Here is a 57,671-nt window from a genome sequence, read left to right as displayed (position 1 = left end):
CCGGATGCGGATCTCTACATCCTAGAGCTATCCAGCTTTCAGTTAGAAACCACCCCTTACTTGGGCGCTGCTTCGGTGGTGTTCTTAAATTTGTGCGATGACCACCTGGATCGCCACGGCGATCTTGCGGGCTACCGTCAGGCCAAACAGCAAATATTTATCGGTGCAGAGCACGCCGTAGTGAATGCTGATGATCCACAAACATGGCCGACTCAGCCGCTGAAACATATCGAGCGCTTTGGCATAGAAGCCGCTAATGACGCGGAGTGGCGGCTTATGGAGCGGCATGGACGTTGGTGGCTGATGCAGGGCAGTACGCCCTGGCAGGCTGTTGATGAGCTGCGTATGACCGGGCAGCATAATTACGCCAATGCACTGGCTGCGCTGGCCATGGGGCGAGCATTAGGTTTTGACCAAATCAGTATGTGCCGTGCTTTAACAGCGTTTGCGGGCTTACCGCACCGCAGTGAAACGATCGCAGAACTAAAGGGTGTCCGTTGGATCAATGACTCAAAAGGTACCAACGTAGGCGCTACGCTAGCGGCCATTAATGGGATTGGCCCAACACTGGATGGGCAGCTGATTCTGCTGGCAGGGGGAGTGGGTAAGGGGGCTGATTTCTCGCCGTTGGCGGCACCTCTGGCTAAGTGTGCTCGCGCTGCCATTGTGTTTGGTGCCGATGCGCCGCAGCTGTCGAAGGCCCTGGAAGGGGCGCTGCCTATTGAGCATGTCGGCCATTTAACGCAAGCGATGGAGATGGCCTTTGCCATGGCAACGCCCGGTGACTGCGTACTGCTGTCACCGGCTTGCGCTAGCCTAGACCAGTTTGCTAACTATCAAGCGCGCGGCGATGCATTTCGCCACTGGGTCGAGCAGAAAAGCAGCGAGATGATGCCATGAGTGATGAGTCCCTGAGCAGAATACAGCGCTGGCGCGCTGCGCTGACGACCCAGTATCTTCCTTGCGATATTTGGCTAATTGTGGCGGTAGTCGCGCTGGCGGGGCTCGGGTGGATCATGGTCAGCTCGGCGTCGGTAGGCCTGCTAGAAAATAGCTTTCACTACACCCGCCAGCACGGCGTGTTTCTTCTGCTGGCCATTATTGCCTGCCTGTTTATGCTCTGCGTGCCGCTGGAGCTATGGCGTCAGAATGCTGCGCTGATCCTGTTGGTCAGTATCTTTATGCTGGTCTTGGTACTGATCATCGGTCAAGAAGTGAACGGCAGTAAGCGCTGGATTTCACTGCCTGGGCCGTTTCCGAGTTTACAGGTGTCTGAGCTGGCGAAAATTGGCCTGATTTTTTACATGGCCGCGTTTATGTCACGTTTTACCTATGAACTGCGGCAGCGCGCTTTCACCATGTGGCGGCCTTTGGCGGTGCTAGCCGTACCTGCCAGCCTGCTTTTTTTAGCACCGGACTTCGGCGGTATGGTGGTGTATACCGTTTGTGTGATCGGTATGTTGATGATGTGTGGAGCATCGTTGACGTTGCTGCTGGGCAGTGGTGGTGTGCTCGGCTTCGGGGCCGTCATGATGGTAGTCATGGAGCCCTACCGGCTAGCCCGTTGGACGAGCTTTCTTGATCCCTGGGCAGACCAGTTTGCCACCGGCTACCAGTTAACCCAGGCATTGATCGCTTTTGGTCGTGGGCATGTGACAGGCACAGGGCTTGGTAACAGTGTGCAAAAGCTTCACTACCTGCCGGAAGCGCACACCGACTTTATTTTTGCCGTAGTCGCTGAAGAGCTGGGCATGATGGGTGCCATTGCCGTCGTTCTACTGTTTACGCTGTTTATTGTGCGTGCCATGTGGGTGGGTCGTCGGGCCGAGCTGGCTGGCCACTTGTTTGGTGCCTACGTCAGCTATGGTGTTGGGTTTATTGTTGCGGCTCAAGCGTTTATCAATATGGCGGTTAGCTCAGGGCTACTGCCCACCAAAGGGTTGACTCTGCCGCTGATTAGCTACGGTGGCTCTAGTCTACTGGTGACTGGGATGATGATTGGTCTACTGCTGCGCGTAGACGCCGAAACCCGTCACCGTCCCCGGCGTACCCCCACACCCTATCGAGCACGCCGAGAACCTCGGTTATCGTAATTATTCAAGGAGTCGTTTGTGGCAACGAACTCGCGTCGACGGATATTGATTATGGCCGGTGGAACCGGTGGGCACGTTATTCCTGCGCTTTCGCTAGCGCATGCGTTACAGGCCAAGGGTGTCGACGTGGAATGGCTGGGAAGCCCGCGCGGTATCGAAAACCGTCTGGTGCCTAATGCAAATATTACCCTGCACACGATTGCGATTGAGGGGCTGCGTGGTAAAGGGCTGGCGGGCTGGTGCAAAGCCCCGCTAAACCTTTCTCGTGCAGTGATGCAGGCACGGCGCATTATTAAACGCTTTAAGCCTGATGTTGTCGTGGGGCTGGGCGGCTTTGCTAGTGGCCCTGGTGGGCTGGCGGCGTGGCTGTCAGGCGTTCCACTGGTGATTCACGAGCAAAATGCCGTGGCAGGCTTAACCAATAAAGTCCTTTCGCGTTTGGCTACCCGCACCTATACCGCGTTTGACAACGCCTTTGGCCGCCGTGCAGAGGTGATTGGTAACCCCGTGCGTGACGATATTGCCACGCTGGGGGAGCAGCCGAAAAAGGCCGTAGAGCTTGCTAACAGGCCGTTAAGGCTGCTTGTTGTGGGTGGCTCGCTGGGAGCCGTTGCTTTAAACGAGCGCTTACCCGTGGCGCTGGCTGCACTGCCTCCTGAAAGGCGTCCAGATGTGCGCCATCAGGCGGGTAAAGAGCGTGATGTGGCGACTGCCCAAGCCTATACAGAGCTTGGCATTGTGGCTGACGTTAGTCCCTTTATTGATGATATGGCGGCTGCATACGCATGGGCCGACCTAGTTGTGTGCCGAGCCGGTGCGTTAACCGTGGCTGAATTAGCCGCCGCAGCCAAGCCTGCGTTACTGGTGCCTTTTCCGTTTGCAGTGGATGACCATCAGCGAGTCAATGCTGACGTGCTAGTGAATGCGGGTGCGGCGCAGTGTGTCGTCCAATCAGCCCTCACTCCCGAGCGCTTAACTCAATTATTAAACGAATTACTCGACCCCGACAGGCTGGCTGATATGGCGTCTAAAGCGCGCCAAGCGGCTTATCTAGATGCCACTGAGCGTCTTGCCGAAGGCTGTTTGGGGTTAGTGAAGCAAGGAGAAACTGCGTGACCGATTCAGTGACTAACCTGTCGCCGCAGGGGGCTCGTCCCACTGGCCCTGGCATGCGCCGTATTAAGCGGCTGCATTTTGTAGGTATCGGTGGTGCAGGCATGTGCGGAATTGCTGAAGTGCTTGCCAATCAAGGTTACCAGGTGAGCGGTAGCGATATGAAAGCATCGGCCGTCGTTGAACGCTTGCGCCAGTGTGGCGTCAGCGTGGCGATTGGCCATGCCGAAGCCCATGTGCAAGGCGCCGATGTGGTCGTTGTCTCCAGCGCCATCGACGAGACCAATCCTGAGATACGCTGGGCGCATGAACACCGCGTGCCGGTGGTGCGTCGTGCTGAGATGCTCGCTGAGTTGATGCGTTTTCGTCATGGCATCGCCGTCGCGGGTACTCACGGCAAAACCACAACGACCAGCCTGACAGCAACGCTGCTGGCGGAAGGGGGGCTTGACCCCACGTTTGTGATTGGCGGAAAGCTGACCAGCGCAGGTGCCAATGCGCGCCTGGGCGAAGGCGACTACTTAGTGGCCGAAGCAGATGAGTCCGATGCCTCTTTCCTTCACCTGCAGCCCATGGTGTCGATTGTTACCAATATCGATGCTGATCATATGGCCACCTATGGGGGGGACTTTGAACGCCTGAAAAGCACCTTCATCGAGTTTCTGCATAACCTGCCATTCTATGGCTTGGCGGTGCTGTGTATCGATGACCCTCATGTGCGCGTGCTGTGTGACCAAGTTAAACGTCAGTTCGTGACCTACGGATTCGATGAAGATGCCGATTATCGCATCGTTGATTTCTCCCAGCAGGGCGCGGAAGTCTCGTTTACGGCACTGCGCCCTGCTGGAGCGGCACCGCTCGCTATTCGTCTCGCCATGCCTGGCCGTCATAATGCGCTCAATGCGATGGCAGCCATTGTCGTGGCAACCGATGCGGGCGTAAGCGATGACGCCATTCAGCGCGGGCTGGCTGGCTTTGCCGGTGTGGGTCGGCGTTTTCAGGTGCATGGACACTACCCTGCGCCTGCTGGCGGCGGCGACATCATGCTAGTGGACGACTACGGCCACCACCCCCGTGAAGTGGATATGGTGATTAAGGCCGTGCGTGCCGGTTGGCCCGAGCGCCGCCTTGTCATGCTTTATCAGCCTCACCGTTACAGCCGCACACGGGATCTTTATGAAGACTTTGTGCGCGTGCTCTCTCAGGTAGACACCTTGGTGCTGTTAGACGTGTACAGCGCAGGAGAAGCCGTGCTGCCGGGAGCCGAGGGCAGAACGCTGGCGGGGTCTATTCGCCAACGGGGTGAGGTCGACCCGCTGTTTGTCGAGCACAAACAGGAACTGCCTGCGTTGCTACACAATGTACTTCGCCCTGGCGATATTTTGATTACCCAGGGAGCCGGGGACGTGGGCGGGATCTCACTCCGCCTCGCCCAAGCGCAGCTTGAGCTTGATGAGGTGGTGCTATGAACAGTGGGCAGCGCGGTAGTTTAGAGCGCGTGGTGGTGGTTTATGGTGGCACATCAGCTGAGCGTGACGTTTCACTGAAAAGTGGTGCTGCCATTCTTGCGGCTCTCAAGCGTCAGGGAGTGGATGCGGTTGGCTATGATCCCAAAGAGGGTGGCCTAGCGGGACTTGAGCGCCTGGCGCCTAGTGCGGTCTTCGTCGCGCTACACGGGCGCGGGGGAGAGGATGGTACGTTTCAAGGCGCTTTAGAGCTTCTGGGTGTGCCCTACACCGGCAGTGGAGTACTAGCTTCTGCGCTTGGAATGGATAAGCAGCGTACTAAGCAGGTATGGCAAGCCGTAGGACTACCAACGCCTGAGAGCATCATGCTCAGCGAAAATGCGGATTGGTCTGCGGTGGTTGACCAGCTGGGATTGCCGATGATGGTCAAACCTGTGCATGAAGGCTCTACGCTGGGTATTAGCATTGTCAAAAGCCAGGACGAGTTAAAAGCTGCTTATATTGCTGCTGCTAAGTTTGATGCCCGCGTTATGGCTGAGCGTTTTATTGTGGGCGACGAATATACCGTGGCCTTGCTGGGTGATGAGGTGCTTCCTGCTATTCGCGTTGAAGTGCCGGGTGGCTTCTACGATTACGAGGCCAAGTACATCGCCAATACCACCCAGTACCACCTGCCATGTGGCTTGTCTGAACAGGATGAACAGGCGCTTGCGGCGCTGTGTAAAGACGCCTTTTTAGCGGTAGGCGGCGAAGGGTGGGGGCGGATTGACGTGATGAGAGATGCTGCGGGTAAGTGCTGGTTGATTGAGGTCAATACCGTACCGGGTATGACTGATCACAGCCTTGTGCCCCAGGCGGCCGCGCATGCGGGCATCGACTTTGATCACTTGGCCATGCGCATCTTACATACCGCCGTTCAGCCGAGCACGCCGTAATGGGTGTGTGGTTAGTATGAACGTTATGAAAAGACGCAACGCATGGTTAGGCGTTTTGCTGCTGGCGCTGTTGTTAGGCGCTGGCAGTCGAGCCCTATGGCTGTGGTTAGATCGCCCTATCGAGCGCGTGTCAATTCGTGGTGAGTGGGAGTATGTGAGCGCGGATTACCTGCGTACCCAGCTAGCGCCGATGGTGCAAGAAGCGACTTGGCTCTCTGCCGATTTAGGCGAGCTTCGCCGTCGAGCGTTGAACATTGGCTGGCTGTATGAGGTGCGTATCTCGCGGGAGTGGCCAAACGCATTAGTGTTTGAGCTTGTTGAGCAAACGCCTGTCGCACGTTGGAATGATGACTTTCTGTTAAATCCTGAGGGTGAGCCGTTCGCGTTTGCTCCGCTAGAAGTGCCAAACGGTCTGCCTGATTTAGCCGGGCCTGCGGGTAGTAGTGAAGAAGTACTGGCTTACTACAATCGCTTGATGCCCCACTTTGCTGGGCTGGCGCTGTCGCTTTCTCAGCTACGCCTTGAGCCCCGCGGTGCATGGCGCCTGCAACTGGGCGACGGTGTCTGGGTGATGTTAGGTCGACGCCAGCACGGCGAGCGGCTGGCCAGGTTATCAGCCTCTTGGCAGCGCGAGCTTTCTAGCCTAAAAGACCATATTCGCTATATTGACCTACGCTATCCGAATGGCGTTGCGGTCGCTTGGCATGGTGAAACCGATTTTCAAGAGAGTGAACAGCCGGGGCAAGAAGAGTAACAATAGCTGACAATGTGCAAAAAGTAGGAAAGGTGAGTGGTTGCCAACGCCCAAAGACCCGCCATTGGGGTTTAAATTGACTCCCAAGCCAATTATCGTGGGCGTGGGGTAGTCGTATTGCGACTATTGTTTCTATACTATGTCCCTAGCGGTGATATGGGTGCGTTTTGATTATCCTGTCAGCGGTTCGCTCAATCAGCTAATGTTAAGTTTATATCTATTCATTTAATTTGGAAGGTGCTCTTTTTTGCCTCGGCAAATAAAGTGTCTTCCGCGTTTATTAAAACGACGTCAAGGAGATTTACCGACTCATGGCAGGCTCACCCAACGCATCCAATATGGTTGTCGGGCTGGACATTGGAACGTCCAAGGTCGTCGCGATAGTCGGTCAGCCCACTGATGATGGTGGGATTGAGATTGCCGGTATCGGTTCCCACCCCTCGCGCGGCATGAAGCGTGGCGTTGTCATCAATATTGAGTCAACCGTTCAGTCCATTCAGCGTGCTGTTGAAGAAGCAGAATTGATGGCGGGTTGCGATATTCATTCGGTATATGTGGGAGTAGCCGGGAGCCACATTAGCTCCATGAACTCCGATGGCGTGGTGGCGATTAAAGAGCGCGAAGTGACGCCTTCTGATATCGAGCGCGTGATTGATTCTGCTCGGGCTCGAGCGATTTCTGAAGGGCAGCGCGTGCTGCATGTTTTGCCACAAGAGTTTTCCATCGATGCCCAAGGCGGGATCCGTGAGCCGCTCGGTATGTCCGGCGTGCGCTTAGAAGCTCAGGTGCACTTGGTCACTGCCGCATTAAACGCAGTTCAAAATATTGAAAAATGCGTGCGTCGCTGTGGGTTAGATGTTGACGCGATCATTCTGGAACAGCTGGCCTCTAGCATGGCGGTGTTAACGGAAGATGAGCGTGAGCTGGGTGTCTGCATGGTAGACATTGGCGGCGGAACCACGGATATGGCTATCTTTACGGAAGGTGCTATTCGTCACACGGCGGTGATTCCTATCGCTGGTGACCAAGTGACCAACGATATTGCCATGGCGCTGCGCACCCCGACTCAGCATGCGGAAGAGATTAAAGTTAAGTATGCTTGCGCCCTGACGCAGTTGGCCGCAAGCGATGAAATGATTAAGGTTCCTAGCGTAGGCGACCGTCCGGCAAGAGATCTATCGCGCCAGGCGCTGGCCGAAGTGGTTGAGCCACGCTATGAAGAACTGTTTACCTTGGTAAGAGACGAATTACGCCGTAGCGGCTATGAGGATATGGTGGCTGCGGGAGTGGTGCTCACCGGCGGCACCTCGCGCATGGAGGGTGTAAGTGAGCTGGCAGAGGAGATTTTTCATATGCCGGTTCGTATTGCCTGCCCGCAAAATGTCAGAGGCTTGGCAGATGTGGTTCGCAATCCTATCTATGCGACGGGCGTTGGTTTACTGCATTATGCATTGCAGGAAACTCGTCATGGGCAAGGCCTAGAAAGCCACGGGGGAGTCGTTGCTGCCCACAAAGGACGCAACGAATTAGCCCGGCGTGATATCAAGGATGGCCATTCGGCGCTGGCAAGAATCAAAGGCTGGTTCAAAGGAAATTTCTGATAGGGCCGCAAGCGCGGTTCAGGAGACGGGGCTTATGTTCGAATTGGTAGATAACGCACCCTCGAGCAGTGCGGTCATCAAAGTAGTGGGCGTTGGCGGCGGCGGTGGTAACGCTGTCAACCACATGGTCGAGAGCAACATTGAAGGCGTCGAATTTATTTGCGCCAATACCGATGCTCAAGCACTCAAGCGCGTATCGGCAAAAACGGTGCTGCAGCTTGGTAGCGAAATAACCAAAGGGCTTGGCGCAGGCGCTAACCCTGAAGTGGGTCGTCAGGCGGCAATGGAAGATCGCGATCGTATCGCTGAACTGCTGAGCGGTGCTGATATGGTCTTCATCACTGCCGGTATGGGGGGCGGTACGGGTACTGGTGGTGCTCCCGTTGTCGCACAAGTGGCTAAAGAACTCGGCATTCTCACGGTAGCGGTCGTTACGCGCCCCTTCCCGTTTGAAGGGCCGAAGCGTATGCGTGCCGCAGAAGAGGGGATGAAAGAGCTCTCTGAGCACGTCGACTCATTGATCACTATTCCCAACGAAAAGCTGCTATCAGTGCTGGGCAAAAATGCCACGCTGCTAACAGCCTTCAGTGCCGCTAACGACGTGCTGCTAGGTGCGGTTCAAGGTATTGCTGAGCTGATCACTAGCCCTGGTATCATTAACGTCGACTTCGCGGACGTGCGCACGGTGATGTCCGAAATGGGCATGGCGATGATGGGCACAGGCGGCGCGACGGGTGAAAACCGTGCTCGTGAGGCCGCTGAAAAGGCTATCCGCAGTCCGCTGCTGGAAGATATCGATCTGCACGGTGCCCGTGGCATCTTGGTCAACATTACCGCTGGCCCGGATCTTTCCATTGGTGAATTCAACGATGTAGGCGCCACCGTCCAAGAGTTTGCTTCGCAAGAAGCGACTATCGTGGTTGGTACGTCCATCGATATGGAAATGTCTGATGAACTGCGCGTGACCGTTGTAGCGGCAGGGCTAGACGGCAGCAAAGCAAAAGCGGCCGCGGCGCGTGAGCCAGCTCGTCGTTCAGCGGCAGACGTGGGTGGTTCTGATTACCGCAAACTGCAGCAGCCCACCGTTATGCGCCAGCAGGCAACAGCTCGCGCTGAAGCGGAGGCAGCACCCAAGCCGCGCGCTGAAAAACGTCGTTCAGCAGATGCTGACGATTATCTCGACATCCCCGCATTTTTGCGCCGTCAAGCGGATTAACCCCCGCTATCAGGCTCATTGAGGCAGCAAACGAGAGTTTTATTGGTTAAAACGCTCGTTTGCTGTTAAAGTGAACACTGTTTGATAACTTTCTTTCCCCTGCGGGCTTTGTAGCATCTAGCTGCGAACCGCCGTCATTAGAGCTTGACCACTACCCATGATCAGACAACGCACATTACAAAACGTCATTCGCGCCACGGGAGTGGGTCTGCACTCTGGCAAAAAAGTCCATATGGCTTTGCGTCCGGCGCCGGCCAATACCGGCATTGTGTTTGTCAGAACCGATCTGGACCCAGTGGTACACGTGCCTGCCCGCGCCGAATTGGTGGAAGACACCACGCTGTGCACTGCGCTCTCTTATGAAGGCGTTAAAGTTGCCACTGTTGAACACCTGATGTCGGCTTTTGCTGGCCTAGGTATCGATAATGCCTACGTCGACATTAGTGCGCCTGAAGTGCCTATTATGGACGGCAGCGCCAGCCCCTTTGTGTTCCTGATTCAATCAGCGGGCATTTTGGAGCAGGAAGCAGCCAAGAAGTTTATTCGCATTAAGCGCCGTATCGGCGTCACCGATGGTGATAAAGAGGCTACCTTTTTGCCTCATCAAGGTTTCAAAGTCTCGTTTGCCATTGACTTTGACCATCCGGTCTTTGAACAGCAGAAGCAGACCGCACTCATCGATTTCTCGACCACATCGTTCGTGAAAGAAGTCTCTCGTGCACGTACCTTCGGCTTTATGCGCGATTTAGAGTATCTTCGCTCTAACAATCTGGCGCTGGGTGGCAGCTTAGAAAATGCCATTGTGGTTGATGATTACCGCATTGTGAACGAAGGTGGGTTACGTTACGAAGACGAATTCGTTAAGCACAAAGTGTTGGATGCCATCGGCGATCTTTATCAGTTGGGGTACAGCCTAATTGGTGAATTCCGTGGGGTGAAATCTGGTCATGCCCTGAATAACCAGCTATGTCGCGAGCTGATGGCACAGCCGGACGCTTTTGAAATTGTAACGTTTGAAGAAGAGAAAGCAGTGGCGCCTATTTCCTATGCCGCTCCTGCTATGGCATAACGTGCCATACAGCAAAATGTTGGGGCAGTTGAGTTGAAATAATGAAATGGCCCCCCACTTTATAAAGCATCGCTACGGCGGTGCTTTATGCGTTTAAGAGCGCTGCTTTTTATCGTTTCGGTTCAGTAGGGCGAGTAGCGTGCGAAGCCAGCCGTTCAAGGGCGTTTTTTAATCGAGGGTTGTCAGTGTCTTTGGCGCACTCAGCCAGCGTTTTACCCGCATCGTCTGATAGTGTGCGTGTGTAGCGTTTAGGCGTTTCGATGGGGCGTATTGGGCGAACTTTTAGTGTAAACCCTGTGACCCCTTCAAAGCCTGGCAACTGGTGGAGTAAGGCCAAAAGGCGTGACTGTTCATAGCGCAACCACGTTAACCAGCTGGCTTGTCCGCTGATCAGGGTAAGGCGCCCGTTGCTGAAGCCGCCGACAAAGATGTGCTCACGCATCTCTTCTGGTAAATGGGCGCGAAGGTGGCGCTGTGCCTGATCAATAAGGCGGGACTGACGCATTAGCTGACCGACACCGCCAGACTTGGTCAGCAGTTGGGCAATGGGCTGTGCGCGAGAACGCTTAACCTTTATACTCATCAACTTAATTCCTAGGGTGTTGCTAGTAACGTCGTGCTGGCGAATACAAACAGCGCCTATGATTGACCGCCAATGAACAGAGCCTAACACGCTCGGGAGCCAGTCCACAGCATGCCATCAACGTCAGGGATCGTTTCTGCTTCGCCATGGCGTCAACGACGCTATGGCTTAGCACGTTGGTGGCTGGCTGGCCTGTTGGTGAGCTGTTTACTGCCCGCTAGTTTACATCCTTCAGATGCGCTGCGAAGCAGCGACCGCAGCGTCTGTATCTGCTTTTGGATGCCAGCAATGCTGCGCGCCCAATCGCATTGGATTGCCAAAAAGCGTCGTGCGCTTCGTCGCTGGGTCTCGCGCCAAACGCGCTGGTTATCCAACGTCCGCCGTCGTCCTCTCTGGTTACCGCTGATCACGCTGCGCTTTGTTGCCGCCAGCGATGTGCTTACCCCCCGTGGCCCGCCCACTAAACAACGCATTGATTAAATTTATCCGCATTTGCCTTGTATAAAGGGCGCACCTGGATGGGTCGCTCACGATGATCTGGAAATTTCATGATTAATAATTTGCTACGTAAAGTGGTCGGCTCTAAAAACGACCGTGAAGTTAAACGCATGCAAAAAAGCGTGCAGAGCGTCAATGCGTTAGAAGAGTCATTGGCTGGCCTAAATGATGGCGAGCTGCAGGCCAAAACCGCCGAGCTGCGCCAGCGGCTAGACGAAGGCGAGTCACTGGATAATCTGTTGCCAGAAGCGTTTGCGGTGGTCCGCGAGGCGAGCAAACGGGTAATGGGCATGCGTCACTTTGATGTGCAGATGGTCGGTGGTATGACGCTGCATCGTGGCCGTATCGCCGAAATGAAAACCGGTGAAGGTAAAACCCTGGTAGCCACGTTGGCCGTCTATTTGAACGCCTTGCCAAACAAGGGTGTTCACGTGGTCACGGTCAATGACTATTTGGCACGTCGTGACGCCGAATGGATGCGTCCGCTGTATGAGTTTTTGGGTCTCTCGGTAGGCGTTATCTTCTCGGGCCAAACCGGTGAAGAGAAGCGCCACGCTTATCAGTGCGATATTACGTACGGTACCAACAACGAGTTTGGCTTTGACTATCTGCGCGATAACATGGCCTTCTCGCTGGAAGATAAGGTTCAGCGTGGCCTGCACTACGCCATCGTGGATGAAGTCGACTCCATTTTGATCGACGAAGCGCGGACCCCGCTGATTATCTCTGGCGCGGTTGACGAAAATACCGATCTATACGGCATCGTGAATCGTCTGGCACAGCAGCTTGAGCAAGGCGAAGTCTCAGAGGACGATGAGGCACCGGTGAGCGGTGACTTCGTGCTTGAAGAGAAACAAAAGCAGGTGGAACTGACGGAGCAAGGCCACAACAAAGTGGAAGAGCTCATGCGGGCCGAGGGGCTGTTGGGTGAAGGCGAGTCGCTCTATGCTGCCCAAAACCTCAACCTGCTGCAGCACATGCACTCAGCGCTGCGCGCTCGCCATCTCTATCATCTGGATGTTGACTACATCGTGGCCGAAGGTCAGGTGGTGATTGTCGATGAGCACACTGGTCGTACCATGCCGGGGCGCCGTTGGTCAGAAGGCCTGCACCAGGCTGTAGAAGCCAAAGAAGGCGTGACAGTGCAGCGTGAAAGTCAGACGCTGGCCTCTACGACTTTCCAGAACTACTTCCGTCTGTATGAAAAACTGTCGGGTATGACGGGTACCGCGGATACAGAGGCGTTCGAATTCCGTCAGATCTATGGCCTGGATGTCATCGTTATTCCGACGAACCGCGCGTTGGCACGTAAAGATCTGAATGACCTGGTGTACCTGAGTGCGGAAGAGAAGTACGAAGCTATTATCAAGGACGTAAAAACCGAAACGGAAGCAGGCCGCCCTGTGCTGGTGGGTACCGCTTCTATCGAAACGTCTGAATATCTGGCGCGCCTCATGCGCGATGCCGGGCTGAAATTTAACGTGTTGAACGCCAAGCAGCACCAAAGCGAAGCGGAAATTATTGCCCAGGCTGGTCGTCCCGGTGCTATCACGATTGCCACCAACATGGCGGGTCGCGGTACCGACATTATGTTGGGCGGTAACTGGGAAGCAGAAGCAGCGAAGCTGCAAAACCCAAGCCAAGCACAAATTGATGCGCTGAAGGCTGAGTGGAAAAAACGCCACGACGCGGTGCTGGAAGCCGGTGGTTTGCACGTCGTGGGTTCTGAGCGCCATGAGTCTCGGCGTATCGATAACCAGCTTCGTGGTCGTGCTGGCCGTCAGGGCGACCCGGGTTCTACGCGCTTCTTCCTCTCTTTAGAAGACAGCCTGATGCGCCTGTTTGGCTCTGATCGCGTCAAGCGCTTAATGCAGGCCTTGGGCCTGGAGCGTGGCGAAGCCATTGAACACAAAATGGTCTCTAATGCCGTCGAGCGCGCCCAGAAAAAAGTCGAAGGCCGTAACTTTGATATTCGTAAGCAGCTCTTGGAGTACGATGACGTCGCTAACGACCAGCGCCGCGTGATCTACGAGCAGCGCAACGAAATTCTCGCTGCGGATGAAGTGTCTGCTGCCGTAGTGGGCATTCGTGAAGAAGTGATGGAGGAGGCGATTAGTGATTACGTGCCGCCTCAAAGTCTCGCCGAACAGTGGGATCTGCACGGCTTAGAAGCGCATCTGAAAACCGAGTTTAATCTCGATGCGCCGGTCGCACAGTGGGCCGCAGAAGATGAGCGCTTTAGCGAAGAGAAGCTACGCGAGCGCCTGCAAGCTATGCATCGTGAGGCGTACGACGCCAAGATTGAATCGGCCGGTGCGGCACTTATACGTCGCTTCGAGAAGCAGGTGATGCTCCAGGTGCTGGATACGCGTTGGAAAGAGCACCTGCAGTCCATGGATCACCTGCGTCGTGGTATCCACCTGCGTGGCTATGCACAAAAGAACCCTAAGCAGGAGTACAAGCGCGAATCCTTCGAGCTGTTCCAACACCTGCTGACCAATATTAAATCTGATGTGACGCGCATTCTCAGTCACGTTCAGGTGCGCCAGCCAGAAGAAGTCGATGCCCTGGAACAGAAACGCCGTGAAGAGCTTGCACGTGAAAAAGCCACGGCTGCTAGCCGTCATGACGCGCCTGACGCTGAGAACGAGGCAGCGCCGGGAGCTGATGGGCGTCCGCTACGTCGTGAAAATCCCAAAGTAGGCCGCAATGATCCTTGTGTATGCGGTTCGGGTAAAAAATATAAGCAGTGCTGCGGCAAACTAAGCTAATCACGTCTGGCGAAAGCGAACGTAGAGGAGAAAAACATGGCGGTGGGAAACCTTCCCTTTCCGGAATTGCCACCCCTCAGTGGGGTGCGCCTGGGCACTGCAATGGCGGGCATTAAGAAGCCGGATCGCCGTGATATGGTGGTGATTGAGCTACCGGAGACGGCCACCGTGGCGGGTGTTTTCACCCGCAATGCGTTCTGCGCTGCTCCGGTAGTGGTTGCCAAGCAGCATCTGGAGCAGTGCGCCAGTAGCGGCCTTGCGCCGCGTTATTGGTTAATTAATACCGGTAATGCCAATGCGGGTACAGGTGAGGCTGGCTTGCAAGATGCTTATGCCAGCTGTGCCGCTGTTGCTGAGCAGGCAGGCACTGATCAGGCTCAGGTGCTGCCGTTCTCTACGGGCGTGATTGGCGAGCCTCTGCCAATGACCCGCCTGCTGGCGGGCTTGCCGGACGCGTTTGATACGCTGGCCGACTCAAGCCAAGCGTGGCAGCAGGCAGGTGAAGGTATTCTAACCACCGACACCCGCGCAAAGGGAGCCACGGTGACCGTTGATATTGGCGACCAGCAGGTCACCATTAACGGGATTACCAAAGGCTCGGGCATGATTAAACCCAATATGGCCACCATGTTGGGGTTTGTAATCACCGATGCGGCGATTGAGCAGCCCTTGCTTGCCACGCTGCTGCGAGAAACGGTGGATCGCTCGTTCAACTGCATCACTGTCGATAGCGATACTTCTACTAATGATGCCTGCATGTTAGCCGCCACGGGGGCGGGGGCTCACATTGAGAGCGAAGAGCAGATTGCTGTTTTCCGTAACGCCCTGCAGCGAGTGATGACTGAGCTTGCCCAGTCGATTATTCGCGATGGTGAAGGCGCGACTAAATTCATCACGCTACAGGTGAATGAGGCCAGTACTCGCCAAGAGGCGCTGGATGTAGCGTTTACCGTGGCACACTCGCCGCTGGTAAAAACTGCGCTCTACGCCTCGGATGCCAACTGGGGGCGTATTTTGGCCGCGGTGGGTCGTGCGCCGGTTGAAGCGTTTGACGTCAGCCGGGTCGTGATTGACTTAGGCGATGTGCGCTTAGTAGAGAACGGTGGCCGCGCCGGTAGTTATACCGAAGCCGCCGGCAGTGCCGTCATGGCGCAGGAAGAGATCACGATTCGCATTAATTTGGGGCGTGGTGAAGAGGGTGCCACCGTGTGGACCTCGGATCTCTCCCATGACTATGTGTCCATCAACGCGGATTACCGCAGCTAAGGCTGTAGTAACGTGCTAACGCAGCGAGATAGCGTCGTGCAGTACAGGCGGCGCGCACAAAGTGGATAAGACGTAATGAGTGTAATGGTAAAACGACGGGTTCATGTCGCAGCGGCGGCAATGATTAGCGCTGATCAAAAGCACGTGCTGATCGCACGCCGACCTTCCAACGTCGACCACGGCGGTTTATGGGAGTTTCCCGGTGGCAAGCTGGCCCCTTATGAGACAGGGCTTGAAGGTCTGAAGCGTGAGCTGCATGAAGAGCTAGGCGTTGAGATTGTGCGTGCTCAGCCGCTCATCCGCGTTCACCATGAGTACCCTGACAAGCATATTTTGCTGGATGTGTGGCAGGTGCATGAGTTTGCTGGAGAACCGTTTGGTCGTGAAGGCCAGGCAGTGCGCTGGGTGCCGATGGGTGAGCTGGTGAACTATCCGTTCCCGGCGGCAAACCTGCCTATCTTACGTGCTGTGATGCTGCCCACTGAGTATCTGATTACCGGTGAGGAAGCCGACGATGAGCGCTTCGAGGCACTGTTAGAGCGCGCTCTGCGTGAAGACAATATCCGCCTTGTGCAGCTGCGAGCTAAAAGTTTGGACGATGCAGCCTATGTTGCCCGTGCCGAGCGAGCGCTCAAGCTTTGCCGTGAGTACGGCGCTAAGCTGCTGCTCAACGGTGAGCCTGCACTCCTGGACCAGGTCGATGCGGATGGTATTCACCTGACCAGTGCGCGTTTAATGCAGCTGGACCGTCGCCCGATTGCGGAAAACAAGTGGCTGTCGGCCTCCACGCATGATCAAAAGCAGCTTTCCCAAGCGGCAGTGCTGGGCTGTGATTTTGTCACGCTTTCCCCGCTGCGCACCACGCCATCACACCCGGAAGTGGCTCCGATGGGCTGGCACGACTTCCAGCAGCTGGTGGAACGTGCCGGTATGCCGGTATTCGCGCTGGGCGGTATGACCCGCTTTGACGCCAACCACGCTCGCGCGGTGGGTGCTCAGGGTATTGCGTCAATTCGCGATTTCTGGAAATAAGTGCCGGGAAATAAAAGATGTCGGCTTAAGCGCTGATAGCAAAACGCCTGCTCTGATAACAGAGCAGGCGTTTTTGATTTTCAAATGCTCGAATAAGCTTAATCGCGGTAGCGGCGGGTTAGGTCGCCATAAGCGTCGACACGGCGATCGCGCAGGTAGGGCCAAATACGGCGGGTGTTTTCGCTACGCGCCATATCCAGGCTCACGACCAACTGCTCAGTCTCTTCACCGGCATGGGCTAATAGCTCGCCTTGTGGGCCGCAAATAAAGCTGCCGCCCCAAAACGCGATACCGTCGCCAACGCCGGAGTGGTCGGCCTCAAAGCCTACGCGGTTTGCCACCAAGACGGGCAGGCCATTCGCGACGCCGTGGGCGCGCTGAATCAGCGTCCAGGCATCTTTCTGGCGGGTTTTTTCCGCGTCGTCGTCATTAGGATCCCAGCCAATAGCGGTGGGGTAGAGCAGTAGCTCAGCACCCGCCAACGCCATTAAACGGGCGGCCTCTGGATACCACTGATCCCAGCACACCAAAATGCCTAATCGACCCACTGAGGTGTCAATCGGCGTAAAGCCCTCTTTGCGGGCGTCGTCGGCGTCGCCAGGGGTGAAGTAAAACTTCTCATAGAACCCTGGGTCGTCTGGGATATGCATCTTGCGGTACTGGCCAACCCGCCCTTTGGCGCGGTCGTACACAACGGCGGTGTTGTGATAGAGCCCCGCCGCGCGCTTTTCAAACAGCGAACCTACCAGCACGATATCCAGCTCTTTTGCCAGTGCCGCCAACCGCTGTCCCGTCGGGCCATCCAGTGGCTCAGCGAGATCAAACAGTGCCGGGTCTTCGTATTGGCAGAAGTAGTGGGTAGCATGCAGCTCTTGCAGCAGCACTAGCTGTGCCCCTTGGCTGGCTGCTTGGCGAATGCCCGCTTCGCTTTCGGCCAGGCTACGCGCTTTATCGGGCCATGCGGCTTGTTGAATCACCGCAACGTTAAGTGTCTGGGACATGCTGCCCTCCTTAAGAGTGAGTGGTCGCAGGCACAAGCGTACCTTTGGGTAGCTGCATGGTTAAACAGTGCAGGCTGCCGTGCTGACGAATCACGCTGACGCACTCAATGGGGATCAGCGTATGTTCTGGGAAAGCGACGGCCAGCGCTTGCAGTGCGGTGACATCGGCTGGGTCGCCATAGGTAGGCACCAGCACCGCATCATTAATAATCAAAAAGTTCGCATAGGTGGCCGGTAGGCGATGCCCATCTTCCGGGTCAAAACAAGCCTGGGGCCAGGGCAGCGGAATAAGCTGGTAGGGCTCTCCGTTACGCTGACGGAAGGCTTTCAACTCCTGCTCCATTGCCTGCAGGGCCGTGTAGTGTGGGTCAGTGGGGTCGTCACAGCGCACATAGGCAATGGTCGAGGGGTTACAAAAACGTGCCAGGGTGTCCACATGGCTGTCCGTGTCGTCGCCTTCTAAATGCCCATTGGCTAGCCACAGCACGCGGTCTACGCCAAAGTCATCTGCCAAAAGCGCTTCAACGTCTTCTCGAGAGAGCGATGGATTGCGGTTTGTGTTGAGCAGGCACGCTTCCGTGGTGAGCAGTGTGCCTTCGCCGTCAGTCTCGATAGCCCCGCCTTCCAGCAACATCTCCCGAGAAGAGACTGGGCAGGCCCATACGCCCGCATCGGCTAGCCACTGGGTTAGCTGATTGTCCCGCTCAGCAGGGAATTTACCGCCCCAGCCGGTAAAGGTGTAATCCAGCAGCAGCGGCTGGTTATCTTCGTCCAATACCGTGATCGGCCCATGATCTCGCGCCCAGGTATCGTCGGTCGGTGCGACAATCAGCAGCAGCTGATGTTTGGGGATGCCGTAGGCATCGAACGTGGCGTTCAGGCGCTGATGGGTCGCCTCGTCTGGCACGCTGATAATCACGCGCTGATAGCGCGCCGTGGCAAGCACAATGCGCTCAAGCGTTGCTTCGATACGCGACAGCATATAAGCCCAGTCGCCGTCTGGACGGGGCCAGGTGAGCTGTAGGCCATCTTGAGGGTGCCATTCGGGCAATAAGCGGTGAGTCTTGGTAGCCAACGTAAAAGGTGCTCTCACTAGTCAGAATAAGCTTACCCGGCGGGCAAGAGGGTCGGGCGCAATTTAGGGGGTTGCTCCTCAACTTGCAAGCGATACCGTTATAAAGGGAACGGCCTTGGAGAGGGCGACTCTAAGGCTGCGTTTGCACATGCAGCCATGTTAAAAAAACCGTACCATGGACGCCCATTATTAAGGAATGTAGCCATGCTTGATCGTTTGCCTTTTCTGGTGGGGCTGCGCTATGTGCGCGCTAAACGCCGGAACCACTTTATTTCGTTTATCTCCCTAACATCGATGCTGGGTCTGATGCTGGGGGTGGCGGTACTCATTCTCGTGCTGTCGGTGATGAACGGATTTGATCACGAGCTGCGCACGCGCATTTTAGGCATGGTGCCCCACACCAAAATTGAGTCCCAGGAAGGGTTGGTAGAGTGGGAGGCGTTGGCAGAGCAATTAGTACAGCGCGATCGAGTAATTGGTGCAGCCCCTTACGTTGAGCAGCAGGGCATGTTCTCCGCTGGCGGCCGCAACCAGGGCGCGATGGTTAACGGCATTCATCCGGATTGGGAAGACCAGGTCTCCATTATTGGTGAGCACATGCGCCAAGGAGAGTTGGCGGATCTAGTGCCCGGTGAATGGAATGTCGTGCTGGGTTCGATGCTCGCCCGCAGGCTAGGCGTTGGCGTGGGTGATCGTGTGACGCTGCTGGTGCCAGAAGCCTCTATTACGCCAGCAGGCGTTTTCCCCCGGCTGAAGCGGTTTACCGTCAGCGGTATTTTCAGTGTAGGTGCCGATCTAGACGCCAATTTGGCCTACGCCAATATTGAAGATATGCAAACGCTGGCACGCATGGGCGATGCGGTTGGTGGTTTGCGCCTAGAGCTAGATGACCTGTTTATCGCCGGTAGCGAAACTCAGGCCATTGTGAACGAGTTGGGCCCAGGCTACAGCGGCTCCGACTGGACGTTCTCCCATGGCAATCTCTTCCAAGCGATTCAGATGGAAAAACGCATGATCGCGCTGCTGTTGACCGTGATTATTGCAGTTGCCGCGTTCAATATTGTGTCGACGCTGGTGATGGTGGTGACGGATAAGCGTGCGGACATTGCTATTTTACGCACCATTGGTGCCACGCCGGGCTCCATTATGGGTATTTTCATTGTGCAGGGGCTAGCGATTGGCCTGATCGGCATTGCGGTAGGCGTTACCGTGGGCATTCTGCTGGCGCTCACCATTTCCGATTTGATTGGCTGGTTTGAAACGGCGTTTGGTATTCAATTCCTGGATGCGGGGGTTTACTTCATTAGCGACCTGCCGTCGCGTCTGGAGTGGAGCGATGTGCGCGATATCGTACTGGCCGCGTTTGGCCTGACGTTCCTCTCGACGCTTTATCCCGCATGGCGAGCTGCTCGCGTTCAGCCTGCTGATGTACTGCGCTATGAATAAGGATGCCCCGATGACGTCAACCACCTCTAACGCCGTAATGCTGGAATGCCGGGGGCTTACCCGTATCTACAGCGAAGGCCCTCAGGACCTTACCGTGCTGGACCAGCTTGAACTGACGGTTCATGCCGGTGAGCGTGTCGCGATTGTGGGCAGTTCGGGCTCGGGCAAAACCACGCTGTTGAACCTGCTTGGCGGCCTAGACCGCCCGAGCGATGGAAGCGTTGTGATTGGCGGTGAGCCGCTGTCAGGCTTGAACGAAGCCGCGCTGGGCCGCTTCCGTAATCAATATATTGGCTTTGTGTATCAGTTCCACCATCTGCTGGCGGAATTTACGGCGGTGGAAAACGCTGCGCTGCCGCTGATTATTCGCGGCCAGTCTAAAAAAGTGGCTGAACAGCGCGCTATGCAGATCCTAGAGCGGGTGGGGATGAAAGCGCGTGCCGACCATAAGCCGGGTGAGCTGTCGGGCGGTGAGCGCCAGCGAGTGGCGATTGCCCGGGCGCTAGTGACTGACCCAAGCCTCGTATTAATGGATGAGCCGACCGGTAACCTGGACCAAACCACCGCAGCGACTATTCTGGCGCTGATGGATGAGCTGGCCAAAGAGAGCGCCTGTGCATTTGTGATCGTGACTCACGATGTGAGCCTTGCTGCCCATCAAGATCGTGTCATGAAGTTGGATGGGGGGCGCTTGGTCGCTCAGGCATAGCGATGCGCTAGTTTAATCGTCAAACTCTGATTCGATGCGAGCCCTGCGCCGCCGTCTTTTAAGGCGGCGGCGCTTCCAGTTATGGGAAACGTGCCAGCGCCAGATAAGGCGAATGCCAATGTTAGCGACGACCGCAAGCACAATGGCCGTTATCAACGAACCCAGCAGCAGCGGCGGCAAAATATCGTGCATCTGCTCGGCGATCCAGCGAGTAGAGATCCGTGAAGGGGCCTCCCGCGCGGGTGCCCCAAGCAAGAACGTTCCTATGCGATAATTGGCATAAAAAATCAGCGGCATAGTCAGTGGGTTAGTCACCCATACAAGCCCCACCGAGAGAGCCAAGTTGCAACGGCTGAGACGCGCACCGAGCGCTGCCACCACCATTTGAAAGGGGATGGGCAGCATCGCGCAGAAAAGCCCGACGCTAAACGCGTTGGCAACGCTGCGTCGAGTTAATAGCCATAAACCCGGATCCGCGATCAGCGGTGCCATAAAGCGCAATGAGCGCTGGCGCCTCAGCGTGTCGGGTTTTGGCATGTAGCGCTGCAGGAAACGGCGCGGCATGTCAGGTACTCTTGCGATAAGTAGTTTCTATTATCCATATAGCGTAGGGCTTCGGCTACGGCGCAGACAGTAATGGTTGAGCACCAGGGAGGGGCGCATGAGGCACGGCATCGCAATGCCTGCTGCGTTGGCGGCGCTGGGCGGTGGCCTTTTGGTTGGGTGGGGCGATGGGCAGAGCGGTGTATGGCTCCTGCCAATAGCGTTTTTCATCGCACTATTAGGGGTCAGTGCGTGGCGGCCAAAAGCGCTTATTTGGTTGCTGATGACGGGAGGCATTGCTTTTAGTATTCAGCAGGAGTGGGCGCGTCGGCTACCCGCTGGGTTAAGCGGCCAAGATCTTGCGGTGCGTGCCAAAGTGGTTGATGTTCAGCAGCATCAAGATGCCCAGCGGCTGCGGCTAATCATTGAGCGTTGCGCTGCTCCCGCTGATTTACTGCCCTGTGACCACTTACTCCGAGTGCGGGTCAGTGCATACGACGCACAGGAGTACAGGGTGGGCGAGCGCTGGCAGATGACGTTGCGCTTGCGTCCTCCTGCTGGTTTCAAGAACCCTGATACGTTTAATTATGAGCAATGGCTGTGGCGCGAAGGCATCCATGCGACGGGGTACATTCGTTCAGAGCCTCTGCCTCAACGGATTGATCAGGCCTCGCCACGGCTGCGTCCATGGGCACGCGATTTTCTCACACAGCTTCCCTTAGAGCCGCGTACTCAGCGCTGGCTGGCCGCATTGACTCTAGGAGATGGCGAACAGCTGACTCAGGATGACTGGGCACTGTTAAACGCCACGGGGACCACACACCTTGTGGTGATCTCTGGCCTTCATGTCGGGTTGGTAGCGTCATTCGTGCTGCTGTTAGGGCGCTATGCTGCACGTGTCGTTTCACCTACCAACTGGCGGCTGCGCACATGGCCCTGGTGGCTTGCGGGCGTTGCCGCCGTTGGCTACGCGGTGTTGGCCGGGTTGGCGCCCCCGGCAATGCGCGCGATGATTATGACGTTGCTGGGGTTGTGGGTACTGAGCGGACGCCATGCGCCGGGGCCCTGGCAAGCTTGGTGGCTTGCACTGGCGCTGGTGCTGATGGTTGACCCGCTAGCACTTTGGCGGCCTGGGTTATGGCTTTCATTTGTGGCGGTAGGGTGGCTGATCATCATCTGGCAGGGACGAGCTAAGCCGCGCGGTGTGAGAGGCTGGTGCTGGGCGCTGCTGCGCTCACAGCTGTTATTAGCGCCGTTAATGGCGGCGGCGGTGCTCTTTGCGTTCGGACGTGTGGCGCCTGCGTCCCCGTTAGTGAATCTCTTAGCCGTGCCTTGGGTGAGCTCCGTGATGGTGCCGACTGCGCTTCTGGGTTGGCTAATGTCACCCTTGCCGGTCATTGGGCTGGTGCCCTGGTGGACATTTGAGCAAGCTTTGGCGCTGTTTCATCAACTGTTGGTGGTGACTGTAGAGGCCGCTCCGCTTTGGCAGCCACCGGCGCATTTGGCTTACCCATTAGCGGGTAGCTTGGTGCTGCTGGCGCTATGTTGGGGATTGCCTGCCGTTCCCCGCTGGCTGCGCGTTGGCTCAGCAGCGCTGGTGCTCACCATTCCCTGGTGGCCAAGAGAGCAGCTAATGCCTGCTGGGCAGTTACAGGTGACTGTTTACGATGTGGGGCAAGGGCAGTTAATTGAGCTACGCAGTGCCAGCTTTCGATTACTCTACGATACGGGCCCACGTTTTCGCAGCGGTTTTATGCCGCTACAAAGCCTTTGGCCACCAGGGCAATCCTTCGATCACGTTATGGTAAGTCATGCGGACAGCGACCATGCGGGGGGAGTCGATGCGCTCTTGGCTGACCACCACGTGGCACAGTGGTCGGCACCCGCCGGGGAGGCGCTTTCTGTGAATCACCAGCGCTGCGCACAAGGGCAGCGCTGGCAGCGGGATGGCATTTCCTATCACGTGCTCTGGCCGCCAAAAGGCGAGAATACGCTTTCTTCTAATGATCGCTCCTGCGTGCTGATGGTGAATGCGGGTGAGCATAGCCTGCTGATCACCGGTGATGTTGGGCGTCAGGTGGAGCGACAGCTGCTAACGCTGCTTGATGGTCCTGTAAGCGTATTAGTGGCGGGGCATCATGGCAGCGCCACCAGTTCAGGGATTCAGTTTGTGCGCGAGACACAGCCGCAGCACGTGGTGTTTAGTGCTGGACGAGATAATTCCTTCGGCCATCCCGTTGACGAAGTTGTTCGGCGCTTCCGGCAACAGCAGAGCTGTCTATGGAGCACTGCCCAGGATGGGGCGCTAACATTTTCACTCGTCCGGCAGCAGCCCATTACGTTTCAACCTTTGCGTCCCTTGCCCGGTGGTCATAAGCGGTGTTGAAGCGCGTCACCATCAGGTAGAATCGCTCACACTGCACACTACTGCCGGGAGCGCGTGTGACTGATTCAGGTTGGATGTTATATAAACGGTTATTGGGTTACGTTAAGCCACACTGGCGTGCGTTTGCGCTGGCGGTGGTGGGGTTTGTAATTTACGCAGCGTCAAGTACCGCGCTGGCGGAAATGATGAAGCGGCTAATTGATGGAATTCAAAACCCAGATGCTGCTTTCAGGTTTTTCCTGCCGCTGTTCGTGGTGCTGATGTTCGCGTCTCGCGGGTTGGGAACCTTCTTAAGCACCTATTTTATGGCTTATGTGGGCCGCTACGTCATTCACACGCTGCGCTGCGATGTGTTTGCCCACTTGCTGCATCTGCCAGGCCGGTTCTTCGACCACCACTCAAGCGGCCATCTGGTCTCGCGGGTGACTTATCACGTTGAGCAAGTGGCAGGAGCGGCGACCAACGCCGTCACCATCATCCTGCGGGAAGGTCTGTTCGTTGTGGGGTTGATAGGTTATCTCTTCTGGACCAACTGGATGCTCACGCTGCTGTTTTTGGGCGTTACCCCCATTATTGCCGGGGTGGTCAGCTACGTGAGCAAGCGCTTTCGGCGTATTTCCAAGCGTATTCAGCACTCGATGGGCGATGTGACGCATGTGGCTTCTGAGGCGCTCTCTGGCTATCGCGTGGTGCGTACTCACGGTGCGGAAGCCTATGAAAAGCAGCGCTTTGAGCGGGTGAGCGAAGAGAACCGTCGCCAAAGTATGAAAGAGGCAATGACCCGTGCGGTCAGTTCACCGGTGGTGCTGATGTTGGTGGCCCTCTCTATGGCGCTGCTAGTTTGGCTGGCCATGGCGCCGTCATTGATGGAAAACATGACGCCGGGTGAGTTCGTCGCGTTTATTACCGCCGCTGCCCTGATGATCAAACCTGTGCGACAGCTCACTGAGGTGAATAGTGAAATCCAGAAAGGCATAGCCGCCGCCTCTGAGCTGTTTGGCCTTCTCGACCTAGCGCCTGAGCAGGACGAAGGCACGCGCATTCCCAGCAAGCTCTTAGGCAATGTGGTGATTGAGAATGTCAGCTTCCGCTACGGAGACGACCAGCCTAACGTGCTACACAATGTGGAGCTAAACGTCGCCCCAGGTGAGCTAGTGGCCATTGTGGGCCGTTCGGGCAGCGGCAAATCCACGTTAGTCAGCCTGCTGCCACGTTTCTATCGTCCCAGCGAAGGGCGCATTTTAATTGACGGCGTAAACGCTGATGAATACGCCTTGGGGCCCCTGCGTCAGAATATTGCCCTGGTGTCCCAGCAGGTCACCCTGTTTAACGCCTCTATTGCTGACAATATCGCCTATGGGGTGGCAGACCCTGACCCGGCCGCCATTAAGGCGGCGGCGGAGGCTGCCTATGCCAGCGAATTTATTGAAAAATTGCCGGAAAGCTACGCAACAATCGTCGGTGAGAACGGCGTTATGTTGTCAGGTGGGCAGCGCCAAAGGCTTGCCATTGCCCGGGCGATTTTTAAAGATGCCCCTATTCTGATTTTGGATGAAGCCACCTCTGCCTTGGATACTGAATCAGAGCGCTATATTCAAAAGGCGTTGGAGCGCGTCTGCGAAGGCCGCACCACGCTGGTGATTGCCCACCGGCTATCCACCATAGAGCGTGCTGACCGGATTTTAGTGATGGATCAAGGCCGCATTATTGAGCAAGGCACCCACCAAGCGTTGCTAGATAAAGGTGGCGCTTACGCCGCGCTGCATCAGCTGCAGTTTCAGGAGAGTGAATGAGCCTTGGGCAGCGCTGGCTAAAGGCGGCGTATGAGGGCAGTGGTTGGTTAGCACCGCTCTATCCGCTAGGTAATTTATACCGTTATCTTATGCGTTGTCGAGAGCAACGCTACCGCCGGGGTGAGGTGCCAATATGGCAAGCGCCGGTGCCGGTGATTGTCGTCGGTAATATTACCCTGGGCGGCACGGGCAAATCGCCGCTGGTGGCTTGGCTAAGCCGCTGGTTACAAAAGCAGGGATATTCTCCCGGCATTGTGACCCGTGGTTATGGCGGAAAAGCTCCGCACTACCCGCTGTTGGTCACATCAGCAACCGACCCGCAGCATAGCGGTGATGAGCCGCTGATGCTGGCACAGCAAACGGGGGTCCCTGTGGTGGCGGATCCGCGACGCGCTCGTGGGGCGCAAGCGCTAGTGCAACAAGGCTGCGATATTATTATTAGCGATGATGGCTTGCAGCACTTGGCCTTAGGGCGAGATATTGAGTTAGTCGTGGTTGATGGCGCGCGTGGGCTGGGGAATCAGCGCTGTCTGCCCGCCGGGCCGTTAAGGGAAGCACCGACTCGGCTTGCCGATGTGGATGCGGTGATTGTCAATGGCACGCTGAAAAGCCCGCTCGAAGTGCCCAGTGTGGCGATGCAATTAGAGCCTCAGCGCTGGCGTTATCTCTCCACCGGGCAGCACTCACCACTTCAGCCGTTGCCCTTTGAGCTACCGGTGCATGCATTGGCAGGCATCGGTAATCCGGAGCGATTCTTTAATACGCTGCGGGGATTAGGTGTTCAGGGGGAGATGCACCCCTTAGCAGACCACCACTCATTTGATGCACACACATTTCAGTTTACGCCGCCACGCCCAATCATCATGACGGCTAAAGACGCAGTGAAGTGTCAGACGTTTGCACCGCCTGATAGCTGGGTATTAGAGGTGGAAGCACAGCTTCCACAAGCATTTGAGGATTGGCTGCGAAGCAGGCTGTCCGAACTAACACAAAGGGGATGCACCCATGGATAAGGAATTATTGGCAATGCTGGTTTGCCCGCTCTGCAACGGCAAACTGAAGTATGACCGCGAGGCACAGGAGCTTTGCTGCCATTACGACGGTTTAGCCTACCCGATTCAGGACGGTATTCCCGTGATGCTGCCCGAAGAAGCGCGCAAAATGGATGTCGACGAAAAGTTATCCACCTCACCTGGTCGCACCGGGGAGGCGTAATGGCTGACGTGACACCGCAATTTATAGCTGTTGTACCTGCTCGTTTTGGTTCTTCCCGTTTGCCGGGCAAGCCATTACTTGAGATTGCAGGCGAACCTATGGTGGCTCATGTTTGGCGTCGTGCCTGCCAAAGTCAGGCCAGCCGCGTGGTGGTGGCGACCGACGATACGCGGATTCGTGATGCCATGCTGCCCTATGGCGCTGAGGTGGTGATGACTCGTGATGACCATCCGTCGGGCACGGATCGCCTGGCCGAGGTCGCCGAGCGGTTAGGCCTTAGCGGCGATACGTTGTTGGTGAATGTGCAGGGGGATGAGCCGCTGATTCCTCCTGTGCTTATTGATCAGGTGGCGCTGCGCCTTGCGGATGATCCTGATGCAGCCATGGCAACCTTGGCCGAGCCCATTGCAGACGTTGAGACGCTGTTCAATCCTAACGTGGTGAAAGTGGTGCGCTCTCTGCAAGGGCGGGCGCTGTACTTTTCCCGGGCGCCCATTCCCTGGGATCGCGAGCACTTTAAAACACAGCCAAATCTGCTAGAAACCGATGCTTGGCTACGCCATATCGGCATTTACGCCTATCGCGCCAGCTTCCTAGCGGCTTACCAAGACCTTCCCCCCTCAAGCCTTGAGCAGTTGGAGCAGTTGGAGCAATTGCGCGCTTTGCAGCATGGCTATGCTATCCAAGTTGCCCTGGCGAGCACGGTGAATCCTGCCGGAGTCGATACCCAGGAGGATTTAGAGCGGGTGAGAGCGCTGTTGGCCGCGCAGAACGAAGGAGGTGGCCTATGACCCGTGTGCTGTTTGTGTGCTTGGGTAATATTTGCCGTTCTCCAACAGCAGAGGGGGTTTTTCAGCAGGCGCTTGACCGTGCAGGGCTTAGTCAGCGCGTTGCTATCGACTCCTGCGGTGTGGGCGATTGGCACATTGGTAAAGCACCGGATAAGCGCGCTCAGGCGGCCGCGTTGCGCCGTGGTGTCGATATTAGCCATCTACGTGCCAGGCAGCTAAAAGCGAGCGATTTCCTTGAATTTGACTATGTGCTGGGGATGGATCGCGATAATTTGGCCGCCATGCAAGCGCTCAAGCCTGCTGATAGCCAAGCAAAAATAGGCCTATTCCTAGCGTATGCAGGGCTGCCTGATACCGATGTTCCCGACCCTTACTACGGCGGTGAAGCGGGGTTTGAGCGGGTGCTGGATATGATTGAGCGGGCCAGTGCTGGATTGATCGAAGAGCTGTCCCGTGGGCGTTAACAGGAAGTCTGTGCCTACGTGTGTCGATCTTTCAACCGCCAATACGCTGCGCCTACCGTGCCAGGCAGCGCGCTATGCGGCTCCTGCTTCGCTATCGCACTTGCAAGACGTACTGGCAGAGGCCCGCGAGCATCACTGGCCGGTGACGTTGTTAGGAGGCGGGAGTAATGTCCTGCTGCCACCCCAGCTTGACGGCATCGCGATTCGTCCTGCGTTTCGTCACTGGTGGCTGGAGTCAGACAAAGGGAGCGTTATCGCCTACGTAGGAGCAGGTGTTCACTGGCACTCCTTGGTGATGGCACTGGCAGCGCGTGGCCTTTGGGGCACTGAAAACCTTGCGCTCATTCCGGGTGATTGCGGTGCCGCGCCCGTGCAAAATATTGGTGCGTACGGTGTCGAGCTGAGCGACGTGCTAAAAGCGGTGCAAATTGTTGAGCTGGCAACGGGGGAGATGCGCTGGCTGAGCGTGGACGAATGCCAGTTTGGCTACCGTGATAGCCTCTTTAAGCAAGCGCTGGCGGGAAGCGTGGTGATTACCCAGCTAGCGTTAAGATTGTCTGTGATTCCGAAGCCCGTCCTAGGTTATGGCGATTTAGCCGCCCGCGTGTCGGGGTCGCCCACGGCGTTGGAAATTGCCCAAGCGGTGTGTGCGATCCGTCAGGAAAAGCTGCCTGATCCAGCCCAGCTGGCAAATGCAGGCAGCTTTTTCAAGAACCCGTTGGTGAGTGGTGATCAGGCCAAACGATTGTTGGAAGAGTATCCCGGGATTCCTCACTTTCCTCAGCTCAATGGCCAAACTAAACTGGCAGCAGGTTGGTTGATTGATCAGTGTGGCTTGAAAGGTCACCGAGAGGGAGCGTTTGGCGTTCATGATCGTCAAGCGTTGGTACTGGTGCACTTTGGGGGAGGCGACCGTCCTGGGCTATTGCGCTTTGCAGACACCATTGCCCAAGCGGTATGGAACCGATTTGCCGTTACCCTAGAGCCTGAACCTCGAATGGTCTAATGGAGCTGCTTTTTAGCCATAAAAAACCCCGCCGAGGCGGGGTTTTTTTGACGCTAACGATTACTCTTGCGAGTTTTGCTGCGCCTGCTGCTTGCGCAGTTCGCGCGGGTCGTTATGAGCACGACGGCGCTGACGGCGGGGTTTGGGTGTTTCTTCCGCCTCAGCCGTTGGTGCTGCACTAGCAGGTTCAGACGCTGGCGCTTCTTCGGTAGGTTGAGCAGATTCACTTTGTTGCACTTCTGGCACCGAGTCTGCCTCTGCTTGAGCCTCAACAGCAGCGTCTTGACGAGGTGCTTCTTCGCTCGCCGCAGCTGTAGTTGGCTCGGTTGCAGCAGTCGGCTCTTCGTTAACTGCGCTTGCAGGTACTTCCTCTGCCGAAGGTGCTTCAACGACTGGAGGCTCTTCAATCGCTGAGGGCTTTTCAGTGGCTGAGGGCTCTTCAGTGGCTGAGGGCTCTTCAGTGGCTGAGGGCTCTTCAGTTGCTGAGGGCTCCTCAACCACTGCAGGCTGATCAGCTACTGGCGCTTCTGCTTGCTGAGGTTGATCACTACTCTGCTCAGCAGTCTCAGCAGTCTCAGCAGTCTCAGCAGTCTCAGCAGTCTCAGCAGTCTCAGCAGTCTCAGCAGTCTCAGCAGTTTGCTGAATTTCCTGTGGAGTGTTGAGTTCTTCAGCAGGCGCTGTGCTTTCGGTCGCAGCTTCCGGTGTGCGCACGTCTGCTTCGGCACTGTCCATTGTCGGCTTGTGGTCAGCATTGTCTGCGTCAACCGCTTTAGGTGCTTCCTCTACGGCAGGGGCCGTTTCTGGTACCGGGTCGTGTGCTGTTGCCTGTTGCTGTTCAGCGGTGGCTTCGTCAGCCTTGGAGATGCTCTCGGCAGACTCAGGATGGGCGTTGCGACGTTGACGCGTTGACTTGCGTGCTTTTTCAGCACTCTTCGCCGAGCGCTCTGCGGTCGTATTGTCTTCAGCCGCTGGCGCTGCTTGCTCAGCACTCTCTTCCTTGGCAACGCTTGCGGGCTGCTCAGGGGCTGCCTCATTGGCCGCTGGTGCAGGGGCTGCCTGCGGTGCTACTGCCGCCTCGTCCAACGCAGTCGCTTGGGGCTCTGGAGTCTCAGAAACATCAGCCGTTGCGGGTGCTTCTTGCGGCTGGGGCGCCTGTGCGGCTTCAGCCTGAAGTTTTAGCTGCTCTGCTTCAGCTTGAGCGTTGAGAGCCTGCTTGCGCGAACGGTTGCGCGGGTTGTTGCGGGTGCGCTTTGGCTTCCCATCGTCCTGCTTGCCTTCGTCATCTTGGGCCGCCGGAGCGCGCGTGTCATCGCTTTTAGGCTTGGAATCCCGCTGCTTTTCGCGACGGTTTTCCGGCTGAGGCGTGGGTTTCTCAGCATCCTCTTTCGGCGCATCTTTCGCAGAGGACTCTTTCTGGCGAGCGCTCTTAGGTGCGTTGTCTTGCGGCTTGGCATCATCCTGCTGCGGATGACGGCGACGATTGCGTGTGCGGTTAGGGCCGCTGCGCTTATCGCTGCTATCGTCATTGCGGGAGACGTTGTTGGCATCACTGCCGCGCTGCTCGTTTTTTGCGCTGCTATCGTTACGCTGCTCATTTTTAGAGGCGTTATCGTTACGCTCTTGAGCCGGCTTTGAACGACGCTCGTTGCGCGGCGGGCGATTATTGCTGGTTGCCTCAGCCCGTTTGCGGGGCGCAGGTGCTTCCGGTGCTGGCTGCTGAGTGCTGTCATCGCCCCCTAGCAGTTTGGCAAGGCCGCGGATAAAACGACCCAAGACGCTGGGCTGTTCGGTATCTGCAGGTGCCGGTTTCGGTGCGGCAGCAGCTTTGGCTGGCGCTTCTTCCGTTTGCAGTGAGGCCGGAGCGGGCGCGTTATGCACGACGCTTTTTACAGCGGCTTCGGCACGCTGTGCGGGGGCTGCAAAGCTTGGATCTGGCTCTTTACCAACTTCTGTATCGGTAGAAAGTTCAAAGCTGGAGAGGGTTTGGCTCTCGTCTTCGTCGAGGTGATCCACCCGTAAGCGCTGAACGTCGTAATGAGGGGTGTGCATATCCGGATTGGGGAGGAGCACCACGCGCACGCCTTGGCGAGACTCAATGTCTGCCAATACGCTACGTTTTTCATTCAACAGGTAGGTGGCGACCGGCACCGGCAGGATGGCACGGATCTGCGCGCTGCGCTCCTTCATGGCCTCTTCTTCAATAAGGCGCATGATAGAGAGCGATAACGAACGCACATCGCGAATGGTGCCCTGGCCATTACAGCGCGGGCACACCACGCCGCTGGTTTCGCCCAACGACGGACGCAAACGCTGGCGGGACATTTCCATCAGACCAAAACGTGAAATGCGCCCGATCTGAACGCGTGCACGATCCAGTTTCAGCGCATCGCGCATGCGGTTTTCTACTTCGCGCTGGTTGCGCGCAGGACCCATGTCGATAAAGTCGATCACCACCAGGCCGCCGATATCCCGCAGGCGCAGCTGGCGAGCAATTTCGTCAGCCGCCTCGGAATTGGTTTGCAGCGCGGTTTCTTCGATATCGCTGCCCCGCGTAGCACGCGCGGAGTTGATGTCGATGGACACCAGGGCTTCAGTGTGGTCGATCACAATCGAGCCACCAGAGGGCAGTTTTACTTCCCGCTGATAAGCGGTTTCAATTTGCGACTCAATCTGGAAGCGAGAGAAGAGGGGGACTTCATCTGCGTACAGCTTAATTTTCTGCTGGTAGGAGGGCATCACCTGGCGGATAAATGCCAGCGCCTCTGCGTGAATTTCGGGGCTGTCGATCAGTACCTCGCCAATGTCCTGGCGCAGGTAGTCGCGCATGGCGCGAATGATGACGTTCGACTCACGGTAGATTAAGAACGGTGCGGAGCGCTTACCGGCTTCTGTGGTGATGGACTCCCATACCTGAACGAGATAGTCCAAGTCCCACTGAAGCTCTTCTGGGCTACGGCCAATACCTGCGGTGCGAACAATGAGGCCCATTTTGTCGGGCACAGTGAGTTGGCCCATGGCGTCTTTTAACTGGCTGCGATCATCCCCTTCAATACGGCGCGAAATGCCGCCTGCGCGGGGATTGTTCGGCATAAGTACCAGAAAACGGCCCGCCAGACTAATAAAGGTAGTCAGCGCTGCGCCCTTGTTGCCGCGCTCCTCTTTGTCTACCTGAACGATGACTTCCTGGCCTTCCTTAAGCACTTCTTTAATGCTCGGACGGCCAGACACATCTTTAATGAAGTATTCGCGGGAAATTTCTTTCAGCGGAAGGAAGCCATGGCGTTCAGCGCCAAAATCGACAAAAGCGGCTTCAAGGGAGGGTTCTACTCGGGTAATTTTACCCCGATAAATATTGGCTTTTTTCTGCTCGCGGGCGCCAGATTCAATATCTAAATCGTACAGGCGTTGGCCATCTACCAGTGCAACCCGCAGCTCTTCGGGCTGGGTTGCGTTAATTAGCATCCGTTTCATGTTGTCTCACGTAGCTTGGCGTGCCGACGCGCTTTTAAAAGCAAGCGTCGGCGAATCGCTGGGTGCTGCGTGCTTGTGCTCGGCGCATGGTTATGCTGACGCATTAAGCCGGGAAGGCAGTCGTGCCAACCCGGCCGAAAAGGCGTTGAGTACGTGGCGGTGGCAGAACATGTTTCGGTGGCTGTCACGTCCATCCGGCTCTGCTGACACCGCCCACACCTGGCATTCATCGATTCGCCAACGCCGGTATCGGCACAGCGTTGATCTTAGCGCCCCTGCATGGCAGCGCCTTGTGACGAAAAGGGGCTGATGGCAAGGGCGTGACGTTTATTTAATGACGGGCCTGCCGTTGCTGACATGGCCTGACGCTCTCTGTCGTTAAACTTTTGCTGAACGACAGAGTTACTGCATTTCAATACGTTATTAGCAGGTAGTGCGTACACTGATCCATACTTTTTCGCTCTGACCTGCGTGTTTGTCGGGCAGGTGCGAAGGCAAAACGTGGGGAATCATTCGCCATACAAAAGAGATATAAGCGGGCCACGTTCGGCCCGGCCACGTTGGCCGATGAGCGCATTGGAATATAACAGTAAAGACAACCACCAGCAATTGACGCAATGCCGGTGGGTCTACGTTAGAATGCCGTTTTTAGCCTGACATGAAGAAATGTCACCAGGAGTAAGCGGCAATGTCCGAAGGGCGTGAAGTACAGTGGGTGGATATCGCCCCGGAACAAGCGGGTCAGCGAATTGATAATTTTTTAATGACGCGTTTAAAGGGTGCACCGCGTGCCTTGATTTACCGTATCGTGCGTAAAGGTGAAGTAAGGGTTAATAAAAAGCGGGTGAAAGTCGATTACCGCCTTCAGGCGGGTGATTTAGTGCGGGTGCCGCCGCTGCGTTTGGCGCCTAAAGAGGCCGTTAAGGAAGTCAGTGATAACCTTCGTGACCTGCTGGTAGGTAGCGTCATTATGGAAGGGCCCGACTGGATGGTGCTCAATAAACCATCAGGTTTGGCGGTGCATGGCGGCAGCGGGGTGAAAATTGGCTTGATTGAAGCGCTACGCCAGGTGCGCGATGACCTGACGTTTTTAGAGCTGGTACACCGCTTGGATCGCGATACATCGGGTTGCTTGCTGCTTGCAAAGTCCCGAGACGCGCTAGTAACGCTCAACGAGGCGTTGAAAAAACATGGGATGGATAAGCGCTACTTGGCACTCGTCGCCGGTCGCTGGCCTGCTCGTAAAACTTATGAAAGCGCCCGGCTAGACCGTTTTGACGCGGGTAATGGCGAGCGCCGCGTGCGGGTGGATCCTAACGGCAAAGTATCTCGTACTCATTTCTCTGTCGTCGAGACGTTTGAGAAGGTGACGCTGATTGATGCGGAGCCCGTGACCGGGCGCACCCATCAAATTCGAGTGCACGCGGCTCATGCCGGTCATGCACTGCTGGGTGATGACAAGTACGCGACCCGCGAGAGCGGCTTGTTAACCAAGCAGCTGGGATTAGGTCGGCTGTTTTTGCATGCCCGCTCGCTAACATTTCCTGAGCCGGGCAACGGGCGACCGGTAACGGTGAAGGCACCGTTGCCAGATGCGCTTGAAGAGACGCTCAAACGCGCAGGTTAATTAAAGAGGGCTGTTATGCGTTACGAGCTCATTATCTTCGATTGGGATGGCACCTTGATGAATTCAGTGCCGAAAATTGTTGCCTGTATGCAGTCGGCAGCTGCAGACGCTGAGTGGGGCGAGCTTGAAGTCAGCGCCATTGAAGACATTATTGGCTTAGGACTGCCTGAGGCAATCGCTAAGCTCTGCCCGGGTATTGAGGCTGAGCAGGCAGAGCGGTTGCGCCAACGCTATTCTCATCACTTTGTGCAGGGTGATACCACGCCGATGCCCTTTTTCGATGGGGTAGAAGCTCAGTTAGCAAGGCTGCGTGGCCGCCCCCAGCAGCGGCTGGCCGTTGCGACGGGCAAAAGCCGTCGAGGCCTGGATCGTATCTTCAATGAGACCGGCAGCGGAGGCTTTTTTCATGCCAGCCGAACGGCTGATGAGACGCGCTCCAAGCCGCACCCACAGATGCTGACAGAGATTTTGGCAGAGCTGCAGGTGCCTGTGGAGCGTGCGGTGATGGTGGGCGATACCGAGTACGACTTAGAGATGGCGCGCGCAATCGGTATGGACCGCGTGGGCGTCACGTACGGTGTGCACACGCCCGCTCGCTTGGCGGCTAGCCAGCCGGTGTGGGTCGCACAAGACGTGCCGTCACTGTTTGACTGGCTATACGAGTAGCTAGCGCTATGGGTAGCTCAGGACGTTATGAAACGAAGAGTAGGAATCGACGATGAGTGATGAGCAGCAGCGCGGCGATAGCAGTGAAGCGTCTCCACAGGGTGAACATCAGCGCGGCGGTGATGATCGCTGGACCCAAGGGCCTGATGTCTCCCTGAAGGCGCAGGAGCCACCGTTAGTCGGCGGACGGGATGATGATCCCGAGACGCTCCGTGAGCGCCAGCGTCTTGCGCAGTTAGAGATGATGGATCGCTGGATCGGCGGTGTCCTGACTGAGCAGCGTAGAACTCGCCGCTGGAAGCTGTTTTTTCGATTGATGCTACTCGCATTGGTGCTGGTAACGCTCACTACCACCTTGTACCGAGTGTTTCTGGCCGCACCGGTCGCCTCGGTGCCTGCACAGCAGCATCTTGCTCTCGTGGAAGTGCATGGGGTGATAGCCAGCGACTCTCCGGCGAACGCGGAGCGTATTATTCAGGGCTTGAACCGGGCCTGGGAGAATCAAGACGCCTCGGCTGTGGTGCTGCACATTGATAGTCCTGGCGGAAGCCCGGTGCAGTCTCAGCGTATCTATTCAGAGGTTATCCGGCTGCGCGAACAGGGCGATAAGCCCATTATTGCGGTCATAGAGGATATAGGCGCTAGCGGGGCGTATTACATTGCAGCGGCGGCCGATGAGATAGTGGCGTCGCCTGCCAGCTTGGTGGGCTCAATTGGCGTCATCTACGCTGGTTTTGGCTTCCAAGAGGCGATTGCTGAGCTAGGTGTTGAGCGTCGGGTCATGACAGCGGGCGAAAATAAAGCGTTTTTGGATCCGTTTCAGACTCTCGATGAAGAGGTGGCCCGTTTCTGGCAGAGCGTGCTGACTCAAACTCATGAGCAGTTTATTAGCGATGTGCAGGCTGGGCGTGGTGATCGCTTGAGTGATCGCCCGGAGATTTTTTCCGGGCTAATTTGGAGCGGTGAGCAGGCGCTTGAATTAGGGTTAGTGGATGAGTTGGCAAGCCTGGAACAGGTGGCGAGAGCGCAGGTTGGCGAGGCTTCCTGGGAGAACTATACCCCGCGCTTAGACCCCTTTGAGCGCCTAACGCGCCGTTTTACACAGGCGGCTGCAGAAGTGCTGGGCTTGCAGAGTAGCCATGCGCCCTTAAAGTTTCAGGCGCAGTAACGTTAGTGATCGCCAAGTGGGTTCATGCCCACTTGGCGAAGCATGTTGCACAAGGCAATCAGCGGCAGGCCGATCAGCGCATTAGGGTCTCTACCTTCTAAGCGTTCAAACAGCGCAATGCCTAACCCTTCCATGCGAAAGCTTCCTGAGCTATCCAGTGGCTGCTCCAGTGCTACGTAGCGCTCAATTTCCTGTTCGCTCAGTGTGCGAAAAACGACGTCAAACGGCTCAATGTGCACGTGGTGGCGCTGGTGGCGTGTGTCTACCAGAGCAAGGCCGGTCAAAAACGTGACTTTATGGCCTGAGAAACGCGCTAAATTGGCACGCGCTCGCTCGGCGGTATGCGGCTTGCCGAGAATATCGCCTTCAAACAGCGCTATTTGATCAGAGCCAATAATGCAGTGGTGAGGGAAGCGCTCTGCGACAGCATTGGCCTTGCTCAGCGCTAGGCGGTGCACCAATGCCTGGGGTGACTCATCTGGAAAGGGTGTTTCATCGATATCGGGTGAGCAAGACTGGTAAGGCACATGCAGCCTGTCCAGTAGCGCTTGACGAAAGCGCGAGCTAGAAGCGAGTACGAGCGAGGCGTCGGGTGTTTGTGGCACTATCGTCTCCTAATGACCTAAATGGCGTAATATGCGTTGGCATTGAGTGTAACGAAAGCACAGCGGCATGCCTAATGACGCTGGTTTCATCGATAAACCGATAAGAATTATGCCATGAGCTTTGACACCAGGAGGGCGAGTGCCTATCATTGCGCGCCTATGTTGACCTCACAACTCCCCAGCCGGGTTGAGCCTTATAAGCTTGCAGCCCGCCGCGAACGACTAGAAGGCTTAGTGGCGCTGGATAAGCTGCCCCGTCTTGCTGAAGAAGCAGGCGACCAAACAGGCGACTGTCATGTCGTGCTTGAGTTTGGTATCGATGCCCAAGGCCGTCGCGAAATTCGTGGCCATTTGCAAGCGACCCTGGCGCTGCCTTGTCGCCGCTGTATGGTGCCGCTTAGCCAAGAAGTTTCCAGTGATTTCCTACTTGGGATGATTACAGATGAAGCCTTGGCGGCCGAGCTGCCTGCCAGTCATGAACCGGTGCTGGTGGAAAATGAACGGCTGGACTTGCTGACGGTAGTAGAGGATGAATTAATCCTTAGCTTGCCGCAGGTGGTCTATCACGATGAGACCGAATGCTATGTCTCGGCGGAGCAGCTGGTCAGCAAGACTGAAGGCGCGGCGGCGGAGTCCGCTTCAGCCAAGAACCCTTTCGCGGTGCTCAATGCTTTGAAAAGCAGTGGCGCTTTGAAAGGCAAAAAGTAAGCATCACTTACCCTACATACCTTGGAGTAAACACCCATGGCAGTTCAACAGAACCGTAAAACTCGTTCCAAGCGCGGCATGCGTCGTAGCCACGATGCGCTGAGCGCACCGACCCTGTCCCAGGACAAAGAAACCGGTACCACTCACCTGCGTCACCACGTGTCTCCGGACGGTTTCTATCGTGGTCGTAAGGTAGTTGAGGTTTAATCCTTAACTCTCTAACGAGTGGTGAAGCAGAGTGGGTGCAGTGCGCCTAGCAATTGATGTTATGGGGGGTGACCAAGGCCCTCATCCTATCATTGAGGGGGCTGCCAGGGCCGCGATAGAGCGTCCTGATCTAGAGCTCACTCTGTTTGGCCCGCGTCAGCGTATTAACGCTGAACTTTTGCGCTTGCCGCAGCCTTTGGCTGCGGCAGCGTCACGTTTAGTGGTTAGCGATGCGTCTGACGCTGTCGTACAAGATGCCTCTGCAGCCTGGGCATTGCGCCATGGACACGAGACAAGCATGGCGCACATGTTGCGGTATGTGGCTCAAGGCAGCGCTGCGGCAGGCGTGAGTGCAGGCAATACCGGTGCGTTGGTCGCGCTTGCTAGGCGCGAACTTGGCATGCTACCGGGGTTTTCAAGGCCTGCTATTAGTACGGCGATTCCCGCACGGGGAGGTCGTCGCTGCTATTTATTGGACTTGGGTGCAAATGTAGATTCGCCAGCATCACGGCTAGTGGATTTTGCCATGATGGGAGCGGCCATGTCTCAGTGTATTGATGGCATCGATTGCCCTCGAGTGGCGTTATTAAACGTGGGTGCTGAGGCAACGAAGGGCAGTGCTATGGTGCGTGAGGCAGATCGTCTTTTACGTGAGCGTTCGGGGACGTTACGTTTTGCTTATCATGGGTACGCCGAGGGCGGTGACATCTTTCAAGGCGATATTGATGTCATGGTTTGCGATGGTTTTGTGGGAAATGTGACGCTCAAGGCGAGCGAAGGTTTGACCCGTATGCTGGTGGAGCGTGTACAGATGGCATTTGAGTCGCGTCTGTGTGGACGTTTAGCAAGCCTACTGGCCAAACCTGTGCTCAAACGGCTCAAGCAGGAGCTTGATCCTGTTCGCTACAACGGGGCCAGCCTGCTGGGGTTAAATCGTATTGTGGTGAAAAGCCATGGCGGTGCCCGTGCAGACGGGTTCTACTATGCTATTCAGCGAGCATTGCAGGAAGTAGAGCATGATTTGCCGACTCAGCTTGCCAAGCGCTGGGCTTAGCCGCGCTGGTAATGGGGTCGGTGATAATAATACATTGCACGACTTTTTTTGCGGGTTATTGGCGGCAGCAGGATGTGCCAACCGCTGTTTAACAGCATTGCCAATAACGCCGCCTATCGCTCAACTGAGCAAATGCCTACAAGAGCAAAGGTGAACGACATGTCTCAACCCCTTGCCCTCATTTTTCCCGGGCAAGGCTCTCAGCAGCTTGGAATGTTGCGAGAGCTAGCCGAGCGCTACAGTGTGGTGGGAACGACATTTGAGGAAGCATCCGACGCACTGGGCTACGATTTGTGGAAAATCGTCCAGGAAGGTCCTGAAGATGCGCTTAATGCAACGGCCTGCACTCAGCCTGCGCTACTGACATCAAGCGTCGCCATCTGGCGTGTATGGCAGGAGCTGGAAGGGCCTCGCCCTAGTATCATGGCGGGGCATAGCCTGGGCGAATACAGTGCGATGGTCTGCGCGGGTGTCATGGGCTTTGCTGAAGGTGTGCAGCTTGTGCGTCTGCGCGGTGAGGCCATGCAGGATGCTGTGCCAGCAGGTGAAGGCGGCATGGCCGCTATTTTAGGACTTGATGATACTGCCGTAGAGGCTGCTTGTGCCAGCGCTGCACAGGGTGACGTTGTTTCTGCCGTAAACTATAACTCTCCCGGTCAGGTGGTGATTGCAGGCAGCAAGCCCGCTGTTGAGCGTGCTATTGCCGCTTGCCAAGAAGCGGGTGCTAAACGTGCGCTTGCCCTCCCGGTATCGGTACCCTCTCACTGCGCCCTCATGCAGCCTGCCGCTGAACGCCTTGCCGCTGCGATGCAGGCCATTGAGCTGCGTGCACCCCGCTACACTGTTATTCAAAACGTCGACGCTCAGGCGCATGCGGATGTTGATACGCTGCGTGCTCGTTTGATTGAGCAGCTTTATCAGCCAGTTCGTTGGTCCTCTTGCGTTAAAGCGATGTCTGAGCAGGGTGCTAATGTCTTTATCGAGTGCGGGCCAGGTAAGGTGCTGACAGGTCTTAATAAGCGTATTGTGCGCGGAGCCAAAGGACTTGCGGTCAATGACCCTGACAGTTTGGACGCAGCGCTGGAGCTTGCGCGAGAAACGTTAGCGGGTAATGCGTGATAAACGGCCATTTTCAGCTACCCTTGCTTAGTTCAGTGGAAGGAAGAGTGTTATGACGCAAGAAAAACGAGTTGCATTGGTAACAGGTGCCAGCCGAGGCATTGGTCGCGCCATTGCCCATGAGCTTGGTCGCCAAGGTCGAATCGTTATCGGAACGGCCACCAGCGAATCTGGCGCTGAAAAAATCGATGCCGACCTGAAAGCGAATGGCTTTGAAGGTGCAGGCATGTGCTTGAACGTGACTGAGCAGGCTAGCATCGATGAGGTGCTGAAGACGATCGGTGAACGTTTTGGCGCACCGACTATTTTGGTTAACAATGCGGGCATCACCCGTGATAACCTCCTGATGCGGATGAAAGAGGATGAGTGGGATTCCGTTATGGATACCAATCTCAAGTCTGTTTACCGTGTTAGCAAGGCATGCCTGCGAGGCATGACCAAAGCGCGTTTTGGGCGTATCGTGTCTATCAGCTCAGTTGTGGCAACCATGGGCAACCTAGGCCAAACTAACTACGCCGCTGCTAAAGCGGGTATGGAAGGTTTTAGCCGTGCATTAGCGCGTGAAGTGGCCTCCCGTGCGATTACGGTGAACGCCGTTGCGCCTGGTTTCATTGCGACTGATATGACCGAAGCGCTGCCTGAAGCGCAGCACGAAATGCTGCTGAAGCAGATTCCGTTGGCGCGTCTAGGTGGGCCAGAAGAAATTGCCGCGGCCGTTGGCTTTTTGACAAGCGATGGCGCAGGCTATATCACTGGTGAAACGCTGCACGTGAACGGCGGTATGAATATGCGTTGATGGCCTTAGGCTTGGCGGTTGCGTCAGCTTAAGGGCGTCTATAAACTACCCCGCAGCTTTTGGCTTGCGGTTTCCAAATAGCTGGTTATCTCTAACGGCTAATGTGAACGACTGGAGTACGTTGATGAGTACTATTGAAGAGCGCGTAAAGAAAGTAGTGGCAGAGCGCCTGAACGTTAAAGAAGAAGACATCCAGAACAGCTCTTCTTTCACTGAAGACCTGGGTGCTGACTCTCTTGACACCGTTGAACTGGTGATGGCATTGGAAGAGGAATTCGATACTGAAATTCCTGATGAAGAAGCTGAAAAAATCACCACGGTTCAAGAAGCTATCGACTACGTAAACGCCCACCAGTAAGGGCACGGTCGACGCTGTGAACCAGGGTGGGGTGCTAACCACCCGTATCTAAAAAGCCGTCCTGATACAGGGCGGCTTTTTTGCTTTACGGTCACAATGAATATAACGTTCAATCTCCGTTATACTAGTCACCAAATTTCTGCAGCAAATGACCCAGATGGGTCGTGTCACCATGGATGCCTGGAGGAAAGCTGATGGCGCGAAGAAGGGTAGTGGTAACTGGGTTAGGCCTGGTGACCCCAGTGGGCAATAGCGTAAATGAGTCGTGGGCGAATATTGTCGCCGGTAAAAGCGGCATTGCGCCTATTGAGCACTTCGATACCAGTGGCTTCAATACGCGGTTTGGTGGTTCGGTAAAGAATTTTGATATCAGCCCTTACCTGAACCCCAAAGACGCTCGCAAAATGGATTTGTTTATTCAGTACGGCATGGCGGCCGGTGCCCAAGCAGTTCAGGATTCAGGTATAGAGTGTACTGAAGAGAATGCTGAGCGTATTGGTGTTGCTATAGGCTCAGGCATTGGCGGGCTGCCGATGATTGAGCATAACCACAACGCGCTCAATAAAGGTGGCGCACGCCGGGTGTCTCCGTTTTTTGTGCCGGGCTCTATCATTAATATGATCTCGGGAAATATGGCGATTCAGCACGGCTTTAAGGGGCCCAACATTGCCATTACTACGGCATGCACCACGGGTACTCATAATATTGGCTACAGTGCCCGCACTATCGCCTATGGCGATGCGGATGTCATGATTTGTGGCGGCGCTGAAATGGCCACTACGCCGTTAGGTTTGGGCGGATTCTCTGCCGCTCGTGCGCTTTCCACTCGTAATGACGATCCCCAAGCGGCTAGCCGCCCATGGGATGCTGACCGCGATGGTTTTGTGCTGTCAGATGGTGCTGGCGTGCTGGTGCTGGAAGAGTATGAACACGCGAAAGCACGTGGCGCCCACATTTATGCGGAGCTGGCAGGCTTTGGCATGAGTGATGATGCCTACCACATGACAGCCCCGCCTGAAGATGGTCGTGGTGCTGCTCTCTCCATGAGCAATGCCATTAAAGATGCAGGGATTGACGCTGCGGATGTGCACTACATTAATGCGCACGGCACGTCGACAGCTGCCGGTGATTTGGCCGAGAGCCGTGCGATTGAGAAAGTACTGGGCAGTGCCGCCCAACAGGTCGCCGTCAGCTCGACTAAGTCGATGATCGGGCACCTATTAGGCGCGGCAGGTGCCGTGGAAGCGGTGTTCAGTATTCTGGCTATTCGTGACCAGATCGCGCCGCCCACTATCAATCTGGATAACCCGCAAGAAGGCTGTAACCTTGATTACGTGCCTCATGCCGCTCGAGACATGCATATTGAAGTTGCTCTCTCTAACTCGTTTGGTTTTGGTGGTACCAACGGCTCGCTGCTGTTCAAAAAGGTATAACGCTTGATGCCAATGCCCCAGGTGCCGTTCGATGACCGCGGGCTAGCGTATGGCGATGGTCTATTCGAAACAGTGCTGTTGCGCGATGGCCAACCCGTGCTCTGGGATTATCACTACGCCCGTTTAGCGCAGGGCTGCCAGCGTTTGAATATTCCGTTGCCTTCCGCTAAACAGCTGATGCAGGCATGGCAGTCGCCGCCTGCGTCAGCGTTGGAGGTACTCAAGCTCATCTTGACCCGCGGTAGCGGAGGCCGAGGCTACGCACTGCCTGAGTATGCTGAGCCGCGGTTGATGAGCCGTCGCACCCCTTTTGCTGCCAATGTGATGCATTGGCAGCAGGGTGTCTGTGTGCGTTTATGCCATTTGCGCTTAGGTCATCAGCCGCTACTTGCCGGTATCAAGCACCTTAACCGCTTAGAAAACGTGCTGGCTCGTCAGGAGTGGCAAAATAGCAGTATTGCTGAGGGGTTGCTTGCCGATTCCTCAGGCGTGATGGTGGAAGCTACCAGCATGAACCTTTTTTGGTCGACAAATGGCAAGCTGTGGACGCCATTTGTCGACCGCTGTGGCGTGGCGGGAACACTGCGTGCTGCACTGTTGGCTCATGACGTTGTTCAAGAAGGCACGCTGTCGATGGCTGACTTGCCCCAAAGTGAACGCCTTTGGGTGGGTAACTCGGTGCAAGGTATGTGGCCTGTTCGTGAGCTGCTGGATGCGCAGGATAATGTGCTGGCCACGTGGTCGGTACCTAAAGCCTCTGATCCGCTGCAGTGTGCAGCACATCGTTTACTGGGTTACAGCGAGTTTTACACGTCAGAGTCCAAATAATTTGATTGAGGTGTCAACGTGAAACGGTTATTGGCCGTCTTAGGGGTATTGGTTGTGCTGGCAGTTGCCGCCGCTGCTGGCGGCTATGCCTATTGGCAAGCGCGTTTAACGGCACCGATTGCAGTAGAAGAGCCAACCCTTTACCAAGTGCCTGCAGGCGCAGGCTTTCATCAGGTTATCCGAGATTTGGAAGCCCAAGGGGTAATTGAAGATGCCTGGGCGTACCAGGTGCTCGCGCGGATAGATCCCGATCAGGTGCCACGCCTACGGGTGGGCGAGTACCGGCTGATGCCTGGCATGAGTGGCCTTGACGTCATGGCCCTGCTGGGCAGTAATAACGTCGTGACTTACTCGCTCACCGTGCCGGAAGGCTGGACCTTCCGCCAAATGCGGGCGCTGCTCAATAGCGCTCCAAAGCTTGAACACCGTACCGCCGAGATGAGTGACGACGAGATCATGACGTTGCTTGATCGCGAAGGTACATTCCCTGAGGGGTGGTTCTTCCCTGATACCTATCGTTACCATTTGGGTATGAGTGACGTGGATATTTTGCGCCAGTCGCTCAACCGTATGGAGCGTATTTTGGAAGAGGTATGGGCGGAGCGGGATGATGACCTGACCATTGAAACGCCCTATGACGCGTTAATTATGGCGTCACTCATTGAGCGTGAAACCGGTGCGCCGCAAGAGCGCCCAGAAATTGCCGGGGTGTTTAAGCGCCGTATGGAGCGGGGTATGCGCTTACAAACCGATCCTACTGTGATCTATGGCATGGGTGAGCGTTATGAAGGTCGTATTACGCGGGCCGATCTGCGTGAAGCCACCCCTTATAATACCTATGTGATTGACGGTATGCCGCCAACGCCGATTGCCATGCCGGGGCGAGCGTCATTGGAAGCGGCGGTGCAGCCGCTCCCCGGTGAGACGCTCTATTTTGTTTCTAAAGGCGACGGTACTCACCAATTTTCACGCACGTTGCGCGAGCATAACAATGCCGTGAATCGCTATATTCGAAATCGTTAAGTGGCTGTCAATGTTGAAGATGATGAGAGCGAACCTATTGAGTGAGGGGCAGCAATGAGCAAGCGCGGTCGCTTTATCACCTTGGAGGGTGGTGAAGGAGTGGGGAAATCGACCAATGTGGCGTTTGTCGAAGCGTGGCTGACGGCCCAAGGAATTGAGGTGGTGCGCACACGAGAGCCGGGCGGTACCCCTCGCGCGGAAGCAATTCGTGAGCTGCTGCTTGACCCTTCACCACAAGAACCACTGAGCGTCGATGCCGAGCTACTGCTGGTCTTTGCGGCGCGCGCCCAGCATTTAGCCGAAAAAATACTACCGGCGTTAACCCGTGGCGCATGGGTTGTGTGTGACCGTTTTACTGATGCCACCTTCGCTTATCAAGGCGGTGGGCGTGGGATTGATGCGGCGCGTATTGCCCAGTTAGAACAGTTTGTTCAGCAAGGCCTTTCGCCTGATCTCACCCTGTTATTAGATATGCCGCCGGAGGCTGCCAAAGAGCGTTTAGAAGGGCGTTTACGCGATCTAAATACGCAGCGTGACCGGTTTGAGCAGGAGCAGGCAGACTTCTTTATGGCGGTGCGCCGCGCTTATTTAGAACGAGCCGCCGCCGCGCCCGAGCGTTTTGCACTGATCGATGCAGCGCAGCCGCTAGCCGCCGTTCAGGCAGCGCTAAGTGGTGTATTGGAAGAACGGGTCGCTCAATGGCAATAACCGGTGTGTTGCCCTGGCATCAGGCTACCTGGCAGCAGCTTGTGCGCTTGGCGAATAGTGGGCGGATGCCTCATGCCTTGCTAATAAGCGGCGCGCATGGCGTGGGTAAGCAGCAGTTGGCAGAAGCGCTGATTGCCAGAACGCTATGCGCTAAGCCTGGCGAACAGGCCTGCGGGCAGTGCCACAGCTGCGCCATGTTGGCGTCAGGCTATCACCCAGATCTGCTGCGCGTATCGCCGGAAGAGGGCAAGCGCCAAATCCGCATTGACCCGATTCGCGAGGTGAATCGATTTGTCTCGCAAACGGCCCAGCAGGGCGGCTACCGAGTGATTGTGATTTCTCCAGCTGAGGCAATGAATATTGCGGCCGCTAACGCACTGCTGAAAAGTCTGGAAGAGCCTGGCGATAAAACGCTATTTATCCTGCTGTCGGACGTACCCTCCCGTACGCTGCCAACCATTCGTTCTCGCTGCCAGCAGTGGCCGCTGGCAAGCGTGCCTTTTGATGAATGTAAGGGGTGGCTAACCCAGCATTTAGGCGGTGATGAGGCGCATTTCTGGTGGCAGGTGTCGGGTGCGCTACCTCTGTTAGCAGTGGAACTAGCCGCCCCCGATGAGCGTGCATTGCGCCACCAGCTTCACGACTGTTTTGAACAGTTAGTGCGTGGTGCGGAGCCGGTATCAGAGGCCGCAAGGCTGGATCGCCAAGCGATTGATGCGATCTTATGGTACGGTATTGCTTGGCTTGAAGACCTGATTCGTTTAGGTCTTTCCGGTGAGCAGGGTGTGCTGCACAATCCTGATTTAGCCCCGCTCTATCGGCAGGCGGTAAAAAACGGCCGGGTACAAGATTGGTTTCGCTTGCTCGACTATGCAAGAGAGCAGCGCCGTTTGCTAGCCGTAGGGGCAAACCCGAACCCACAGCTCGTATTAGAAGCTTGGCTCGTGCGCTGGTCTGCACTGCTGCGCTCCTAAAAATCTGACCTGACGAGGTAGTGATGGCTGCTCAAAAAGCGCTCTCTTTAACGATACCTGACGTGCCCACGCTGCTATCTGCCTATATGCCATTTTTGGATCGAGGCGGCATTTTTGTGCCTACCAAAACGCTGTACAGCCTCGGTCAATCCGTCATGCTGCTGTTAACGCTGCCAGGCGAGAGCGAGCGGCTGTCCGTTTCTGGTCATGTTATTTGGATTTCACCTGAAGGCGTGAGCGGTCGGCGCATGCCGGGTATTGGCGTGCACTTTAGCCAGCAGAATTACTCTGTCCGTGACCGTATTGAAACGCTGCTGGCTGGACAGCTCGATAAAGCGCCTCCCTCGTTTACGCTTTAAGTCTGCCTCCTTCTATTTACCTCCAAAGAGTACTGCATGTTTGTCGACTCTCACTGTCATTTAGACCGTTTATCTGAACACACGCATGGTGGTGATGTCGCCGCGACGCTGGCGGCGGCTCGCGCTGCTAATGTGAGTCAGTTTTTGGCGATCTCTACAACGTTAGAAGAGCTACCGGGATTGGCCGCTATTGCACGAGAGCACCACGATGTCGCTATTTCCGCCGGTCTGCATCCGCTCCATCAAGCATCTCGTGAACCTACCGTGCAGGATATCGTGGACGCGGCTGAGCAGTTTGGTGCGGTAGCCATTGGCGAAACAGGGCTGGATTATCATTACCAGGATAGCGTGCCGGTAAGCGTTCAGCATGAGCGGTTTAAACGCCACCTGATCGCGGCGAATGAGCTAGAGCTGCCTGTCATTATTCATACTCGAGAGGCCAAAGAAGATACGCTGGCGCTGCTGCGTGAATACAGCGACCCTCAGGTGGGGGGCGTACTTCACTGCTTTACTGAAGACTTGGATATGGCTCGGGAGGCGGTTCGGCTAGGCTTCTATATTTCTCTCTCGGGGATTATTACGTTTCGAAATGCCGCCTCGCTAAGAACGCTAGCGCGCCAGCTGCCTTTGGATCGGCTGTTAATCGAGACAGATAGCCCTTATTTAGCCCCGGTGCCTTATCGTGGTAAGCCCAATGAGCCTGCTTGGGTCGTTGAAGTCGCAGAGTGCATTGCTCGCGAGCGTGGCATTACCGTCGATGAGATTGCCATGCAGACAACCGTTAATTTTTACCAACTGTTCCGCAATGCAGTGCCAGATGCGCCCGCCCATGTGAAAGAGGCCTTGGCGCAGTCTGGGCTAGTGGTATAACACGTGGTGGTCACCATGGGAGGTCGGCGATGAATATTGATCGACTAGTGCAGCACTCAGAAGGCTCAGCCGCCATTCCCCCAGTGGATACTTGGCAGCCTGCCTTGTCGGGTGAGATAGACATTCTGGTGCAGGAGGATGGCTCCTGGCTTCATGAAGGCCAGCCTTTTGCACGCCCAGCGATTGCTAAGCTGCTCTCTAGCCTGCTGCGCTTAGATGATGATGGCTATTGCCTGGTGACTCCCGTGGAGCGCTGGCGCATCAGCGTCGTGGATCGTCCGTTTGTGATGGTCGAAGCAGATTTTCACGATGACGCCTGGTGGCTAAAGACCCAATTTGATGATGTGGTGCGTCTGGACGCCGAGCATCCCATGACGCTGACCGCCACGCCCGACGGTGAGCTGGCCCCTGAGTGTGCCCTCCGGTTCGGCTTGGCAGCTCGGCTGCACCGCAACGTGTTTTATCGCCTAGTAGAGCAGGCCCGCATCATAGAGAGCGCGTCAGGCGATAGCGAATGTCAGCTCTACAGCGCGGGCAGCTGGCACTTGCTGGGCCAGTGGAGCGATAGCGTGCCAAGTGAGTCGCCGTGAAGTTAACTGCCGAGCAGCAAGCCGTTGTTCACCATAGGGAAGGGCATGCACGTGTCGCCGCCGTAGCGGGCGCAGGTAAAACCACGACCATGGCCGCGCGGGTGCTCCATCTGCTAAGCAGCGGCGTTTCTCCCAAGCGAATGCTGGTGCTGATGTTTAACCGCTCAGCGAAAGATGACTTCCAGCGACGTCTAGCCAGTATGGCCCCAGCAGGCCAGCCGTTGCCCGACGTACGTACCTTTCACTCTCTAGGCCATCGATTAACCCAGAGTTTGTGCCGCTGGGGGGCGCTAGCGCCCAGACGACTGCTGTCTGCTGAATGGCAAATGGAGCGCTTGCTGCGTCAAGCCAGCCTCAATGTGCTTGTGGAGCAGGTAGAGCGCCGTGATGCAGCGTTGGAAGGTGACCGTCTGGAGGCGTTAGCCCATTTCTGTGGGTTGGTAAAAGCTGAAATGCTATCGGCGGCGACGCTCTATGAACGCCTGAATTACGAGCCGGATACCGACTACTTTCCAGCAGCGTTTGATGAAGCCGAACGGCTGCTGCACGCTGAAGGTGTCATGACCTACGCCGACTTGCTCTATCGCCCCTTGCAAGCGTTGGAAGCCGATGCTTCACTGCGTCAGCGGGTCGAAGGCTTTTTGGATCATGTGATTGTCGATGAGTACCAGGATATCAATACGGTTCAGCAGCGGCTGTTAGCCGTGCTTGCCGGACCAAGCGCCAATGTGATGGCCGTAGGCGATGCCAACCAGTGCATTTATGAGTGGCGCGGTGCTCGCCCTGACACCATGTTGGAAAACTTTACGGCCACGTTTGGGAAAGCCACTGACTATCCGCTCTCAATCACCTTTCGCCATGGTCATGCGCTAGCGCTGACGGCCAACCACGCCATTATGGCCAACCAGCGGCGGCCCGATCAGCTTTGCCTAGCCGAAGCGAGTAATCCCAATACGCGCGTATCGGTGGGACAGGGTAGCCGCATGCTGCTCGATGTCCTAGTGGATTGGCAGGCGCAAGGGCGTGCGCTCAGCGATGCCAGCCTGCTGGTAAGAAGCTGGGCGCTATCGGTACCTTTCCAGTTAGCTCTTCTGCAGGCGGGAATTCCTTTTCGCCTGCTGCGTGAAGATCGCTTCGTCTTCCGCTTACCTTTAGTCCAGGCGCTAGCCGGCTATCTCAAGCTCTCCAGACGGCCTGAGCTGCTGCACGACCCAGAGCAGTTACTGCTGCTGTTAGCTCAGCCAACCCCTTTCGTGGCCCGTGAACGCCTCCAGCGTTTGGCTTACCAACTAGCGAAAACGCAGCAGTGGCCTGAGCGGCATGAGCCTGTGTTGGCATCATTAAAACCGTTACAGCGGCGCACGCTAAAAAAACGTTGGGAGCTTCTGTGTGAACTGCCAAGGCTCAGCGCTTGGCCGCCCGCGAAGTTACTCAGCCACGTGGTAGAGACGATTGACGCTGAAAAAACGCTGAAACGCGCTGCCGCCCGCCGCGATAAAGGCGAAGAAGATGTGCGCTTACTCGATGTGCTTATTGAGCAGGCCGAGAGCGTGCAAGACCCGGATGCCTTTATTGAACTGCTTGAACGCCCAGTGGAAAATCAGGCTGGCGGCGTGCTCATTAGTACCGTGCACGGCGCGAAAGGGCTTGAGTGGCCGCTAGTGGCGGTCGCAGGCGTCAATGAAGAAGACTTTCCTCACTACAGTCGCGATAACCCGTTGAACGACGAGCGGTTAGAAGAGGAGCGGCGACTGTTCTATGTGGCCATTACCCGAGCAAAAGAGCAGTTGCTGGTGTTGCACGATGGTGGCGCTCATCGGCCAAGCCGTTTTATCGCTGAAAGTGCTTGGCAGGACGGTATGCGTATTGCGGCCTGTTTAGCCAGCCCGCAGGCGCCGGATCAGCCGTTGGAAGTCGTATCTCCTAGCTTGGTAGAGCGTTATCTTGCCAGGGTGGGGCGCGCTGACATTGCCTTGGCAGCCCCTCAGGTGAAAGAGCCGTCCGGCGGTTATGACGTGAATACAGGGGGCCACTATTATCCCGGACAGCGTTTACTGCATGCGGTCTTTGGTGAGGGAGAGGTGGCCGCTGTCGAGGGCAACCCTTCAGATCCTGTCATTGATGTACGGTTTGTACAGGCGGGAAGACGTCGTCTCATTGCCCGGCGTGCGCCCATTGAGGTGATGGATGCCGCTAGCAGCACGGTTAGCTAGCGGGTTAAAATTATATTCACCAGCGTGTCAATACCCCTGCTTTAACCCTTGGCGACGCTGGTAGGCTATATGGCGTTTGACTTACCCAGGCCCGGCCGATTAAATGCTTTGCAGTTAACTATTTACCTAACGGGTAATCGGCATGCTAAGGCACTTTGTTAGGTCTTGCGCCATCTCTCTTGCAGTCTGCAGCGGTGCTGCGATGGCCGGCGATTCGTTGCCTAGCCTCACGCTAAACGGGTTTGGCACGCTGGGTGTTGTTCACTCGGATGTGTCTGATGCCGATTTTGTCGCGGACCCGCTCGCCTCATCTGGCGCTGGCTACAGCAGTGATTGGAGTGCTGAGGTTGATAGCCGCCTGGGGCTTCAAGCAACGCTGGCTGCCACGTCTGCGCTCTCGACAACCGTTCAAGTCGTCAGTGAAAAGCGCTTCGATGGTTCCTATTCTCCTGCCATTGAATGGGCCTACCTACAGTATGACGCAACACCGAATCTAAGCCTTCGTGTGGGCCGGATGGTGCAAGGCAATTTTTTGAATTCTGAATACCGTAAAGTCAGTTTTGCCACTCCGTGGGTAAGGCCACCTGCCGAGATTTATCGATTAGTCCCTGTTGCCAATTTTGATGGTGTCGATCTTCGCTATCGCTACTATGTCGGGGAGTTGATTAACGACCTCCGCCTTAGTTATGGCGGCGGTAGCGTTGAGTATGCAACGGGCGATATTGAGTCGTCCGATTCATGGGGGGTGTCTCAACAGACTCGATGGGGCAACACCACGCTCTTTGCCAGCTACGGTGAAGTCAACGTCAGTGCGCAAGAGCTCACCCAGTTTTTTGACGTATACCGGTTGTTTGGACCGCCTGGCGAGGCGTTGGCAGATCGCTACGAAGTGGATGGTAAACCCCTACGCTTCCTCAGCGTGGGCGTTAACTATGATCCAGGCCAGTGGTTTGTGGAGGGGGAGTGGACTCGGCTATCCTCGTCAACGCTGCTGGGCAGCAGCGAAAGCACGCACATGACGGCTGGTTACCGCTTAGGTAAGTGGACGCCTTACGCGGCGTTGGGCAGAGCACGAGTGACCAGTAATACATTTGAGCCTGGGCTAAACCCGGCTTTTTACCCTTCTCCTTTTGCCGAGGGTGCGGCCTTGCTTAACAGCACCCTCAACACGCTCTTATCGTCTGGTCTTCAGCAAGATAGCCGTACCGTTGGTCTGCGCTGGGATTTTCGCCCTGGAATGGCCTTAACAGCACAATATGACCATATTGACTTTCGTTCAGGTTCTCCCGGTGGGCTCATCAACCAGCAGCCTAGCTTTCAGCCGGGTGGAACGATGAATCTTTTTAGCCTTGCGCTCGACTTTGTGTTTTAGGGAGAGTGACGATGGCTAAACGACTGTCTCGATTTTACTGCTGTGCGCTGCTCAGCCTGCTTCCTTGCACCGTGTTTGCCGATCTAGTGGTCGTGGTATCCGCAGATGCGGCTCTGAGTCGTATTCAACGACAAGAGTTGAAAGACCTTTATCTGGAGAGCCGAACGCCACTGCCAGGACAGGCGCGAATAACCCCTCTGGATCAGTCCGAACGCTCCCGTGAGCGCAGCGAGTTTTACCAGCGGTATATTGAGAAAACGCCGGCACAATTGCGCACGCACTGGGCTAGGCTGATTTTTACAGGGCGCGGCCAGCCGCCCCAAGCGCTTTCAAACAGCCAAGCCGTTGTGGAAAGGCTTATTCGTGACCCTAATGCACTCGGTTACATTGACCCATATTTTTTGGATGAACGGCTGAAGGTGGTCACTGTTGAATAAGCTTAGAGGCCCAGAGCTGTTGCGTGATTCATTGCTGCCGATGCGCTTATGGCGTCATCGGCTAGCTGAGCCGCTGGTGCTGTTTAGCACGATCGGTTTGCTCATCGTGCTTATTATTTTTAGCAGTGCTTATTTTTTGGTGAGCCGTGAGCAAGACACTATTAAGCGACAAATCGAGCTGTCGATCGGAGACATCGCGGATACGTATGAGGCCAGGGTGCTACGATCTCTGAGAGAGATTGACGCGACATTAAAGCTGGTGGATTTTGTGGCTAGCCAGCAGCACTCAGGTATTTTAGAGACGCTACAAGAGCGTAACCTGTTGCCGCCCGAGCTGATTTTTACAGTGAGTCTTATTGATAGCCAAGGAGCCGTCAAAGAGAGTACCGCGATGCAGCAGTGGGCTCATCCAGGTGGCGCTTTTGCCTCGTTGCCCCAAGCGCCAGGGCTACTGGTTGAGGCTTTTTCCTCAGAGGGTCGCCAGCAGCTGTTATTTGCAAGGATGCTAACCGGTGAGCGTGATACCCCTGAGTGGGTCACGCTGACGGTAGGGGCCGACTATTTTGTTAGCGGTTATGATGCAGGTGCGTTGGGAGCGCAGGGCTTACTGGCACTTGTAGACGCTAGCAATATGACCCGTATTGGGCGCAGTGGCTCTCAGCTCTATTCCAGTATCGCGATGGCTCTTCCCGCCCATGATGAGATACTCAGTCGCGGTGATATCCCTTTCTTAACAAACTGGCTTGGCGTTGAGCGCACCACCGTCGTGAGGCCGCTGTATCTCTTTCCATTGTCGATCGTGGTGGGTATTTCAGTGGATGAGCGTCTGGCCGAGGCTAATCAGATAACCCGACGTTACTGGCAGCGGGCCATCGTCGTGAGTGCCGCGTCTTTTTTTATTTTGGGCCTATTGGCACGATTGAGTATTCAACTGCAACGCGAACGCCAGCTGGTCACGGACGAACGCCTGCGCCATACGCAATATATTGAACACTTAGCGTTTCACGATACGCTGACCAACTTACCTAACCGGGCCTATTTCAGCTATCTGGTGAATCAGACCATTCAGCAGCAAGATGGCCAAGAGGGTGGATTTGCCCTGCTCTTTTTAGATTTAGATCATTTTAAACACATCAACGATTCGTTAGGGCATGATGCAGGTGATCAGCTGTTACAAGTGGCGGCCAAGCGTTTGGTGTCGGCAGTGCGTGAGCAGGATGTGGTCGCTCGATTGGGCGGCGACGAATTTGTGATTTTGCTTAAGAACGTGACCCAGCGTGAGCAAGTCACGCGGGTGACCGATCATCTCATTGCTGCAATGCAGTCGCCGTTTGCGTTGGCAGGAGAGTCATGTCAGATCTCAGTGAGTATCGGTGTGGCGCTGTTTCCGACAGATGGGGAAAATGAGAAATCGCTAATGAAGTGCGCCGATATGGCGATGTATCAAGCTAAAAAAGCGGGAAAGAATGGTATGTGTTTTTACACTGAATCAGCGTTGGAAAACTACAAATAGTCGCTTGCTGCTCCTTTAGTGGAGCAGCAAGCGACGAGATGGTGCTACATATTAGGATAGTTGGGACCGCCGCCGCCTTCAGGCGCTACCCAGGTAATATTCTGGGCAGGGTCTTTGATATCGCAGGTTTTGCAATGCACGCAGTTCTGGAAGTTAATCTGGAAACGCGGCTTGCCTTGATCATCTTCTACTACTTCATAGACCCCTGCAGGGCAGTAGCGCTGAGCGGGTTCGGCGTATTTCGGTAGGTTGTCACGAATGGGCAGCTCTGGGTCTGCGAGGCGCAGGTGGCAGGGCTGGTCTTCTTCGTGGTTCGTATTAGATAAAAACACCGAGGTGGATTTATCAAACGATAGCTTGCCGTCCGGCTTCGGATAGTTGATTTTCTCGAATTCGGCGGCTGGCTTTAGTGCCCCATGGTCAGTGGTGGTGTCATGAACGTTGGGGAGCTTATTGCCCAGGAGCTGATTGACGAAGTTGTAGGCGCCGCCGCCAACCGTGCCGTATTTATGAATGGCCGGCCCGAAGCTCGCACTCTCTTTCAGCTCCTGGTATGCCCAGCTGGCTTCCCACTTGCTGGTGAAGCTGGCCAGCTCTTGTCCGCCTTCATCACCGCCTTTGATGGCTTCAAAGACACTCTCGGCCGCGACCATGCCTGACTTCATCGCGGTGTGTAGGCCTTTGATTTTGGCAAAGTTGAGCGTGCCCGCATCACAGCCAATCAATAGGCCGCCGGGGAAGGTCATTTTTGGTAGGCAGTTGAACCCGCCTTTGACGATGGCGCGCGCGCCGTAAGCCACCCGTTTGCCGCCTTCCAGGTATTGGCTGAGTACCGGGTGGTGTTTCATACGCTGAAACTCATCGAACGGCGAGAGCCACGGGTTCTGGTAACCCAGGTCCATAATCAGGCCCACTACCACTTGCTGATTTTCTGCGTGGTAAAGAAACCAGCCGCCGTGGGTGTTGCTGTCCAGCGGCCAGCCGGAACCATGGACGACCAAGCCGGGTTCGTGCTTATCGGCAGGCACATCCCACAGCTCTTTTAAGCCGATGCCGTAGTGCTGCGGGTCGCGGCCTGCATCTAGTGAGAAGTCGTTAATCAGGCGTTTACCTAAGTGGCCCCGTGCGCCTTCTGCAAACAGCGTGTACTTAGCGCGCAGCTCCATGCCAGGCATATGGCCATCTTTAGGAGTGCCATCTGCGCCTACGCCCATATCGCCAATCAAGATGCCGCGCACTACGTCATCTTCAATGATGACTTCTTGAGCGGCAAAGCCGGGAAATATTTCAACGCCCAGCGATTCCGCCTGTTCTGCCAGCCAGCGACTCAGGTTGCCCGCGCTGATCACGTAGCGAGTTAAATCGCCGCCGGTGTTATGCATGCTTTTCGGCACCAGCGCATTAGGAATCTTCTGAGCTTTTTCGGCATCTTTCAGCAGATATACATCGTCGCGAACGGCAGGCGTATTTAAAGGAGCGCCGCGCTCCTCCCAATCGGGGAAAAGCTCCGCCAGTGCGCGGGGCTCAAACACTGCGCCGGACAGAATATGGGCACCTACTTCGGAGCCTTTTTCTACCACACAGACGGTGAGCTCCTGCTCTGCCTCGTTTGCCTGCTGCATTAAACGGCAAGCGGCAGCTAGGCCTGACGGGCCTGCGCCAACGACGACAACGTCAAAGTCCATCACATCGCGTTCAACGTTTTCCACCCGGTTTCTCCTTATTCTCATAAGCGCCATCTTTGGCTTGCTAGCGAATAGGCACTAGCTTATGAAAAGATGGCCTTAATTTAAAACGGTCGTTTGCTTCTGGTTATCTCCCATGATAGGCATAATACCTGTGTCAGGTCACCCCTACGATGGCAAATGCACACTTTATGAGCGTTGATAACAGCGATGATCATGGTGTGCTACGACCAAGGCCGCACGCATTGGGTGTTGTTGATGGCAGGTAGGCTGTGGCAAATTGATAGGGTTTTTCATTTACGCACCTATCAAACGCTTGCATGAATTTTTAGCGCTGCCATTTTGTGGCAGCGCCTGTTCAGGTTAACGGCTTCTATTACAAGCCAAGCGAGGAATCTATGAAAGTACTCGTCGCGGTGAAACGCGTCATCGACTACAACGTCAAAATCCGCGTCAAAGCTGATCATTCTGATGTGGACCTTACCAACGTCAAAATGGCCATGAACCCCTTCTGCGAAATCGCCGTGGAAGAGGCGGTGCGCCTGAAAGAGAAGGGCGTGGCCACCGAAGTCGTGGCCGTGACCGTGGGCCCTAAGGCCGCCCAAGAGCAGCTGCGCACCGCGCTGGCGCTGGGGGCTGACCGCGCTATCCACATTGAAACCGACGAGCGCGCCGAATCGCTGGCGGTGGCCAAACTGCTGGCCAAAGTGGTGGACGAAGAGCAACCCGGTTTGGTGATCCTCGGCAAACAGGCCATCGACACCGACAACAACCAGACCGGCCAGATGCTGGCAGCCCTCACTAACCTGCCGCAAGGTACGTTCGCTTCGGAAGTGGTGGTAGATGGCGACAAAGTAAATGTGACCCGTGAAATCGACGGCGGCCTGCAAACTGTCGCGCTGACACTACCGGCGATCGTCACCACCGACCTGCGCCTGAATGAACCGCGCTACGCCAAGCTGCCGGACATCATGAAGGCCAAGAAAAAGCCGCTGGATGTCAAAACTCCCGCCGACTATGGCGTGGAAGTGGCCTCCAAGGTCACGCTGCTCAAAGTGGAATCTCCTGCCGAGCGCAAAGGCGGTATCAAAGTCGCCTCGGTGGACGAGCTGATCGACAAACTGAAAAACGAAGCCAAAGTGCTTTAAAAGGAGCTGATCTCATGAGCATTCTGGTACTTGCCGACCTTCATGAAGGTCAGTTGGCGGGCGCGACCGCTCACGTCGTCGCAGCGGCCCAAGCCATCGGTGGCGATATTGATGTGCTGGTCGCCGGTGAAGGCGTCCAGGCGGCAGCAGACGCCGCTGCACAACTCGACGGCGTGAGCAAAGTACGCGTAGCAGATAACGCCGCCTACGCCCATCAGCTTGCCGAGCCCATGGGCGCGCTGCTGGTCGAACTCGCTGGCGATTACACCCACGTGCTGGCCAGCGCCTCCACCACCGGCAAAAACGTGCTGCCGCGCCTGGCGGCCCTGAAAGATGTCAGCCAGCTGTCGGATGTGATTGGCGTCGAAAGCGCCGATACCTTCCTGCGCCCGATCTATGCCGGTAACGCCATCGCCACGGTCAAAAGCGACGATACGCTAAAAGTCATCACCATCCGCAGTACAGGTTTCGATGCGGTCGGTACCGGCGGTAGCGCCACAACGGAAGCGGTGGATTTCGTCGCCGACAACGCCCAGTCCAGCTTCGTCAAACAAGAGCTGGCGCAAAGCGACCGCCCGGAACTCGGTGGCGCCAAGGTCGTCATCTCCGGTGGCCGTGGCATGGGCAACGGCGAGAACTTCAAACTGCTGGACGGCATTGCCGACAAGCTGGGCGCGGCCATTGGCGCTTCACGCGCGGCGGTAGACGCTGGCTTCGTACCCAACGACATGCAGGTGGGCCAGACCGGTAAGATCGTCGCGCCTGAGCTGTACATTGCGGTGGGTATTTCAGGTGCGATCCAGCACTTGGCGGGCATGAAAGACTCCAAGGTGATCGTCGCCATCAACAAAGACGACGAAGCACCGATCTTCCAGGTGGCCGACTACGGCCTGGTAGGGGATCTGTTTGAGATTCTTCCTGAGCTGGAAAGCAAACTGTAAGCTGTTGAATTACTTGTTTATCAAAAGCCGACTTCGCCAGAAGTCGGCTTTTTTATTTCTGACAGGTTCGATAAACTGACAATAGTTGACTAAGGTACTGGGATAAAGATTTGCCGCCCATGGTAAAAAATTGCCGTGGCGGTGGTTGAAAAGGGTGAAGTAAGACCACACCTAATGTAGTGAACGCAATAAAAGCCACTCAAGGAGAAGATAGCATGGCACATACCCTTCCTGAACTGCCGTACGCATACGATGCTCTCGAGCCGAACATCGACGCGATGACGATGGAAATTCACCACTCTCGTCACCACAACACTTACGTTACCAACCTGAATGCTGCGCTTGAAGGCACTGGCCTTGAAGACGTTCCGGTTGAAGAGCTGGTTGCCAACCTGGACCGCGTACCTGAAGAGAAGCGCCAAGCGGTTATCAATAACGGTGGCGGTCACGCTAACCACTCCATGTTCTGGCAGATGATGTCTCCCAACGGTGGTGGTCAGCCCCATGGTGACGTTGCTAAAGCAATCGACGCAGAGCTGGGCGGTTTGGATGCGTTTAAAGACGCCTTCAAAAAAGCAGCGTTAGGCCGTTTCGGTAGCGGCTGGGCGTGGCTATCTGTCACACCTGAGAAAAAACTGGTAGTAGAGAATACGCTGAACCAAGACAGCCCGCTCATGCATGGCAACACGCCGGTACTGGGTCTGGATGTTTGGGAGCACGCGTACTACCTGAAGTTCCAGAACAAGCGTCCTGACTACGTTGATGCTTTCTTCAACGCCGTCAACTGGGAAGACGTTGAGCGTCGTTACCAAGCAGCAACTGCCTAAACTCACGCCTTGTGAGTAGGGTATAAGCGGTTTTTACCGCTGAAAAACCGCCCCCGTTTAGGGGGCGGTTTCAGACTGCTGACAAAGCCCTGGCCCTTCGGCCAGGGTTTTGCTTTGATAAGCGTATCGTTTTTAGTGGTGGCCG

At 56.0% G+C, this 57,671-nt stretch carries 53 protein-coding genes (1 of these 53 running past the window's edge); 46 read left to right on the top strand and 7 right to left on the bottom strand.

The window, feature by feature from the left end; genetic code table 11:
* The 9 genes from murD to lpxC all read left to right on the top strand — a co-directional run.
* Window positions 1–900, top strand: partial view of a UDP-N-acetylmuramoyl-L-alanine--D-glutamate ligase gene (gene murD / locus R0J87_RS11825; RefSeq protein WP_498886332.1) — the 3' portion only. 480 nt of this gene lie to the left of the window's left edge; 900 of the gene's 1,380 nt are visible here — the last part of the coding sequence; its start codon lies off the left edge, out of view; the stop codon is at window positions 898–900.
* An 11-nt stretch (window positions 901–911) separates the two neighbouring features.
* Window positions 912–2,093, top strand: a complete 1,182-nt coding sequence (gene ftsW, locus R0J87_RS11820; protein ID WP_498886375.1) for a putative lipid II flippase FtsW — start codon at window positions 912–914, stop codon at window positions 2,091–2,093.
* An 18-nt stretch (window positions 2,094–2,111) separates the two neighbouring features.
* Window positions 2,112–3,209 carry an undecaprenyldiphospho-muramoylpentapeptide beta-N-acetylglucosaminyltransferase gene (gene murG, locus R0J87_RS11815; RefSeq protein WP_498886330.1) on the top strand — a complete coding sequence of 366 codons (1,098 nt, stop codon included), beginning with the start codon at window positions 2,112–2,114 and terminating at the stop codon, window positions 3,207–3,209.
* 53 nt (window positions 3,210–3,262) lie between these two features.
* Window positions 3,263–4,675 (top strand): UDP-N-acetylmuramate--L-alanine ligase, encoded by a 1,413-nt coding sequence (murC, locus tag R0J87_RS11810; protein WP_498886374.1) that lies wholly within the window; start codon window positions 3,263–3,265, stop codon window positions 4,673–4,675.
* A complete protein-coding gene (locus R0J87_RS11805) occupies window positions 4,672–5,607 on the top strand; it encodes a D-alanine--D-alanine ligase (RefSeq protein ID WP_498886329.1) in 936 nt (311 codons plus the stop codon). Before murC ends, R0J87_RS11805 begins: the two co-directional genes overlap by 4 nt.
* Window positions 5,608–5,632: 25 nt before the next feature.
* On the top strand, window positions 5,633–6,361 hold the full coding sequence (locus R0J87_RS11800; RefSeq protein WP_498886327.1) for a cell division protein FtsQ/DivIB: 729 nt from the start codon (window positions 5,633–5,635) through the stop codon (window positions 6,359–6,361).
* Window positions 6,362–6,672: 311 nt separating this feature from the next.
* The gene (gene ftsA / locus R0J87_RS11795; RefSeq protein WP_188638410.1) at window positions 6,673–7,962 is read left to right on the top strand and encodes a cell division protein FtsA; all 1,290 of its coding nucleotides are present in this window, start codon (window positions 6,673–6,675) and stop codon (window positions 7,960–7,962) included.
* A gap of 34 nt (window positions 7,963–7,996) precedes the next feature.
* Window positions 7,997–9,178 (top strand): cell division protein FtsZ, encoded by a 1,182-nt coding sequence (gene ftsZ / locus R0J87_RS11790; RefSeq protein ID WP_404342094.1) that lies wholly within the window; start codon window positions 7,997–7,999, stop codon window positions 9,176–9,178.
* A 157-nt stretch (window positions 9,179–9,335) separates the two neighbouring features.
* Window positions 9,336–10,247: a UDP-3-O-acyl-N-acetylglucosamine deacetylase gene (gene lpxC, locus R0J87_RS11785; protein WP_404342092.1), complete on the top strand. Its 912-nt coding sequence runs from the start codon at window positions 9,336–9,338 to the stop codon at window positions 10,245–10,247.
* A gap of 109 nt (window positions 10,248–10,356) precedes the next feature.
* Here the strand turns inward: lpxC and R0J87_RS11780 are convergent, their stop codons facing one another.
* Entirely contained in the window at window positions 10,357–10,830 is a 474-nt protein-coding gene (locus tag R0J87_RS11780; protein ID WP_404342090.1) for a DUF721 domain-containing protein, read from the bottom strand.
* 111 nt (window positions 10,831–10,941) lie between these two features.
* Between R0J87_RS11780 and R0J87_RS11775 the strand changes: the two genes are divergently transcribed.
* From R0J87_RS11775 to R0J87_RS11760, 4 genes are all read left to right on the top strand, one after another.
* A complete protein-coding gene (locus tag R0J87_RS11775) occupies window positions 10,942–11,310 on the top strand; it encodes a hypothetical protein (protein ID WP_404342088.1) in 369 nt (122 codons plus the stop codon).
* A 68-nt stretch (window positions 11,311–11,378) separates the two neighbouring features.
* Entirely contained in the window at window positions 11,379–14,099 is a 2,721-nt protein-coding gene (gene secA / locus R0J87_RS11770; RefSeq protein ID WP_404463236.1) for a preprotein translocase subunit SecA, read from the top strand.
* Window positions 14,100–14,135: 36 nt separating this feature from the next.
* Window positions 14,136–15,365 carry a bifunctional glutamate N-acetyltransferase/amino-acid acetyltransferase ArgJ gene (gene argJ / locus R0J87_RS11765; protein WP_498886324.1) on the top strand — a complete coding sequence of 410 codons (1,230 nt, stop codon included), beginning with the start codon at window positions 14,136–14,138 and terminating at the stop codon, window positions 15,363–15,365.
* Between the two features lie 75 nt (window positions 15,366–15,440).
* Window positions 15,441–16,397 carry a Nudix family hydrolase gene (locus tag R0J87_RS11760; protein ID WP_404342082.1) on the top strand — a complete coding sequence of 319 codons (957 nt, stop codon included), beginning with the start codon at window positions 15,441–15,443 and terminating at the stop codon, window positions 16,395–16,397.
* Between the two features lie 98 nt (window positions 16,398–16,495).
* Here R0J87_RS11760 and R0J87_RS11755 read toward each other — a convergent pair whose 3' ends face one another.
* Window positions 16,496–17,398, bottom strand: coding sequence for a carbon-nitrogen hydrolase (locus tag R0J87_RS11755; RefSeq protein ID WP_498886323.1), 903 nt, complete (start codon window positions 17,396–17,398; stop codon window positions 16,496–16,498).
* Window positions 17,399–17,408: 10 nt separating this feature from the next.
* On the bottom strand, window positions 17,409–18,473 hold the full coding sequence (locus tag R0J87_RS11750) for an agmatine deiminase family protein (protein ID WP_498886322.1): 1,065 nt from the start codon (window positions 18,471–18,473) through the stop codon (window positions 17,409–17,411).
* A gap of 204 nt (window positions 18,474–18,677) precedes the next feature.
* Between R0J87_RS11750 and R0J87_RS11745 the strand changes: the two genes are divergently transcribed.
* Both R0J87_RS11745 and R0J87_RS11740 read left to right on the top strand, forming a co-directional pair.
* On the top strand, window positions 18,678–19,919 hold the full coding sequence (locus R0J87_RS11745) for a lipoprotein-releasing ABC transporter permease subunit (protein ID WP_253503016.1): 1,242 nt from the start codon (window positions 18,678–18,680) through the stop codon (window positions 19,917–19,919).
* A gap of 10 nt (window positions 19,920–19,929) precedes the next feature.
* A complete protein-coding gene (locus R0J87_RS11740) occupies window positions 19,930–20,628 on the top strand; it encodes an ABC transporter ATP-binding protein (RefSeq protein ID WP_404463231.1) in 699 nt (232 codons plus the stop codon).
* Window positions 20,629–20,640: 12 nt separating this feature from the next.
* On the opposite strand, the gene R0J87_RS11735 is transcribed toward R0J87_RS11740, so the two are convergent.
* A complete protein-coding gene (locus R0J87_RS11735) occupies window positions 20,641–21,192 on the bottom strand; it encodes a DUF2062 domain-containing protein (RefSeq protein ID WP_404342074.1) in 552 nt (183 codons plus the stop codon).
* Between the two features lie 97 nt (window positions 21,193–21,289).
* Between R0J87_RS11735 and R0J87_RS11730 the strand changes: the two genes are divergently transcribed.
* Genes R0J87_RS11730 through murB form a run of 7 tightly spaced genes read left to right on the top strand, consistent with a single transcriptional unit; the run spans window position 21,290 to window position 28,826 of the window.
* Window positions 21,290–23,557 (top strand): DNA internalization-related competence protein ComEC/Rec2, encoded by a 2,268-nt coding sequence (locus tag R0J87_RS11730; protein WP_498886319.1) that lies wholly within the window; start codon window positions 21,290–21,292, stop codon window positions 23,555–23,557.
* A 56-nt stretch (window positions 23,558–23,613) separates the two neighbouring features.
* Window positions 23,614–25,350: a lipid A export permease/ATP-binding protein MsbA gene (gene msbA / locus R0J87_RS11725; protein WP_498886317.1), complete on the top strand. Its 1,737-nt coding sequence runs from the start codon at window positions 23,614–23,616 to the stop codon at window positions 25,348–25,350.
* On the top strand, window positions 25,347–26,363 hold the full coding sequence (lpxK, locus tag R0J87_RS11720) for a tetraacyldisaccharide 4'-kinase (RefSeq protein WP_498886315.1): 1,017 nt from the start codon (window positions 25,347–25,349) through the stop codon (window positions 26,361–26,363). Before msbA ends, lpxK begins: the two co-directional genes overlap by 4 nt.
* Window positions 26,356–26,565: a Trm112 family protein gene (locus R0J87_RS11715; RefSeq protein WP_188638426.1), complete on the top strand. Its 210-nt coding sequence runs from the start codon at window positions 26,356–26,358 to the stop codon at window positions 26,563–26,565. Before lpxK ends, R0J87_RS11715 begins: the two co-directional genes overlap by 8 nt.
* Entirely contained in the window at window positions 26,565–27,356 is a 792-nt protein-coding gene (gene kdsB / locus R0J87_RS11710) for a 3-deoxy-manno-octulosonate cytidylyltransferase (protein WP_498886314.1), read from the top strand. The genes R0J87_RS11715 and kdsB overlap by 1 nt, the downstream gene beginning before the upstream one ends.
* Window positions 27,353–27,820: a low molecular weight protein-tyrosine-phosphatase gene (locus R0J87_RS11705; RefSeq protein WP_498886312.1), complete on the top strand. Its 468-nt coding sequence runs from the start codon at window positions 27,353–27,355 to the stop codon at window positions 27,818–27,820. Before kdsB ends, R0J87_RS11705 begins: the two co-directional genes overlap by 4 nt.
* A gap of 10 nt (window positions 27,821–27,830) precedes the next feature.
* A complete protein-coding gene (gene murB / locus R0J87_RS11700; protein WP_498886311.1) occupies window positions 27,831–28,826 on the top strand; it encodes a UDP-N-acetylmuramate dehydrogenase in 996 nt (331 codons plus the stop codon).
* A 60-nt stretch (window positions 28,827–28,886) separates the two neighbouring features.
* Here the strand turns inward: murB and rne are convergent, their stop codons facing one another.
* The gene (rne, locus tag R0J87_RS11695; protein WP_498886310.1) at window positions 28,887–32,297 is read right to left on the bottom strand and encodes a ribonuclease E; all 3,411 of its coding nucleotides are present in this window, start codon (window positions 32,295–32,297) and stop codon (window positions 28,887–28,889) included.
* Between the two features lie 688 nt (window positions 32,298–32,985).
* Between rne and R0J87_RS11690 the strand changes: the two genes are divergently transcribed.
* From R0J87_RS11690 to sppA, 3 genes are read left to right on the top strand one after another with little or no spacing between them, the layout of a single operon-like run.
* Window positions 32,986–33,924 carry an RluA family pseudouridine synthase gene (locus R0J87_RS11690; protein ID WP_498886308.1) on the top strand — a complete coding sequence of 313 codons (939 nt, stop codon included), beginning with the start codon at window positions 32,986–32,988 and terminating at the stop codon, window positions 33,922–33,924.
* A 15-nt stretch (window positions 33,925–33,939) separates the two neighbouring features.
* Entirely contained in the window at window positions 33,940–34,590 is a 651-nt protein-coding gene (locus R0J87_RS11685; RefSeq protein WP_498886306.1) for an HAD family hydrolase, read from the top strand.
* 52 nt (window positions 34,591–34,642) lie between these two features.
* The gene (sppA, locus tag R0J87_RS11680; protein ID WP_498886305.1) at window positions 34,643–35,758 is read left to right on the top strand and encodes a signal peptide peptidase SppA; all 1,116 of its coding nucleotides are present in this window, start codon (window positions 34,643–34,645) and stop codon (window positions 35,756–35,758) included.
* Window positions 35,759–35,760: 2 nt separating this feature from the next.
* Here sppA and R0J87_RS11675 read toward each other — a convergent pair whose 3' ends face one another.
* Window positions 35,761–36,363, bottom strand: coding sequence for a Maf family protein (locus tag R0J87_RS11675; protein ID WP_498886304.1), 603 nt, complete (start codon window positions 36,361–36,363; stop codon window positions 35,761–35,763).
* A gap of 159 nt (window positions 36,364–36,522) precedes the next feature.
* Here R0J87_RS11675 and R0J87_RS11670 point away from each other — a divergent pair, with 159 nt between their 5' ends.
* The 18 genes from R0J87_RS11670 to R0J87_RS11585 all read left to right on the top strand — a co-directional run bounded on the left by R0J87_RS11670 (window position 36,523) and on the right by R0J87_RS11585 (window position 52,925).
* Entirely contained in the window at window positions 36,523–37,071 is a 549-nt protein-coding gene (locus tag R0J87_RS11670) for a YceD family protein (RefSeq protein WP_498886302.1), read from the top strand.
* A 36-nt stretch (window positions 37,072–37,107) separates the two neighbouring features.
* Window positions 37,108–37,278 (top strand): 50S ribosomal protein L32, encoded by a 171-nt coding sequence (gene rpmF, locus R0J87_RS11665; RefSeq protein ID WP_009099300.1) that lies wholly within the window; start codon window positions 37,108–37,110, stop codon window positions 37,276–37,278.
* A 40-nt stretch (window positions 37,279–37,318) separates the two neighbouring features.
* A complete protein-coding gene (gene plsX, locus R0J87_RS11660) occupies window positions 37,319–38,332 on the top strand; it encodes a phosphate acyltransferase PlsX (RefSeq protein ID WP_498886301.1) in 1,014 nt (337 codons plus the stop codon).
* A gap of 159 nt (window positions 38,333–38,491) precedes the next feature.
* The gene (gene fabD / locus R0J87_RS11655; protein ID WP_498886299.1) at window positions 38,492–39,451 is read left to right on the top strand and encodes an ACP S-malonyltransferase; all 960 of its coding nucleotides are present in this window, start codon (window positions 38,492–38,494) and stop codon (window positions 39,449–39,451) included.
* Between the two features lie 52 nt (window positions 39,452–39,503).
* Entirely contained in the window at window positions 39,504–40,247 is a 744-nt protein-coding gene (gene fabG / locus R0J87_RS11650; RefSeq protein WP_311063799.1) for a 3-oxoacyl-ACP reductase FabG, read from the top strand.
* Between the two features lie 124 nt (window positions 40,248–40,371).
* Entirely contained in the window at window positions 40,372–40,605 is a 234-nt protein-coding gene (gene acpP / locus R0J87_RS11645; protein WP_008956801.1) for an acyl carrier protein, read from the top strand.
* A 194-nt stretch (window positions 40,606–40,799) separates the two neighbouring features.
* A complete protein-coding gene (gene fabF / locus R0J87_RS11640; protein WP_404342043.1) occupies window positions 40,800–42,038 on the top strand; it encodes a beta-ketoacyl-ACP synthase II in 1,239 nt (412 codons plus the stop codon).
* Between the two features lie 6 nt (window positions 42,039–42,044).
* A complete protein-coding gene (gene pabC / locus R0J87_RS11635; protein WP_498886298.1) occupies window positions 42,045–42,866 on the top strand; it encodes an aminodeoxychorismate lyase in 822 nt (273 codons plus the stop codon).
* An 18-nt stretch (window positions 42,867–42,884) separates the two neighbouring features.
* Complete coding sequence (mltG, locus tag R0J87_RS11630) at window positions 42,885–43,889, top strand: endolytic transglycosylase MltG (protein WP_498886296.1); 1,005 nt, start codon at window positions 42,885–42,887, stop codon at window positions 43,887–43,889.
* A gap of 54 nt (window positions 43,890–43,943) precedes the next feature.
* Complete coding sequence (gene tmk / locus R0J87_RS11625) at window positions 43,944–44,597, top strand: dTMP kinase (RefSeq protein WP_498886294.1); 654 nt, start codon at window positions 43,944–43,946, stop codon at window positions 44,595–44,597.
* Window positions 44,588–45,571 carry a DNA polymerase III subunit delta' gene (locus R0J87_RS11620; RefSeq protein WP_498886292.1) on the top strand — a complete coding sequence of 328 codons (984 nt, stop codon included), beginning with the start codon at window positions 44,588–44,590 and terminating at the stop codon, window positions 45,569–45,571. The genes tmk and R0J87_RS11620 overlap by 10 nt, the downstream gene beginning before the upstream one ends.
* 23 nt (window positions 45,572–45,594) lie before the next feature.
* Window positions 45,595–45,930, top strand: coding sequence for a PilZ domain-containing protein (locus tag R0J87_RS11615; RefSeq protein WP_498886291.1), 336 nt, complete (start codon window positions 45,595–45,597; stop codon window positions 45,928–45,930).
* A gap of 36 nt (window positions 45,931–45,966) precedes the next feature.
* On the top strand, window positions 45,967–46,800 hold the full coding sequence (locus R0J87_RS11610) for a TatD family hydrolase (protein ID WP_498886290.1): 834 nt from the start codon (window positions 45,967–45,969) through the stop codon (window positions 46,798–46,800).
* Window positions 46,801–46,829: 29 nt separating this feature from the next.
* A complete protein-coding gene (locus R0J87_RS11605; protein WP_498886288.1) occupies window positions 46,830–47,390 on the top strand; it encodes a DUF1285 domain-containing protein in 561 nt (186 codons plus the stop codon).
* Window positions 47,387–49,603 (top strand): ATP-dependent helicase, encoded by a 2,217-nt coding sequence (locus tag R0J87_RS11600; RefSeq protein WP_498886287.1) that lies wholly within the window; start codon window positions 47,387–47,389, stop codon window positions 49,601–49,603. Before R0J87_RS11605 ends, R0J87_RS11600 begins: the two co-directional genes overlap by 4 nt.
* Before the next feature lie 202 nt (window positions 49,604–49,805).
* Entirely contained in the window at window positions 49,806–50,975 is a 1,170-nt protein-coding gene (locus tag R0J87_RS11595; protein ID WP_498886285.1) for a porin, read from the top strand.
* Between the two features lie 11 nt (window positions 50,976–50,986).
* Entirely contained in the window at window positions 50,987–51,412 is a 426-nt protein-coding gene (locus R0J87_RS11590; RefSeq protein WP_498886284.1) for a phosphate ABC transporter substrate-binding protein, read from the top strand.
* Complete coding sequence (locus tag R0J87_RS11585) at window positions 51,405–52,925, top strand: diguanylate cyclase domain-containing protein (RefSeq protein ID WP_498886283.1); 1,521 nt, start codon at window positions 51,405–51,407, stop codon at window positions 52,923–52,925. The genes R0J87_RS11590 and R0J87_RS11585 overlap by 8 nt, the downstream gene beginning before the upstream one ends.
* A gap of 44 nt (window positions 52,926–52,969) precedes the next feature.
* On the opposite strand, the gene R0J87_RS11580 is transcribed toward R0J87_RS11585, so the two are convergent.
* Window positions 52,970–54,634: an electron transfer flavoprotein-ubiquinone oxidoreductase gene (locus tag R0J87_RS11580; RefSeq protein WP_404342027.1), complete on the bottom strand. Its 1,665-nt coding sequence runs from the start codon at window positions 54,632–54,634 to the stop codon at window positions 52,970–52,972.
* Window positions 54,635–55,008: 374 nt separating this feature from the next.
* Between R0J87_RS11580 and R0J87_RS11575 the strand changes: the two genes are divergently transcribed.
* The 3 genes from R0J87_RS11575 to R0J87_RS11565 all read left to right on the top strand — a co-directional run bounded on the left by R0J87_RS11575 (window position 55,009) and on the right by R0J87_RS11565 (window position 57,526).
* Complete coding sequence (locus R0J87_RS11575) at window positions 55,009–55,758, top strand: electron transfer flavoprotein subunit beta/FixA family protein (protein ID WP_498886282.1); 750 nt, start codon at window positions 55,009–55,011, stop codon at window positions 55,756–55,758.
* Between the two features lie 14 nt (window positions 55,759–55,772).
* Complete coding sequence (locus R0J87_RS11570) at window positions 55,773–56,699, top strand: electron transfer flavoprotein subunit alpha/FixB family protein (protein WP_498886280.1); 927 nt, start codon at window positions 55,773–55,775, stop codon at window positions 56,697–56,699.
* A 215-nt stretch (window positions 56,700–56,914) separates the two neighbouring features.
* Window positions 56,915–57,526 carry a superoxide dismutase gene (locus tag R0J87_RS11565; RefSeq protein WP_311063815.1) on the top strand — a complete coding sequence of 204 codons (612 nt, stop codon included), beginning with the start codon at window positions 56,915–56,917 and terminating at the stop codon, window positions 57,524–57,526.
* Window positions 57,527–57,671 lie beyond the last annotated feature (145 nt).

Origin of the sequence: Halomonas sp. SIMBA_159 (assembly GCF_046536035.1) — a bacterium.
Lineage (GTDB): Bacteria > Pseudomonadota > Gammaproteobacteria > Pseudomonadales > Halomonadaceae > Vreelandella > Vreelandella venusta_A.
This window is presented reverse-complemented; position numbering and strand designations above follow the sequence as displayed.

Bases quoted from the DNA above. Each gene is read 5' to 3' on its own strand.
- murC (WP_498886374.1), top strand. From the start codon at position 3,263: ATGCGCCGTATTAAGCGGCTGCATTTTGTAGGTATCGGTGGTGCAGGC.
- R0J87_RS11805 (WP_498886329.1), top strand. From the start codon at position 4,672: ATGAACAGTGGGCAGCGCGGTAGTTTAGAGCGCGTGGTGGTGGTTTAT.
- R0J87_RS11800 (WP_498886327.1), top strand. From the start codon at position 5,633: ATGAAAAGACGCAACGCATGGTTAGGCGTTTTGCTGCTGGCGCTGTTG.
- ftsA (WP_188638410.1), top strand. From the start codon at position 6,673: ATGGCAGGCTCACCCAACGCATCCAATATGGTTGTCGGGCTGGACATT.
- ftsZ (WP_404342094.1), top strand. From the start codon at position 7,997: ATGTTCGAATTGGTAGATAACGCACCCTCGAGCAGTGCGGTCATCAAA.
- lpxC (WP_404342092.1), top strand. From the start codon at position 9,336: ATGATCAGACAACGCACATTACAAAACGTCATTCGCGCCACGGGAGTG.
- R0J87_RS11780 (WP_404342090.1), bottom strand. From the start codon at position 10,830: ATGAGTATAAAGGTTAAGCGTTCTCGCGCACAGCCCATTGCCCAACTG.
- R0J87_RS11775 (WP_404342088.1), top strand. From the start codon at position 10,942: ATGCCATCAACGTCAGGGATCGTTTCTGCTTCGCCATGGCGTCAACGA.
- secA (WP_404463236.1), top strand. From the start codon at position 11,379: ATGATTAATAATTTGCTACGTAAAGTGGTCGGCTCTAAAAACGACCGT.
- argJ (WP_498886324.1), top strand. From the start codon at position 14,136: ATGGCGGTGGGAAACCTTCCCTTTCCGGAATTGCCACCCCTCAGTGGG.
- R0J87_RS11760 (WP_404342082.1), top strand. From the start codon at position 15,441: ATGAGTGTAATGGTAAAACGACGGGTTCATGTCGCAGCGGCGGCAATG.
- R0J87_RS11755 (WP_498886323.1), bottom strand. From the start codon at position 17,398: ATGTCCCAGACACTTAACGTTGCGGTGATTCAACAAGCCGCATGGCCC.
- R0J87_RS11745 (WP_253503016.1), top strand. From the start codon at position 18,678: ATGCTTGATCGTTTGCCTTTTCTGGTGGGGCTGCGCTATGTGCGCGCT.
- R0J87_RS11740 (WP_404463231.1), top strand. From the start codon at position 19,930: ATGACGTCAACCACCTCTAACGCCGTAATGCTGGAATGCCGGGGGCTT.
- R0J87_RS11735 (WP_404342074.1), bottom strand. From the start codon at position 21,192: ATGCCGCGCCGTTTCCTGCAGCGCTACATGCCAAAACCCGACACGCTG.
- R0J87_RS11730 (WP_498886319.1), top strand. From the start codon at position 21,290: ATGAGGCACGGCATCGCAATGCCTGCTGCGTTGGCGGCGCTGGGCGGT.
- lpxK (WP_498886315.1), top strand. From the start codon at position 25,347: ATGAGCCTTGGGCAGCGCTGGCTAAAGGCGGCGTATGAGGGCAGTGGT.
- R0J87_RS11715 (WP_188638426.1), top strand. From the start codon at position 26,356: ATGGATAAGGAATTATTGGCAATGCTGGTTTGCCCGCTCTGCAACGGC.
- kdsB (WP_498886314.1), top strand. From the start codon at position 26,565: ATGGCTGACGTGACACCGCAATTTATAGCTGTTGTACCTGCTCGTTTT.
- R0J87_RS11705 (WP_498886312.1), top strand. From the start codon at position 27,353: ATGACCCGTGTGCTGTTTGTGTGCTTGGGTAATATTTGCCGTTCTCCA.
- rne (WP_498886310.1), bottom strand. From the start codon at position 32,297: ATGAAACGGATGCTAATTAACGCAACCCAGCCCGAAGAGCTGCGGGTT.
- R0J87_RS11690 (WP_498886308.1), top strand. From the start codon at position 32,986: ATGTCCGAAGGGCGTGAAGTACAGTGGGTGGATATCGCCCCGGAACAA.
- R0J87_RS11685 (WP_498886306.1), top strand. From the start codon at position 33,940: ATGCGTTACGAGCTCATTATCTTCGATTGGGATGGCACCTTGATGAAT.
- sppA (WP_498886305.1), top strand. From the start codon at position 34,643: ATGAGTGATGAGCAGCAGCGCGGCGATAGCAGTGAAGCGTCTCCACAG.
- R0J87_RS11670 (WP_498886302.1), top strand. From the start codon at position 36,523: ATGTTGACCTCACAACTCCCCAGCCGGGTTGAGCCTTATAAGCTTGCA.
- rpmF (WP_009099300.1), top strand. From the start codon at position 37,108: ATGGCAGTTCAACAGAACCGTAAAACTCGTTCCAAGCGCGGCATGCGT.
- fabD (WP_498886299.1), top strand. From the start codon at position 38,492: ATGTCTCAACCCCTTGCCCTCATTTTTCCCGGGCAAGGCTCTCAGCAG.
- fabG (WP_311063799.1), top strand. From the start codon at position 39,504: ATGACGCAAGAAAAACGAGTTGCATTGGTAACAGGTGCCAGCCGAGGC.
- acpP (WP_008956801.1), top strand. From the start codon at position 40,372: ATGAGTACTATTGAAGAGCGCGTAAAGAAAGTAGTGGCAGAGCGCCTG.
- fabF (WP_404342043.1), top strand. From the start codon at position 40,800: ATGGCGCGAAGAAGGGTAGTGGTAACTGGGTTAGGCCTGGTGACCCCA.
- pabC (WP_498886298.1), top strand. From the start codon at position 42,045: ATGCCAATGCCCCAGGTGCCGTTCGATGACCGCGGGCTAGCGTATGGC.
- tmk (WP_498886294.1), top strand. From the start codon at position 43,944: ATGAGCAAGCGCGGTCGCTTTATCACCTTGGAGGGTGGTGAAGGAGTG.
- R0J87_RS11620 (WP_498886292.1), top strand. From the start codon at position 44,588: ATGGCAATAACCGGTGTGTTGCCCTGGCATCAGGCTACCTGGCAGCAG.
- R0J87_RS11615 (WP_498886291.1), top strand. From the start codon at position 45,595: ATGGCTGCTCAAAAAGCGCTCTCTTTAACGATACCTGACGTGCCCACG.
- R0J87_RS11610 (WP_498886290.1), top strand. From the start codon at position 45,967: ATGTTTGTCGACTCTCACTGTCATTTAGACCGTTTATCTGAACACACG.
- R0J87_RS11605 (WP_498886288.1), top strand. From the start codon at position 46,830: ATGAATATTGATCGACTAGTGCAGCACTCAGAAGGCTCAGCCGCCATT.
- R0J87_RS11595 (WP_498886285.1), top strand. From the start codon at position 49,806: ATGGCCGGCGATTCGTTGCCTAGCCTCACGCTAAACGGGTTTGGCACG.
- R0J87_RS11590 (WP_498886284.1), top strand. From the start codon at position 50,987: ATGGCTAAACGACTGTCTCGATTTTACTGCTGTGCGCTGCTCAGCCTG.
- R0J87_RS11575 (WP_498886282.1), top strand. From the start codon at position 55,009: ATGAAAGTACTCGTCGCGGTGAAACGCGTCATCGACTACAACGTCAAA.
- R0J87_RS11570 (WP_498886280.1), top strand. From the start codon at position 55,773: ATGAGCATTCTGGTACTTGCCGACCTTCATGAAGGTCAGTTGGCGGGC.
- R0J87_RS11565 (WP_311063815.1), top strand. From the start codon at position 56,915: ATGGCACATACCCTTCCTGAACTGCCGTACGCATACGATGCTCTCGAG.